Origin of the sequence: Ketobacter sp., assembly GCF_003671495.1 — a bacterium.
Lineage (GTDB): Bacteria > Pseudomonadota > Gammaproteobacteria > Pseudomonadales > Ketobacteraceae > Ketobacter.
The window spans coordinates 57,672-115,342 of the sequence record NZ_RCHN01000032.1 but is presented as its reverse complement, the minus strand read 5'-3'; the positions used below and the strand labels follow the sequence as shown (position 1 = coordinate 115,342).

Genomic DNA, 57,671 nt, shown 5'->3' with positions numbered 1-57,671 from the left:
GCCTTCCTCGGTGACCAGGGTATCCCCCAAATCCCAGGTGGCGGAAATCACGGTGGACCCCAAGGGCTGTTCCGCGCAGTGGGCATCTGGATAACTGATGGTGGTGATGGTGGCCAGGTGATCCAGCACAAATTCGAAGGTGCGTACCTGATAGGTTCCCTCGAACGCATAACAGTTGGACACCCACAGGCCATCCAACGCGGAGCCGCTCTCTGCGATCTGGGTGGTGAACACCCCTTTGGTGGCTTCCATGGCATCGTCGGCGAATACGACGCATACTAAAGCGGCCAGTGCCAAGCCAGCAACACGGACAAACTTCATCTGTAATCCCTAAAAAAATACCAAGCCGAAGCAAAACAGGATTGAGTATACCGCCTAATCAGGGCGATTTCAGTTAAGGTTTATTACACTGCGTAAATAAAAAAGGCCGATCGTAAGATCAGCCTTTTGACAGCCCTTTATGGCCATTTCCGAAGATCGCGTCAGGCTTCCAACATGTGGGCCTTGAGCTTTTTCATGGCGTTTTTTTCCAACTGGCGGATGCGTTCTGCAGACACATCGTACTTGGCCGCCAGATCGTGCAGGGTGGCTTTGTCCTCATCAAACCAGCGTCGCTGCAGGATATCGCGGCTGCGTTCATCCAGCGTGGTGAGGGCTTCATACAGGCGTTCGTTATGGGCCGTTTCCCAGTCGTCCGCTTCCAGCATGGCGGCCGGGTCCATGGAGCGGTCTTCCAGATAATACACGGGCGCCTGACCAGCGCTTTCATCATCGGCATCCACCGGCGCATCAAACGAGGCGTCGTAGGCTCCGAGGCGACCTTCCATTTCCCGCACGTCGGCGGCATCCACCCCCAGATCGGCGGCGATGGCATTGATCTCGTCACTGCTCATCCAGCCCAGGCGTTTTTTCTGGCTGCGCAGGTTGAAGAACAGTTTGCGTTGGGCTTTGGTGGTGGCGATTTTCACGATGCGCCAGTTGCGCAGCACGTACTCATGAATTTCTGCCTTGATCCAGTGCACGGCGAAAGATACCAGCCGCACGCCCACGGTGGGGTCGAAGCGTTTGACCGCTTTCATCAGGCCCACATTGCCTTCCTGGATCAGATCCGCCTGGGGCAGACCGTAACCGTTATAGGATTTGGCGATGTGCACCACAAAGCGCAGATGGGACAATACCAGCTGGCGGGCGGCATCCACATCACCGTCGAAATACAGTTTTTCAGCCAGTGCCTTTTCTTCTTCTGCACTCAGTACCGGCACAGTCTGCACGGACTGCACATAGGCCTCTAGGTTGACCCCGGGCGCGGTGACAAAAGCAGGTTGAAGGGCAGTGTTCATATCGTTAAACCTCCATTGGGTCTGACTGAGTTTAGCACTCTGAACATTCGAGTGCTAATTCCGCCAAAAGTTCCCTGATTCCGTGGTATTCCCCAGGGACGGGATCATTCTCAGGACTGTTATTGTTGGGGTTTCCTTGGGCCATTTTCAAGGGCTTCAAGGGTCGGATTTGGTATTTTTTAACAGGAATCGCAGCAACCACCAACAGCCCCACATATCTTGCGACATGCAATGATAGTAAGCGATTACACACGTCATTTGGAGAGGGTTCAAAATCCCGTTTTGCCCTTCAACTGCACCGTCCAGCAGCTGCACCTGCAACTTTGTCCATTTAGGCACCGTATCAGGATTACACCCATTCACTGGATACAATAAGGAAATAACATGAGCAGAAGCAGCTTAATCAACTTCACCTGCCTGGAGCAGTCCGGTTGCTACATTGAGTATTCGCAGGGTAACCGGGGCACCCATGACATAATCAAACAGTCCCCACTGACAGCAGATGGTATTTGTCAGGCGCTGTCAGCCAAATGGATTGCGCAACATGCCAATGACGACAGCCTGTGGAACTGGCTGTTCCTGCCTGGAACCACCACGGTAAACAAGGCAGCAGTGGTGCAACTGATGCACAACTATGTCGATGCCTCCTCCGGAGCCCGCTTTACTTCCCTGGGTAACCCCACCACGAAATACAAATACACTCTGGGTTTGACCTATCAGGACTATGTAACCGACCGCTATCTGGAGCTGTATGATGTAAAACGGCGCCAAATGGTGAGTGCGTCCTTTCTGGGCAACCAAAACGCCCGCATTGGAACCGGTGCTAACGGCTTCTGCCTGGCTAATCGGTTACACAAGAAGTTTCTCAATACCCTGGGAGGGTCCTATGTGCTGATTGTGATCAAGGGCCAGCACAACAATAGCCAGGTGGGGCACGCCATGGCGGCCTATGTAGGGTCGGAGGACGTCACCTTCTTTGACCCAAATTACGGTGAATTCTGGTTTCCCAGCCAGGACAAATTCACTACCTGGTTCACGCAATATTGGTCAATGTCGGAGTATGACAAGATATTCAAGGACTTTTATCTTGTGCCCTACGGCAAGGCCGTGTGAGTTCAATGCATGGATGCGATTAACCCGGCTCGATGGCGCGAATGTGTTGGCTCACCGCCAGGCGAGCCCCAATCAGGCCGATGGCGATACTGCCCACCAGCATCAGGAAGGACACCTCCAGCCCCAGCCCGCTGAGCTGAAACTGGCTGCGGTACAGCTCTGACAGGGCCTGCACCGGTTCATCCAGCCACCACAACACCGTCTGGATCAGCAGCAATGCCACCAGGCAGCCCCCCAGGCCGTACCAGAGGCCGGTGTACATGAACGGGCGCCGCACAAAGGCGTCGGTGCCCCCCACCAGCTTGACGATGATGATCTCATCGCGGCGGCTTTCGATGGCCAGGCGAATGGTGTTGATGATCACCAGCAACACCGCCAAGGCCAAGCCGATGCTGAGCGCCACCACCAGGCGCCGCCCCAGGTCCAGAATGGCATACAGGCGCTGGACCCACTGGGCGTCCAGTTGCGCCAGGTCCACTTCCCCTTTTCTGGCCAGATCCAGGCGCAGCTTTTCCGCCGCCTCCAGATCGGTAACCGCCGGGTACACCACCACCACGGCCGGCAGAGGGTTCTCCCCCAGCTCCTGCAGCAGATCGCCAAAGCCACTCTGTTCTTCGAACTCCGCCAGGGCCTGCTCGCGGGAAATGTACTCGGTGCGTTTCACATCCGGGCGTTTGGCCAGGTCGTCCGCCAGCTTCCGCCCCTGTTCCGCCGAGGTTTTGAAACTGAGAAACAGGGAGATCTGGGCGCTGCCGTCCCAATCGTCACTGATGGATTCGGCGTTCTTCAGCATCACATAGAGCCCAGCGGGCAGGCTCAGGGCGATGGCAATCACCAGAATGGTCATCAGGGTCGGCAGGGGGGTGGCCAGCAGCCGGCTCAGGCTTTCCAGGGCCACCTCTTTATGGTGCTCACGCCAGCTCTCAAAGCGTTGTTTGAAGGTGGTGCGGGCCGTAGTGGCGCCTTTCGGGGCCTGATTGGAAGCAGTGGTCTGGCTCATCAGTAGCCCCCAGTGTAGATACTGTGGTCCGGGTCGGCGGGGATGTGATCGGTGCCATCACTGAGTAACTGGCCGGAATCCAGGGACAACAGCCGGTGGTCGTAACGGGCGATCAGGCCCAGGTCATGGGTGGCGATCAGCACGGTTACCCCCACCTGGGAGAACTGGTCGAACAGGTCCATGATCTCGGCAGACAATGCCGGGTCCAGGTTGCCGGTGGGCTCATCGGCGATCAGGATCTGGGGCTTGTTCACCACCGCCCGGGCGATGCCCACCCGTTGCTGCTCACCACCGGAGAGGGCAATGGGATTGAGGTTTTCTTTGTCCAGCAGGCCCACTTTATCCAGGGCGGCCCGCACCCGGCGCCCGGTTTCCCGCGGCCGGTAGCCGGCAATGATCAAGGGCAGGGCCACGTTATCGTACACGGTGCGGTCGAACAGCAGCTGGTGGTTCTGGAACACCATACCGATCTGGCGGCGATAATAAGGAATGGCGGAACGCCCCACCTTGGAGACATCCTGGTTGCACACCACCATGCGGCCGCCACTGGGACGCTCGATCAACATAATGAGTTTCAGCAGGGTGCTTTTGCCCGCCCCGGAATGCCCGGTAAGAAAGGTCAGCTCACCCTGATCCAGCTCGAAGCTGACGTTAAGCAGGGCGTCTTTACCGTTGTCGTAGCGTTTACTGACTTTTTGGAAGTGAATCATAGAATCCAGATAGCGTTATATCTTACTTCCGCAGAGACCGGGGAGTGGCGTTCAAGACTCGCTACAAGCACATCCCTGTGCGCTCGACAGCGGCCGTCCATGGCCGCTGACGGTCTTGAACGCCAATCCCCAACCTCTGCTCCGTGCCAATCCTAACCACCCAGCTGCGTGAGCAAACAAACTCAACGATCAAACAACGCCCGCACAAATTCATCCGCCTCGAATGGCCGCAGGTCATCGATCTGCTCCCCCACCCCGATGTAACGGATGGGCAGTCCCAGGTTGGCGGCAATGGCAAACACGATACCGCCCTTGGCGGTGCCGTCCAGTTTGGTGAGCGTGATCCCGGTCACCCCCACTGCTTGGTGGAATTGTTCCGCCTGGCTGAGGGCGTTCTGCCCGGTACCGGCATCCAGTACCAGCATGACTTCGTGGGGCGCACTGGCGTCCAGTTTCGCCATCACCCGCTTCACCTTGGACAGCTCGTCCATCAGGTTGCTCTTGGTGTGCAGGCGACCGGCGGTATCGGCGATCAGTACATCCACCCCTTTGGACTGGGCAGATTGCACCGCATCGAAAATCACCGAAGCACTGTCGGCGCCGGTGTGCTGGGCCACCACCGGGATGTTGTTGCGTTCACCCCAGACCTGCAATTGCTCCACGGCCGCCGCGCGGAAGGTATCCCCCGCCGCCAGCATCACCGACTTGCCTTCCTGCTGGAGTTTCTTGGCCAGCTTGCCGATGGTGGTGGTTTTGCCCACGCCGTTGACCCCGACAATCAGAATCACAAACGGCCGCTTGCCACTCTCAATGTGCAGGCCACCGCCGTCATCGGAGCGGCGCAACACCTTGGCCATTTCCTCTTTGAGCGCATCGTAGAGGGCGTCGGAATCTTTCAGTTCCTTGCGGTTCATGCGCTCCGTGATGGCGGCAATGATCTTGCTGGTGGCGTCCATACCCACGTCCGCCACCAGCAGCTGGGTTTCAATTTCTTCCAACAGGTCGTCGTCGATGGCTTTTTTGCCCAGCAACAGACCCGCCAGACCGTCGCTGAGTCCGGCGCGGGTGCGGGACAGGCCCTGTTTGACCCGGGCGAAAAAGGACACCGGCTCTGCTGCAGATTCCGGTACAGGTTCCAGGGCAGGCTGGGGCGCGGATTTAGAGACGGACTCAGGGACAGATTCGAGGGTGGAGCGGACCGTGGCCTCATCGGCCACCGCACCCACCACCGGCTTGGCAGGGGCGGGTGCCAGCAAGGCCTGTTTGGCTGCATCCCGGTCAAAGAAGCGGGCGAACAGGGCCTGTTCAGTGAGGACCTCCGGGCCGCGTAAAAACGCCGGCGTCGATTCAAAGAAGCGCCCAAAAATTTGCTGTTCGTGAGCGATACCCACCATGTAAAACCCCTGACCTGCACTGCTGCTGAAAATCTGTTGGCGGGTATCCTAACATTTGTTCCGGCCCGGCTCAGCTGGAAATTAACCAACCTCCTGCCAGTGTGTGATCAGGGGAAAGTAAAGCGCCTTTTTCACTTTGCTGAAGCCCGCCGCCTGCAGCGCCCGCTGATACAGGCTCAGTTGTGCCTGGTATTGCTCCAGCTCCTGAGCAATGAAGCTGTCCAGGGACTGGCCCGCTTCCGGTTCACTGGTTTTATAGTCCACCAGCCAGGTGGTGCCCTGCGAGGTGGTGAAGACCCGGTCGATCTGCAGGTTCTTGGGGCCCACCGAACTGGCAAAGGTGATGGGGTATTCACTGGCGTGGAACGGGTGCTTGTGGGAAAGAAAATGCTCCGCCCTGCTGTCCTGCAGCACCATCTGCAGGGCCAGGCTCACCTTGTCCACCGCCGCAGACAGGCGGGGGCGGGGCACCCCCAGGCCCGACAACGCTACGGCCATGGCCGGTTCAAGGGCGCGAATGCCATCGACGCGCCAGCGCTGGATGCCACTGTTGCCGATGTGCTGCAGGTAACGGTGCACCAGGGTGCCCACCGCCCGCGGGGTGGCATCCTGCCAGCTCAGCTCCACCCGGTTGCTGGCATCCCCGTATTCATAGCGGGGCACGAACGGCTCCAGCAGATGGCCGGCGGGTAACGGCGGCGGCTGCCAATGGCGGGGCAACCGCTGCAACGGACGGGGCGCAAACCCGGTGCGGGCCATGACCGCCGGCACCGTGCTGTCGTAACGCTGCACCTGTAACTGCACCGGCTCCCAGATACTGTAAAGCAGGGACGACTTGGCCGGTGGCTTCAGCTCCGGTGCCCGGGCCTCATCCGCTTTCACCTGGGCGGTTAAATGCAGCGCCTGTTTGGCCCGGGTGCAGGCCACATACAACAGGCGACAGGATTCGTATCGGCTTTTCTTGCTGTCTTCCATCTGCAAATGGCGGTAGGTGGGGTGTTTGTCCCGCCCCACTGCGGTAATGGGAGCCATCACCAGCTCCATCTCGCCCCGGCTATTCAGGCGTTCATGCCACAGCAGTAACGCCGGATCGTCGCTGCGGGGGGCCTTGTGCAATGCGGGCACGATCACCACATCGAATTCCAGCCCCTTGGATTTGTGGATGGTCATGATCTGCAGGCGGTCGTCGGCATTGGGGTCCGGTGCGGCATAGAGTTTTTCCACCGCTTTTTGCAGGCTGTCCAGGGATGGGATGGCACTGCCATGGGACCAGCCCGACAACAGGCCGAAAAACTTGTCGGCGTTCTTCAGCGCCTCGGCATCCGTCACGCAGGCCGCCCCGCCCAGTGCCAGCCAGGTGCCTTCAATCCAGCTGCGCAGGGTTTTGCGTTCCACATTAAGAACCGCCTGCTGCAGAATCGGCAGCACCCGGGCCAGGCGGGTCCGGCCATCAGCACTGAGCAACTGCCCCGCCGGCTGCCCCTGCTGTGACCGGGGAGCGAAGAAAAAATCATTCTGCAGCGGTGCTGCATCCCCATTCTGTGCTTGCGAATGGCTGGCTGAGCCCGCGCTCATGGCCTGCTCCAACTGCACAAACAGTGTGTCGTAATCCCGCTGTTCCGGACGTTGCAGATTGGCAATGGCTTCCAGATCCACCAGGCTCAGGCCGCACCAGGGTGCCCGCAGCACCGCCAACCAGGCGGTGCGATCCGCCGGGTGCAACAGGGCCCGGGTCAGGGCCATCAGATCCTGGATCACCGGCTGATCCTGCAACAGCTCCAGATCCAGAGCCCGGTAACTGATCCCGGCGGCCTTCAGCAACGGCAGGATGTGGGCGGCATGGGGCCGGTTGCGCACCAGGATGGCAATGCTGGCCTCGGGCTGCCGGCTGCGGCAGGTTTGAATAAGCTCCAGGATCACCCGGGCTTCCTCGGCGCGGCTGTCGTGGTTTTCACTCTCCACAAAGCCATGCACCCACACGGAACGCTCATCCCGTTGCGGGTGGAAGGCATCAGAGGGGGAATAGGTCACTGCGCCGGTGGAAATGTCATTGGCGGTCGGAAACGCCCGCTGGAAAACACGGTTCACCCACTCCACCACTCCTGCCTGGGAACGGAAGTTGGTGGTCAACCGCAGCGGGGTCAGGGGCACGTTTTCCAGGCCCTGTTCCCGGCAATTCAGGAACAGGCCCACATTGGCGCCCCGAAACCCATAGATGGACTGCATGGCATCCCCCACGCAGAACAGGGTGCGGCCGTCTCCGGGCTGCCAACCGGCAGTGAGCTGATTCAGCAACTGCACCTGGCTGGCGGAGGTGTCCTGAAACTCGTCCACCAGAATGTGCTGCAGCCGGTAGTCCATTTTCAGCGCCAGTTGACTGGGGTCGTCCAAGGCGCCCAGGGCCCGGCGTGCACGGATACTGATCTCGGCAAAGTCCAGGCTGTTGGTTTCCTGAAACACCAGCAGCAGCTGCGCCGCCAGCACCGGCAACACCTGGGTCAGGGCATCCAGCAGGCACCATTGCTCGGCGCTGAAATGCGGCTGCGGCAGCACCAGCATATCCGCCACCGCGTCATCGAGGCCTTCCACGGCCTGCAGCTGCCCGATCAGTTCCAGCAACTGTTCCTTGCGGGCCTTGCATTCCCGTTTTTCCTGAGCATTGTCGCCGGGGGGAAAACCGGTGTTCTTATTGACGGTCTTGCGCCACTCCCCTTTGGCGGTGGTCAGCAGGGTGATGATGCCTTGCCAGCGGGGCAGGTCTGCTTCGGTCCAGCCGGGCAGGCTTTGCTGCGCGTGATCCAGGTCCAGATCCAGGCAGTGCAGAATGGGTGAGTCCAGTTGCATGCGTTTGAGGTTGGCAGCGGCAAATCCGGCCAGTGCCAGCAGCTCCCGTTGTAGGGGCGGCGGAATCAGTTCGTGCATTTTCGCCACCGAATCCCGAATGATGCTGCCCAGGTTGTGCTCCAACGAGGCCCGCACTGCCTGCGGGTCCGGCTGCTGGCCAAAGGAATAGCCCAGCAACGGCAGCCACTCTTCCCGCCGCGTCAGCATTTGCATCAGCAGCGCCTCCAGCCGGGCGAAGCGGTTGTCCATCTGCTGCAGCAGGGTGGCCAGTGCCTCGCTCCAGGGTTCAGCGGATTCCAGGGTAGCGAGCAACGCCTGTACCGCCCGCCGGTAGATCACCTCACTGTCGTCACTGATCTGGGGTTTGGAACCAATGGCGGATTCCAGGGGCATGCTGTTGGTGAGAAAGGCACACAGGCTGTCGAAGGTTTTGATCTGCAGACGGTTGGGATTGTCCAGCAACGACCACTGGCGCTGCCGGTCCCGCTGCAACACCGCACTGGCCAGCTGCCAGGTCTGCTGTTTGTGGCTTTCCCCGGGCTGCGGGCCGGTGGCGGACTGCAGGGCACTGAGAATCCGCTCGCGCATTTCCCCCACCGCCTTACGGGTGAAGGTAATGGCCAGCACCTGCTCCGGCCGCTCCACCCGGGTCAGCAGATTCAGGAAGCGCTGGGTCAGCAGCTCGGTTTTACCACTGCCGGCAGGGGCTTCACAGATAAAAGATTGTTCCGGGTCCAGGGCCAGTTGGCGCTGCTCCCGGTCAGACGGGCGACGCTGTGTGGTCATGAACGTTCCCCCCCGACATCAGAGCCGTCGTCGTCGCTGCCGTGCTGCACCGGTTGATCCTGAATCCGGCACAGGGGTTTGAATTCGCAATAACGGCAGGTGACCCCGGCTTTTTTCGGGTCCACCGCCGCCGCACCGGCCATGAATTCCTGCGCCAGTTTTTCCAGCACGGCACGCCAGTGTTCGACGAGGGCAGCCCAATCCCCGGTTGCCTTGGCCTGGGGCGGTTCTGTCTGGGCCTGGTCTGTGTGAGGCTGGTCTGTCTGCATCAGGGCCTGCGGCCCTTTCATGCCCGGCGCCACCGAGACATCCTCGGCGATGCCTTTAAGGGCAATCTCATCGGCGGTGATCTGGCCGAAGGCGGCACCGCTCACCTTGCCGCTATTAGCCACACAATAGAGCGGCACCTGAGGCTCATCGGGCCGCTCCCCCTCCCAGTAACGAATCTCCTGGCGCCCGGTTTTGTAGTCCAGTACAAACAGGCTGCCGTCCTCAAGCCGGTCCACCCGATCGTAGCGAATGTTGAGGGGCAACTTGCCCAGCTTCACCGTTTTGCGACCCTCGTTGAACACCACACTGAACGGCGCCCGCTGCTTTTCCAACTCCAGAAACGCCCGCACCTGGGTTGCCAGCCGCTGGCTTTCAATCTGCAGCAGGCGGTTGCCCACGGAATGGCGGAACGCAAAGGCCTGCAGGGAGGCCTCAATGCAGCGGGCAATCAAATCCTGCAAATCCGCCTCGGACAATTCCAGCAGCCGTTGCTGATGCCGCAATCGGCGCCAGATCAGTTCCATCACCTTGTGCAACAGGTTGCCCCGCTCCAGGGCGTCCAACCCCATGGCCGGCAGCGGCATCTCATCGGCGTGCAGGCGGTGGCGGGCAAAGGCGCGGAACGGGCAGGCGGCCTGGTCCTTGAGGATGCCGGTACCACCACGAATGGTCGCCGCGTCCACCACCTTGGGGCCACAACTTTCCAGGGAGGTCTCGATCTCCCGTTGCCGGAACAATTGCCCGGCGAAGGATTCCGGTGCGCTCAGGGTGAACGGCTGCAGGGGCACCTCACTCACCAGGGTGCTGGCCCGCAGCTGCTTGTCCTCCTGCAGTCGGCTGTGGCTGTAGGCCACCACCGGGGCACTGCTGCTGAGACGCTGCAACAGGCGGCGGGCGTACTCCAGTTCCCGCTGGGACGAGGATTGCGGCATGCCGTGTTCAATCTGAAAACCCAGGGGCAAAAGAGGATTGGGGTCCGGCGCCGGCGGCCAGGTTTCATCGTCCATGTTCATGAGCCAGAGATGATCAAAGGGCAGGCCGGCGGCCTCCAACACCCCCAGGATCTGGATGGGGGACGTTTTGGTCTGGGCCTGAAAACTGTTGTGCTTCAGCAACACCGTCAGGTACTGCAGCGCCGTGCCGCCATCGATGGCCCCGCACACTGCATCCAGACCGGCAAACGCCTGCAGCGCCTCCTGCCAACCTTGCACCTGCTGGAATTCCAGGGTGTCCAGGGTACGCTGCCCGGGCCAGCCCATCACCGTCAGCAACTGGAGAAACCAGGGTGCCCACTCACTGGGCCGTTGCTGTTTGGGGGCACTCTGGCGCAATTGGTCCAGCCGCTCCAGGGCGGCGTACAGGTCCGGACAGCGAAACCGATACTGCGCCCCGGCGGCGCCCTCCCGGCGCCCCAGTTCCCGCAGCAACTGCGCCAGGCTGAGGCTGAGATCCCCCTGCCGCAGCTCCCGATCCAGCCGCGCCCGTTCCGGCAGTTCCCCGCTGCTGCCCACAAAGGGGGAACGCAACAACTGGGACACCGCTTCGATATCCAGCAGCCCGCGCTGAAGGGCGAGCACGTTCAACGCTGCCGCCACCACCGGCACCCCGTCCATGGGCTGACCGGCCGAAATATTAAAGCCGGGGGCATGCTGGGGCTGACCCGGCAGAATGTACTGGGGTTCGAAGACACGGGTGAAAATGCGCTCCACCGCTTCCCGCAGTTGCGCCAGCTTGGGAATCACCACGGCAATGCGTTGCTGGGGATTGTCCTGGATACGGGCCTGGGCCCACAGGGCCGCCGCTTCGATTTCCGCTTCCTCGTCACTGAATTCATAACGCACGCTCTGCTGCGCCTGCGCCTGCCAGTCCAACTCCTCAACCTGGCTGCCCTGGGCGCTCATGGCCTGCAGCAGCCCCTGGAACTGGGGCGTCATTTCGTCAAAGCCGTACAGCAACACGGTGGCAGGAGCAGGCAGCACGCCCTCCTGCAGACAGGCGCTCACCACCTCGGCCACCTGGGCCTGGGACAGCACCCCCCGCTGCTCACATTCACGATTGAAGGCGTCGCACCAGGCGGCGAAGATGCGCCCGTTACTGTCGCCGTCGGTGGGCACCGGCAGCCCCCACTGCCGCAACAGGCGCCAGGCCTCCATGGCATGATTGCCGGTGGCCCGGGTGCTCAACAAGGGGGGTGTTTCCGGATGCTCCGCCACCACCCGCTGCCACAGGATACGTTCCTGCATGGGGGCCAGGGGCATCCGCTGCAGCAAGGGATGCTGCGGACGCAGGGCCAGGGCTTCCCAGGCCTGTTGCAACCATCCCTGCAGGGAATAACAGGTGGGGGTGGCCCAGGCTGTGGCGGGCTGGCGGGTGGCCTGGTACTGGTTGAAACCGTCGCGCAAAAAGCGGCTCAAACGCTTGTTGGGGGTGAGGACCAACAGGTCTCGGGGGGAGTGGGCTTGCAGTATTTGGAAGAGCTCGGCAAATTCCTGGAACGGCTTCACGGGTCGCAATACGAACAGTCAGTGGATGGGGTTTGTTTGCTAGTATGGTAACCATAACCAGCGGATTAGGCGAGCCTTATCTGTATATATATTCAGTGTTTTGGCCAGGGAATTTCTGTGCCCGATCAAGGTCTTAATCCGTTACCATAACCCCAAGCATCCATTACCGAATGAAATTGGACATCATGGCAAACGTTGCATCTCGATACCTACTGCCCCTGGGCCTGGCGCTCTGCCTGGCGCCGGCAGTGAACTCCGCCTGGGCCGCCAACGACAGCGCGGCCCGCCCCTCCGCCGCCGAGCGCACCTTCACCCACACCCTGGACAACGGCATGAAGATCATCGTGCGGGAAGACCACCGGGCACCGGTGATGGTGTCCCAGGTGTGGTACCGGGTGGGCTCCAGTTATGAACACGCCGGCGTGACCGGGGTATCCCACGTGCTGGAACACCTGATGTTCAAAGGCACCGACAAGGTTCCCGACGGTGAGTTTTCCAAACTGATCGCCCGCTATGGCGGCAGCGAGAACGCCTTCACCTCCTACGATTACACCGGTTACTACCAGCTGATGAGCGCCACCAACCTGCCCCTCTCCATCGAGCTGGAGGCCGACCGCATGCAGAACGCCATCATGCCGGACTCGGCGTTCAGCAAAGAGATCGAAGTGGTGAAGGAGGAGCGTCGCCTGCGCACCGATGACAAGCCCAATTCGGTGGCCTATGAGCGCTTCATGGCGGCGGCCTACCTGTCCTCCGGCTACCACAATCCGGTGATCGGCTGGATGCATGACCTGGACAACATGACCGCCCAGGACGCCCGTAACTGGTACAAAAAATGGTACATGCCCAACAACGCCATCCTGGTGGTGGTGGGTGACGTGAAGGCACCGGAGGTGTTTGAACTGGCGGCCCGCTACTTCGGCCCCATTCCGCGGGGAGAATTGCCCAAGCGCCCCCTCAACCGGGAAGTGCCCGGCAACGGGGAACGCCGCATCGAGGTCGCCATTCCCGCCAAGATTCCCACGCTGTATGTGGGCTACAACGTGCCCGGCATCAACACCGCAGCAGACGAAACCGATGTCTATGCCCTGCGCATGCTGGCAGGCGTTTTGGACGGCGGCTACAGCGCCCGCATCGAAACCCACATGGTGCGCAACCAGGGCATCGCGGCCAGCGCCGGGGCCGGTTACGGCGGTTTCTCCCTGGGGGACACCCTGTTCTATTTCAGCGGCGTCCCGGCGGAAGGCTATTCCATCGAACAGCTGGAACTGGCCTTTAACGACCAGATCGAAACACTGCAGACCGAACTGGCGGACCCGGAGGAACTGGAGCGGGTCAAGGCCCAGATCATTTCCGGCATCATCTACCAGCAGGATTCCATCTCCAGCCAGGCCAACCAGATCGGCCGCATGGAGGCCATCGGCCGCAGCTGGCAGGAAGCGGATGCCATGGTGGAAAAACTCTCCGCCATCACGCCGGAACAGGTGCAGGCCGTCGCCCGCAAATACCTGGTGGACAACAATAAGACCGTTGCCGTGCTCAACCCGCAACCCCTGTAATCGCCCAAGGATCGTTTTTCATGTCCGAACAGAGCAAGATCAGTCGCAAGACCCTCAGCATCATGATCCTGGTGGTGAGCCTGTTTATCGTGGTGCTGTACAACCTGCCCGGCAGCATCAAACCCGGTGACCGCGAGGAGCCTGGCCCCATTGTGACGCCGGTTCAGAGCACTCCGCTCAAGCAACGGGCGGATGGCTCCAAACTCACCTCCCTGGAACTGATTGAACAGGCCGAGGCCAAGCCCTACAAGGTGCGCATCGAATCCTGGAACACCCCCAACGGCGCCAAAGTGCTGTTTGTGCGGGCACGGGAAATTCCCATGCTGGATGTGCGGGTGGTATTTGACGCCGGTGCCGCCCGGGATGGGGCGTTGCCCGGCCTGGCCCAGCTCACCAGCGCCATGCTCACCGAAGGGGCGGGCATTGCCGACGTGGACGCCATCGCCCGGCATTTTGAAGGCCTGGGGGCCAACATCGACACCGACTCCTATCGGGACATGGCCATCGTCAGCCTGCGCACCCTGTCCGACGCCCAGTACCGTGACCCGGCCCTGACCCTGTTCTATGATGTGGTGGCCCAACCCACCTTCCCCGTCTCCAGCCTGGAGCGCTTGCGCCAACAGATGCTGCTGGGGTTGCAACAGGAAAAGCAGAGCCCCGGCGCCCTGGCCCAGAAAGCGTTTTTCCAGGGCCTGTACCCGGACCTGCCCTATGGCATTCCCCCCAACGGCACCGAGGACAGCCTCACCCGGATCACAGCGGATGACCTGCGCCGCTTCCACGAGCAGTATTACGTGGCAGCCAATATGGTGATCGCCATGATCGGCGACATCGACCGCACCCAGGCAGAACTGATTGCCCTGCAACTGGACAGCCAATTGCCCAAAGGGCGCGCCGCACCGACGCTGGCTTCCGCCCAGCCATTGGCGGAAGCCCGTGAGGAGCACCTGGAATTCCCCTCCAGCCAGACCCACATCATGGTGGGCGGCATCGGGGTGAAACGGGGTGACCCGGACTGGTTCGCCCTCAGCGTCGGCAACGAAATCCTGGGGGCCGGTGGCTTCAGCTCCCGCCTCACCCAGATCATCCGCCAGGACAACGGGCTGGCCTACAGCGTGTACAGCCACTTTATTCCCATGGCCAGTGAAGGCCCGTTCCTGATCAATCTGCAGACCCGCAACGACCAGACCCAACAGGCCCTGACCCTGCTTAACCAGACGCTGCAGGACTTTGTGGAAAACGGCCCCACCGAAGAGGAGCTGGAAGCGGCCAAACGCCACATTCTGGGCAGCTTCCCCCTGCAGACCGCCAGCAACAGCAACATCGTGGACTATCTGGGCATGATCGGCTTTTATCAGTTGCCGCTGAATTACCTGGACACCTACATCCACAACATCGAACAGGTGGACGCCAAGGCTATCCGCCGGGCCTTCCAGCGGGTCGTGCAGCCCAAGGCCCTGTTCACGGTCACCGCCGGGCAGCAGGCAGCAGCCGGTGAGTAAGCGCGCTGCGGCGGGCAAAAGCGAACTGCGTATCATTGGCGGCCAGTGGCGGGGGCGGCGCCTCAGCTTCACCGCCGAGGAAGGCCTGCGCCCGACCCTGGACCGCTACCGGGAAACCCTGTTCAACTGGCTGATGTTCGATGTGGAAGGGGCCCGTTGCCTGGACCTGTTCGCCGGCAGCGGCGCCCTGGGCCTGGAGGCCCTCTCCCGCGGTGCCCGCCACGTGGACTTTGTGGATGCCAGCCCCCAGGCCGCCCAGTCCATCCGCCAGCACCTGAAAACCCTGGGTTGCCAGCAGGCGGCGGTGCACCACCGGCCGGCGGAGGCCTGGCTCAAGCAGCAGTCGCAGGCAACCCCGCAACCCTACGACCTGATCTTTCTGGACCCCCCATTCCACCGGGATCTGCTGCAACCCTGTCTATATCTGCTGGAGTACCGGGGCTTCATTCAGCCCACCACCAGGATTTACCTGGAGGCGGAAGCGGAGTTCCGGCCCAGTCGCCTGCCGGAGCATTGGCGCACCCTCAAGCAGAAAGAGGCCAAGAACACGATTTTTTTCCTGCTGGAATGCCCAACACCGCACTCTGATGAGGGGAAATCAATCACATAGCCTGACATTCTCCAGCCCACCTGAAGAGCCACTGTGGCAGCATTTCAGTGCGCTACTATGCTTAAGGGCATGGCAGATTGTGAGGTGAGTAACATGCCCATTCCCCCAACCGTCAGCGAGCGGCTTGACTCCCAAGGGATCCACTACCAGATCATCGAAGAAGCGGAAATCGCGCCGCTGCACCAACTGTGTCGCGGGGATCAGCTCACCCAAAGCCAGGTGGTGAAGCTGGTGATCCTGAAAGATTCCATAGGCCACCTGCAGGCCCTGATTCCGGCCGACAGCCTGTTGGACCTGAGCCGCCTCTGTGAGCAGCAGGGCCGCAATCTGGAAGCCATTCCCCCCCAGGAATACGAGCAGATGGCCCGTTCCCAGGGCCTGGAACATCTGCCGGACTTTCCGCTCAACGACAGCCTGCCCCTGGTGGTGGAAAAACGCCTGAAACACGCCGGTGACCTGTATCTGGAAATGGGCAACAGCGGCCACTTCCTGAAACTGCCGCAAAGTGAGTTCGCCAAGCTGGTGGCCAACGGCAGACAGGCGGATTTCTGTGTGGCGCTGGATGAGTTTTCCCCCAACAGCGACGACCGCAGGGCCACCGAACACTCGGTGAACCAGTTCACCCAGCTGCGCATCAAGCGGCGCCTGGAAGAAACTCTGGAGATGCCGCCCTTACCGGAGACCGCGGAGCAGATCATTCAGTTGCGCATTGATCCCGATGCCGGTGTCGGCGAACTGGCGGAACTGGTGGAGAAAGACCCGAGCCTGGCAGCCCAGGTGGTGAGCTGGGCCAGTTCCCCCTATTATGCTGCGCCCGGTGCCATTCGCTCGGTGCACGATGCGGTGGTGCGGGTGCTGGGTTTTGATCTGGTGATCAACCTGGCGCTGGGCCTGGCCCTGGGCCGCACCCTGGAACTGCCCAAGGGCGGTCCCCATGGGGTAACTCCGTTCTGGGATCAGTCCGTGTATTGCGCGGTGACCATGGAAGGCCTGGTAAAAGCCATGCCGTCAGAGCGGCGCCCGTCCATGGGGCTGGCCTATCTCAGTGGTCTGCTTTCCAACTACGGTTATCTGGTGCTGGCGCACATCTTTCCCCCGTACTTCAAAGTGATCTGCCGCAGCATCGAAGCCAACACCCATGTGGACCCGCACCTGCTCGAACAACACGTACTGGGCATTGACCGGGAAACCCTGGCCAGCCAGCTGATGGATTGCTGGAGCATGCCCGAAGAAGTGATTCACGCCTTGCGCTGGCAGAACTATCCCGGCTATCAGGGGGATTACAATCTGTATGCCCGCCTGCTGTACCTCACCAACCAGTTGCTGCGGGGTGTGGGTCTGATCCAGGGCCCGGTGCACCCCATCAACGAACGCATCTTTGAAGAGCTGGGGCTGGCGCAGGAGGATGCGCTGCACGTCATCAATCATGTGGTGGCGATGAAGGATGAACTGCGCCAGATGGCAAAAAACCTGGAGGGTTGACGCACTGGGCAAAGCCCAGATGCAAAGACCGGGCAATGGCAATCAAAACGGCCTGAAATTGCAGGATTCAGACCTTACTGCCTGGCACCAGAGCGGGTTAATCTAGCCTTTCACGAGCAGCGAAAAGTGAAGTGAATGCAGGTCGAAGACCGTGCAGGCAAAGCGAGAAGGAACGGAATTTTTCGTGTTGATTCGTGATGAAAGTTAGCCCTTTTAGTGCTTTATGCCCAGAGCCCCTCTCTGGGCTTCTTTTCCAGATTCCCCAGGTACCCAGGTGTGGCCCCAGCACCGCATTGCACCGAAAAACCCGCTTATTTGCCGCCTAAATGCCTCATCGTCCCCGATCTGTAGTACACTTTCAGCCCGGGAATCGACTCTACCGAATCACCGGTTCCGGATTTATGTTGGATGAGCGCACTACGTGACAAGCAATGATACCTGGCTCGGCAAGGCACTGACCGATCGCAAAACCCAAATACTGTGCGCAGCGCAAAACCTGTTTGCGGCCAGCTCGTTTCGCAATACCGAAGTCTCGGATATCGCCAACGCGGCCAGCGTCAGCAAGGCCACCATCTACAAACACTTCGCCAGCAAAGATGAAATTCTGCTTAAAGTGGTGGAGGAAAATTTTCAGTTCATTCGCGACATGGTAATCCTGCGCCTGTTGACCGGTTCCGAAACACCCCTGGAACGACTGAAAGCCGCCGCCATCGATGTGGCCCGCCACCTGGAGCAGAACAAATCCTTCGTTCACGTGCTGATTAAAGACGCCGGCGAATGCATGCCGGAGATTCAGAAAATTCATCACGCCATCATGCATTCCAATTCCACGGTGGCGGAAGGGCTGTTCAAGAGCCTGAGCAAAGACGGCAGTATTCCCGAAACCCGCTCCTCCGACCTGCTGAAAATTGTTTCCGACATTTGCATCGGCGCCACCTATTCCTGGGTGCTGGGCGACAAGGGATCGCTGGTGGACAGCGTGGAGTTTTATTTCAAATTCCTGTTCCAGGAATACCGCTGCTGATCCCCGCGCAGCATACTCAAGCGCTGTAGTGTTTACGGTATTCCTTCGGCGTCATGCCGGTTTTGATCTTGAACAGGCGGCGGAAATAACTGCTGTCGCGATACCCTACCAGATCACTGATGCGCTCGATGGGCATACTGGTCAGCTCCAGGGCATCCTTGGCCCGTTCGATGCGCACATCCTGGATAAATCCGATCAACGACACCCGGTGGGCGGTTTTGAAACGCCGCGCCAGCGAGCTTTCACTTAATCCCAATTCCTTGGCTGCCCGCACAATCAGATTGTTTTCGGCGATGTGGGCGGTGAGCCAGGTTTTGGTTTTCTCCGCCACCGCATCGTGGGCCGATTGCCGCGCACCGAGCTGCTCCGCCCTGGGCACCGCGGACTGCGCCACGGCATTGAAGCTGAACAGCTCTGCGGTTTTTTTTGAGACTTCCTTACCGAATTGCGCCTGCAAGACTTCCCGCGCCAGGGCCAGCCATTCCTCGTCCGCCGCCGCACTGTAAAAACCGTCATCCGCATACACGGGCACCTGCGGATTCACCGTGATCAAGGGATACCGCTCTGACAGCATCTCCACAAATGACCAGTGCACCGTGGTCACCTTGAAATTCAACAGGCCGGTTTCCGCCAGCAAAAACGCCCCGGTGCAGACGGTGGCCACCTGGGCCCCGGCACTGACCTGTTGCCGAATCCAGCTCATCATGGCCTTGCGCTTGCGATAGCTCAGACCATTATCCAACATCAGCGATGGTATCCAGATCAGATCAAATGTCTCGCGGCTGTGCACATCCTCCGATGCGGCAATGCGAACACCATTGAATTCCGGTAATTGATTCTTGTCTTCCGCCACGATGCTCACCGCCACATCCGGCCCTGAACGTTGACCTGTACGATATTGATAGAGCCGTTGACTGCGGCTCAGAAGATCAAACGGTTCGATCACCGAATGGGGAAAGGCTTCGGGAATGAGGACAATTGCGACCTTGTACATTGGAACTTCCCCTCCTGCGAAATCACTGCATCCGCTCGCGACGGATGATTCGCTTTTTCTTATTGTCGGTGGGCGGATGTGCCGCTTAGGCCATTGGGTAAAACCGCCCGCTTAGCGACCGCCACTATAGGGGATGAATCAAAAAACAGTCAAGCCATAACTAAACTCACCAGTACTCAAACCATCTCTTGAACGATCATGTATTTTTTAAATACTTTAAAAACAATAATTTAAAAAAACGAGACAATTTAATCGAACTGTATCATCTCACCAAAACAGTACTGACCGTTACTCAAAATCACAAAGTAAGCCACCAGCCGCTCGGCCTAGACATCGAACAATATTTGCTTGATCTGAATGGGCTGCGGGGCGCAGCCGTAGCGACGAATCAGGCCGGTCAGCGCGATCAGCACCCGCCCGGTCAATAAAAAGTGATCCGGTATGTACACCGCATGCTGGTTCAACATTCGATACAAATCCAGGAGCAAGGCTTCCAGCTCGTCATTGGACAACTGAAACGCTCCGGACATGCTCACCGAGGCCAGCACATTCACCAGCTTGCCCGAGAAAGCACTGACCGGCAGATTGGTGACACCGGCCCGCTCCAGCGCCCGGGCAAATGCCGCCACGTCACCCTCAATGATGGCCAGCATGATGTTCACATAACTGACCCGTTCCGCATCCGTTAACGGTGCCAGCAAACCAAAATCCAGCAACACCAGTTCCCCGGCCGCGGTCACCATAAAGTTACCCGGGTGGGGGTCACCCTGCATCAGACCAAAGCGCACAATCTGCTGGATATAACTGTTCTGCAACAGGGTGATCAGCCGCTCCTGTTCCGACGCCGAGGCCGACTCCAGATAGCTCACTATGGGCATCGCCTCCATCCACTCCAGCGCCACCACCTGATCGTTGCAGCATTCCTCAATCAGCGCCGGGATGCGCACCCCCGGCAGGTGCGGCAAGGCACCGAAGGTTTTTACGTTCTGCGCCTCCTGCACAAAGTCCAGCTCGCGGGACAGGGAACGCAGGAACGCATCCACCGCCCCCACCAGATCAAACTTGCCGGACAACCGGGAAGCCACCCGGGCGATCAGACGATAAAACGCCAGATCCACTGCGAACAGGTGATCAATGTGTTTGCGCTTGATTTTCAGTGCCACTTCCCGCCCATCCAATAAACGGGCGCGATACACCACGGCAATGGACGCACCGGCCACCGGTGTGTGATGAAACTCTTCGAAACGTGCATACCAGGCATCGCCGTACACACGTTTCAACACGGAGTAAACATGGGCATCCCGCTCCGGCTCCACCTGGTATTGCAGTGGAACCAGCCGCTCGATGTAGGGGGCTTTCAATAAATCGGGGCGCGCACTGAGGAACTGGCCGGCCTTGATCCAGGTGCCACCGTTGCGACGCAGAAGCCACTCCAGACGCCTGGCATTACGGGCATCCAACGTGCGGCTGCGGGGAAAGAGCCAATAATCCAATCCCATCACACTGAAGACAACAACCGCCCGCAGACAGCGGGCCACACCCAACAGGGTAATCAGAAATTTGGTCATTCTTGATTGTATTCCGTTGTGTCCACAGGGTACTGGCTGAAGACGACATTGCCACCCAGCGCGCCAGAATAGAAACGTTTTTGCCGATTTAGACCATATCCAGCCGCAACCCGCTCACTATCATAGGCAACAGCACGCACATAAAACAGGCAATTGATCATGACAGACCTGACCGATTCGATTCAATTGAAAGTGGCGAACCAGCGCAAACTGATTCCATCCCTCTATGGCGATGTGGACATGAGCATCGTGCCGTACCGCTTTGCCGGCAGCGTCCGCGATCAAAGCCTGTTGCCCGCCAGCCAAAGTGATCGGCGCATCCAAATACTGCGGGATCTGGATCGGGTGGAACGCTTCAGTGCCTACACCATGTTGGGGGATACCGTCTCTGATGCCTATGCTGCCCTGCTGCCCTGCTATGGCTTTCGGCGCCTGATGGATATGCTCATCACCGCCTGCGACAAGGGCATCGCCACGGTGCCGAATGCACCACCGGAATTGCACCGGTTTATGGACGAGTTGGCGCACGTACCCGATTGGCTCGACCTGGATCGGGTGGAAGAAGGCGCCCGCTACACCCGCATTCACATGGCCATCCAGGTGCCTTTCGTGATTCGTAGCCTGTTCATTGCCACCTTCACCAATGCGTATTCCGGCTTGCCCATGGCCCTCACCGGCACCCTGGCGGGCCAGTCCGCCGCCCGCCGCATGCAGGAGACCGCCAGCTTTTTCACCACCGCCTGCCTGCCCGGCGCACTGCAACCCCATGGTGTGGGTTTCAAGGCCGCGGCCATGGTGCGGCTGATGCATTCCATGGTGCGTTTCAACCTGCTGACCCGTTCCAAACGCTGGGATGTGAACGTCTATGGCATTCCCATTCCCCAAATAGACCAGATGCCCGCGGGCATGGTGCCGGCCCTGCTGCTGGCGGCCAAAGCCATGCGCCGGCGGAGCAAGCGTTTCACCGCAAGGGAGCAGGCCATCGTGGAACTGTGCCGCTACCAAAGTTACCTGCTGGGGCTGCCGCAAGAATTACTGCCCGCCACCCCGGCCGGCATCCTCGACCTCATCACCACGTACTACGCCACCCTGCGGGACGGGTATGACGATGCCACCTGCGGTGCCCTGGCCCGCGCCACCATGGCAGCCTATCGCCCATCCGATAAGCGCTTGCGCAGCCGCCTCTACAACAGCTTTGAGCGCAGCTTTTCCCGGGTTTATTTTGAGCGCCTGTTTCCAGGCAAAGACCGCGCTTCCATCGCCCGGCGCATGGGCATTGAATCCAAGCCCATGGACTACCTCAAATTCAGCCTGACGGCACTGTATCTGGCACCGCAGGTGGCATTCCATACCATTGCCTCACGGTTGCCACTATTGGCGCCCATAGCCGACAGCCTGTTGATTCGCAGAATTCAGCGCCTGCTGCTGGATTACGGTCACGCCAGGTACACCACCGACGCCGCTGCCTATACAGATGGCCGCAGCAGCACTGATGGCCGCAACAGCACCGCCGACCGCAACACAACGCCTGTGTACCCGCAGGCGCCCTTTGCCTGGCAGCAACATGAACACTAAACCCCGCATACTGGTGATTGGTGCCGGCCCCGCTGGCCTGGGTGCCGCCGCCCGTTTACTGGAGCGATCAGGCAGCAATATCGAGCTGACCGTCATGCACGGTGCCGAACCGGGCAAAGAAGAATACGAACCCGGCGGGCAGCGGGTGGTGGGCTTTTACCACAACCTGAAAGGCCTGATGAAACGGGCCGGCATCGATCTGGACACCACTCTGTTGGACATGGGCAGTGCCGGGCACATGCTGGACCCGGTCAGCAAACAACTGCACACAATCGACGGTGCCAGTGCCTTTGACGTGGCCAAACAAAGCGTCACCCTGCCCACCCTTGGCATTACTGAGCGCCAGAACCTCGATCGCATCATGAGCGAAGCCTATCTGCTGACCCTGCGCGGAACCGATGCCCTCAAAGCCTGCGATGAGCAGAGCTTTAGCGCCTGGTGCATGGAACGGGGCATGCTGCCCCAGATGGCCCACAACCTGCCCATATTGCGCTTGTTCCGCGACGCCTACTTCAACTATCCGGGCGGGATCAGCGCCTACCATCTGTTGCAGAGTTGTCGCCTGATGGGCGGGCTGAGCCTGGAAAATGCCAAACAATCTGCGCTGCCCGCGGATGCCACCAGCACAATATGGAATCCCATTACCGCTTACGTGCGCAGAATGGGTGGCACCTTTCTGCCCTACTCAAACGCCACTGACTGGCACTACGAAGGACACCATATCACCGGTGTGGAAGTGACGCGCACGGACCCCGCCGGCCATCCGTTGGCCATGGCCAGGCCACACCGGGCCATCCCCTTGCAGGACACCGGCCGCCGCATCTACCGGGATTTTGATTACGTGCTATCGGCCCTGCCGGTCGCTGCGTTCTGCAACATGAACCGCGGCCAGCAGGCCTGGTGGGAATCCGGTTTTTTCAACCGCCTGGCCCATCTGCCCAGCGCCACCAGCATCAGCATGACCGTGATCACGCGCAAGCCCGTGGGCCAGTTTCAGGGCCCGGTATTCGGCCTGCCGGCGCCGCTGGGGAGCTGTACCAACATGACACCCTACTGGCGCCGATACCGGGATGATCCGGAGGTGGGTGCGGTGCTGGTGTTCTCGGGCCAGACCCGCGGCTATGAACACTGGAGTGATGACGACATTACCAACTTCACCCTCGACAACTTTTCCGCCGTCAACGGCTTTGGCAACATTCGCGACGCCGACATCCTCCAGCTCAGGATGCAGCGCAATGTGGCCGAGCACCTCCGCCAGTTTGACTGCGAACCGGGTGTACAGACATTCCGCCCGGGCAATCGCACGCCCTTTCACAACCTGTTTTTAGCGGGGGACTGGGTGCGCAACGCGGTGGATGTGGTGTGCACGGAGGGCGCCATCACCTCAGGGCAGGAAGCCGCAGACCAACTGCTGCGCCATATGAATTCCTATGACCATGCCCGCTTTCAGCGGTCGGTTTCGGTTTGATTCGGGGCGGGCTAATACCGTAGCGGTGCCCGGGAACAATTAATTGCCACATTCGTATGACTCGTCATTGCTCCCGCGCACCACCACGGCCTGTTTATCTGAATAAATGGATCTGGTGGAGGAAAAAACGCATTAGAACTTTCTGTATACGCCCAGATTCAAAGAGGCAGTTTCAACATCGATTTCATAGTCGTCATACTCGCCATCCGGATACTGGATATACTCCAGACTGACCCCATATTTCTCACTGAAATCAGCCGCAAAGCCTACGCCATACAGCAGTCCGCTGGCGTCCGCCCGATCATCGTCGCTATCACTGTACTCAATCTTGGCCAGCCCAATTTTACCGTACACCTTGAACACATCATTCAACGGTAAAGCCCCGATGACAGATGCTCCGATTAAAAGATCGAGCTCGAAATCAAAGCCCGCATCTTTCACAGTGTCATCCTGTGTCCCGATCCCGAGCATAGCCTCCCCGGAAAAATACTCTGAAAACGCCCCACCAAACTTTACACTGAGACCTTTGGGTTCAGTGCCAGCGCTTTCCCCAAACGCTTTTAAGTCGGTATCCAACATCAGATAATCCGCACCAACATAAAAACCATTGGCCGAACTAAAGCTCGCTGCACTACTCAATACCGCAGCCACAACCATTTTTCTCATTTATTTCTCCATTTTTTTTACGGTTAACAGACACATTGTTGTGTCAAAATCCAAAAGCGATTACCAAGGATGAATGACAGTGTAGTTCGCTATCACCGGTATTCCCATTCAGCCCAGCAACAAGATTTGAATAGTGGTACCAGAACCCGTTCAGTTCCCCGCTAACTGCACATCATCCTCGATCTGTGCACGGGCGTCGCGAAACGAATCCTGCACGCTCTGCAGGCACAGGGCCATGAAGGCATCGAAGGCCGGTTGATCCAATGACACCACCAGCTCCCTAACGGTGCTGCTGGGGGTGCGCTTCAATAAATACAGGTAGGCAAACAGGGCGTTTTCGCTGATTTCCCCTTCCACGGTGGAACGGTATTGTTGCAACTGGTTTTCCAGCATGCTTTCCGAAAAGGTCTCGCTGGCTTTAACGTGGGAGACCGTGGCCAGCAGCTGTTTGCGCAATTCCACTTTCAGCTCTGTTTCCAGCGCCGACTGTTGTAACTGCTGATCCAGGGAGGACAGCAGTTGCAGGCGCTGCTGGTTGGGGGAACCGTCCATTACTTTCAGGCGATAGGCACGCACGGCCCGCCGCACATCGGCGTCGTTCAATTGCTGTTGCAGCTGTTGCAGCTGATGCAATTGATGGGAGGCCAACACGGATTGCAATTCACCGAACTGCTGGCTGGAAAAATCCTCTTCCAGGCGGGCGATGATATTGCGTTTCAACTGCTCAGAGCCCAGTTGCTGCCGCAGTTGGTTGCGCATGGTTTCCAGCTGTTGTGCGCTGAATCCCAGGGGCGCCTTCTCCAGGTTGGTGATCTCCTGCTCGATGAGATTGTTGGTCTGTTCCAGCACCTGACCCACCCCGGAGGTCACGATCAGGCGCTCCCAGGCCTGGGGCGAGGGCTGCTGGGGCGAGGGCGCTTGCAGTGCCGGGTCGGCGCCAACGCCAACCGACGACAGCAATACGCCCAGCAGCAACGCAAATCGGGTCACGATCGGTCTCATCCGGGCTGTACCTCCACCACATCCGGATCATCGTAAATACTCTGATCCAATGCGCCTTCGGAGCGGGCCACAGTGCAGGTCACCACAGCATCACCGGTGATGTTCACCGCCGTACGCACCATGTCCAGCACCCGGTCCACACCCAGAATCAAACCGATGGCTTCCGCCGGCAACCCCACCTGCCCCAGCACCATGGCCAGGGTGATCATGCCGGCACTGGGCACAGCCGCGGTGCCGATGGAGGCCAGGGTGGCGGTGGCGATCACCGACAGGAATTCGGCCAGCCCCAACTCCACGCCATAGGCTCCGGCAATAAAGACCGTGGCCACGCCCTGCATGATGGCGGTGCCGTCCATATTGATGGTGGTGCCCAGGGGAATGGTGAAGGAGGCCACGGAGTTTTTCACACCCAGTTTCTTTTCCACAATGCCCATAGTGATGGGCATGGTGGCCGCACTGCTGGCGGTGCTGAAGGCAAACATATGAGCCGGACGCATCTTTCTGAGAAAGATCACCGGATTGAGTCGGGCCAGGAAGGTGAGAATGGTGAGGTAGGTGCCGGTGAAGTGCAGGAACAAGGCCACCAACACGCAGGCCATGTAGGCACCCAGGCCTTTCAGCAGGTCCAGCCCCTGCTCGGCAAACACCTTGCCCACCAGGAAGAACACGCCATAAGGTGCCAGCTGCATGATCAGTTGCACCAGTTTCATCACCACCACATTCAGGTCTTCGAAGATGGCGCCGATGCGCTTGCCGTTGGCGCCGGTGTGGTTAAGGGCGATGCCCACCAGGATGGCGAACACGATCACCTGCAACATATTGCCTTCGGCCATGGCCTCAATGGGGTTGTCCGGGAAGATGTTGATCAGCACCTGCACGAAGGGGGGCCGCTCCTGGGCCACATAGGGCTCATAGCCGCCGTCCAGGCTGATGCCGGCGCCCGGGTTCACCACCTGGGCCACCAGCAGGGCCAGGGAGATGGCGACGCCGGTGGTAATGAGATACAGGAAAAAGGTCTTGGTGCCCAACCGCCCCAGGCTTTTGCTTTCTTCCGAGGCAATCACTCCGCAGATCAGGGACACCAGCACCAGGGGCACGATCATCAGCTTGAGCAGGTTGATGAAGATCTTACCGAATACCAGAAACACGCCGTCGATCAGATATTCCTGCACCCAGGCCGCGGTGACCGAGCCCTGCGCCGGCACATAATACATCAGCAGACCTACGCCAAAGCCCAGGGCCAGACCCAGGAAAATGCGGAAAGTCAGCGTGTCTTTCTGGTGCTGATGCGAGTGCTGATGATGCTCGGAAGCCTGACCGGGCGCATCCTGTTGCCCCGGCCGCAGCGAATCTGTCACCCCGGTTCCTCTTGGTTGAAAACGTATCTTGATTAAAAGCGCACCTTAACGCGTTGCTGGTCTTAACAAGCCTGCTGCCGCCTTACTCAGTGTAGCCCGGCAAGTACCCGAATCACCCCATGGAGACTTGCGCAAAAAACAGTCAAGCACACTCTACCAATCGCTCCGGACAAAGGCCAGCTAACCGTTAAGTTTCGTCACAAAGAGACTACGAAACAAGTGCAGTTATACCGAATACGTTGAAGATTGGTTACTTTTTCTTCTTTTTCGGGGGGAAGAATTTAATCAAGCTCATGAACCACATCATTTCCTGAGCCTCGCCGGTGACGACGATGTCCTTGGTGCCCATGCCCTTCATAAAGGCCATTTTGTCCTTGCTGGCGTTCATGATGGTCTTATAAGCGTATTGGGCATCCTTGAAGGACATGCACATGTTGGGCTTGGGGTGGAGGCCGCCACAGGGTTTCACTGTCTGTTCGCGGATCACAAAGTAGCGGGCCACTTTGCCGCTCTCGGTACGAAACTGCAGCACAATGTCCTTGTTCTCCAGTTTTTCTTTAAAGGCATCGTTATGGTTGGCGAGCCAGCGCATGCGCCAGCCCAGAACGAGCAGCAAAAACCAAAACTTCATAGTGGCATTCCCAAGTATTTCAACAGCCTAGCCGGAGATGGCGTCTTTCAGACCCTTGCCTGGTTTGAAGTGGGCGTTGTGCCCGGCCGGGATGTCAATGGGCTCCCCGGTCTGGGGGTTGCGGCCGGTGCGGGGGCCATAGGCGCGCACTTCAAACACACCGAACCCGGGCAGGCTGACGCGCTGGCCGCGGCTCAATTCCAGGGTGATCTGATCCAGAATCACGTTCAACAGATCCCGTGCGGCGGTTTTTGTGATGTTGAGTTTTTCTGCCAGTGCCGCTTCCAGTTCTGATTTCTGCATTCGTGAGGTCCCCTCAAAAGCGGCGATTGTATAATGGATGGCGGGTAAGGGAAAGTTTGCTGCCGGTCAGGATGCCCGCGCCTGTTGCACGAAGCCTACCAGAAAACGCCGCACCTGCTGAAAGTCCACCGGTTTGCTCAGGTGATGATCCATACCCGCCGCCCGGCACTGATCCAGTTGGCCGCCCAGCACATGGGCCGTGAAGGCACAGATGGGCACCCGACCCCGGCGCTGCTGCGCCGTCAGGGCCTGGATCTTGCGGGCGGCACTGTAGCCGTCCATCACCGGCATTTCACAATCCATGAAAATAATATCGATGGCGCTGGCGTGATCCCGGTAATAGGCCACCGCCTCGGCACCGTTGTCCACACAATGATAACCCACCCCCAGTTTTTTCAGCATGCCGGTCACCACCATCTGGTTCACTTTGTTATCTTCGGCCACCAGGATGTTCAATGTGGCAACCTGTTCCAGCTCGTCGGATTCAATGCCCCCGTGATCCCCCTGCTGACGCTCATAATCTTCCTGGGGACAAGGGGTCACCGTTACCACCACCCAAAAGGTGGCACCCTGCCCCACTTCACTCTGCACACCCACTTCACCGCCCATCAACTTTGCCAGCTCGCGGCAGATGGATAAGCCGAGGCCGGTGCCACCGAAACGCCGGGTGGTACTTTCATCGGCCTGGGAGAATTCCTGGAACAGTTTTTTCTGGTCCGCCAAAGCAATGCCGACACCGGTATCCTGCACCTGGATTCTCAAGCGGTTACCGTCCAATCCCTCGATGCGAATACGCACGCTGCCGGTGTCTGTAAACTTCATGGCATTGCTCACCAGGTTGGTGGTGATCTGTTTTAGGCGAATGGGGTCGGAATAAAAATAGGCCGGTGCCGACGGCGCCACCTGCAGACTCAATGCAAGCCCTTTCTGCTGCGCTGCGATCTCAAACACATCCCGCACTTCGCCAAACAGGCGTTGGGCACTGCAGGGAATGGATTCAATCACCATCTTACCCGCTTCCAGTTTTGAAAAATCCAGGATGTCGTTGATGATGGTCAGCAGCGAATTGCCGGAAGATTTGATCAGCTGGTTGTAATGGCGGGCGGTGTCGTTGTTCAGATGGTCGTCCAGCAGGCTCGCCACACCGATTACGCCATTCATGGGAGTACGAATCTCGTGGCTCATCTTGGCCAGAAAGTCGGTTTTGGCTTTGCTTTCCGCCGCCGCCCGTTCCCGCTGCAGATTGATGGCGCCCAAATGTTTCGACAGCGCCGCCGAAAGGAAGATGAATTCCCCCAGACTGGAAAATTGCACCACGATCACCGAGTCAATGGGCTTTGGAATATCCAGCAGGGTGCTGGCCACAAAATACAGCACCGAGATGCACAGGCAGGCCATGGCCAACAGAAAATAGTTGGCAAACTCATGCTCCCGACGCCAGACGTATATGCCGATATAGAATATCAACAAGTAACTGCTGATGCCCACCAGCAGCATGATTTTCAGCTGCCATTCGTTGGTGAACAGGAAACAGTAAATCGCATAAAAGAACGAGAACGCCGCCATGGATAACAACATACGGTTGATCACAGGGGCATAGTGTTTCATTTTCAAAAACGAGGCGATGAACAGGCAACTGGTGGTGCAAGTGAGACAGGACACCGCCTCCGACAGATTGGCAATCTCAAAACGCAGCGCCGCCGGCAGGACCTTATGGGCCATGCCGTTGTTGAAAAGATACAAGGCCAGGAAACTGAGAATGAACAGCGAGTAGTAGAGGAACAGCCGGTCCCGCAGGGTGAGAAACAGGAACATGCTCATAAGAAACATGAGCGAGGCGCAACCGGCATAGAATCCCTGGGCCAGAAAGTAGGTGTCGCTCCAATCCTCAAACGCGGCACGGGAAAACAGCTTCATATCGAGAATGGAGACCGTGTTGGACTGGTGGCGAAAATAAATTTCCAGATCGTCGTTGGCCTGCATACGCAGGGGCACCACCGGCGCATAGCCCTGTAATTCCAGTTCGGCGTAAGGAATCGATGTGCCGGTGGCGGCCTGCTGCACCAACTGCCCGTCCCGGTAGACGAACATGTCCAGCCGATACACGAACGGATAGGACATCACCAGAATCAGTTCGGGAACAAAGCGCGCACCGCTCTGCAGGTGCAACCTGACCCAGACATCCTGCAGGTGTTGCGCCGGCACCAGAGTATCCCGCCCGTTGGGCCGCCACGGCAACCCACGCAATGCCTCCAGCAATTGTGCCGGGTCGTCGGTGGATTGGGGGCTGGCGCTGCCCTGGTAGTAGTCCACCACCCTGGGAATGACATAGCGACCCTGCTCCGGACTCACCGTCAGCGTGCGCATGGGGGTAGACTCAACGGCCTGGTCCTGTGCTTGTGCCAAGCCCAATGCAGGCCAAACAGACCCCGTCAGGACGCTGACCAGCAGCGCCCAAAGCATAGCCCGGATTGAAATGATGTTGATCAACGTGCCAGCCCTGCACTGCTTGCCAAAACGCGACGACAAATGAATTCCACTCAAACCAGTATAAGACCTGGTTAGACTTTTTGCTCCCGCAGCACGGTTATAACCGGAAACTCGGTTTTAACCGGAGCGCAGGGCTTTGGGCTTGAAGAACTGGATCAGGATGGGCAGGATCAGCAGTGTCAGCAGCGCGCAGAGGGTCATGGTTATGGCAATCAACATCCCCAGACGGCTGGTGACCGCATAGCTGGACGACATCAACACGCAGAAGCCCAGGGTCATACTGACAGAGTTGACCACAATAGGGCGGGACACGCTGGATACGGTTTGGCGGATAGCCTGCTCCAGGCTGAGCCCGGCCGCGGTATTGCGTTGCAAGGTCGCCAGGAAATGAATGGCGTAATCCACCCCGATCCCGAACACGATACCGGCGATGAGGGCCGTACCGATGTCCACCGCAATGCCGGACAGTTCCATGGTGGCAAAGTTAATCAGAATGGACAGGGTCAGCGGCACCACCCCCAACACGGCCACCAGCAATGAGCGGAACAGGAACATCATGACTGCCGTCACCAGCAGGGTGGCGGCCATCAGGCTGCTGAGCTGGCCGTTAACGATTTCATCGGTACTCACCACCATGATCTGGCCGAAACCTGCCACCTGCATGGTGACGTCCGCCGGCAGAACCGTCTGCGCGTAGGCGTTTACATCCTGCACCACCGTGCGCATTTTCGACGACTGGTCGGTGTGGGACAGCGCCACCATGCGGGCATTCTCATAATTCATATCCAGGGTATCGCGAATTTCCTGGCCACTGCCATTTTCATACAGCAGGTAGTACTGGGCGATCAGTTCTGCACTCATGTCTTCGGGCAAACCATAGTCCACGTCGTTCAGCACCTGATGGATGCGTTTCACCAGATTGCTGGGGCTGCCCACATAGCCAATGATGTCGTGCTGCATAAAGCGCTGGCCAATCTTGTCCATGGCCGCCACCACATCAGGCTGGGTAAAGCGACGCTGGTCCTCCGCGCTGAACCATACGTTGATGGGCACGGTACCGCCAAAGTGCCGGTTCAATACCGCGTCGTCCATGCGGATGCGGGTGTCCGCACCAAACGACGCCACGTTTTCGTTGTCCACCGCCAGATCACGGATCAGATATCCGCAGCCGGCAATGAGCGCGACTGTAAGCACAATGATCACCAGGGGCGCTTTGCTCAAGCCGTGATAAATACGGGAAAACAGGCGGTCGATGCCGTGCAGGGGACTGTTCTTGGCTTTGCTGGCCTGGGTGCCTGGTTGTTTCATCAACGGCAACAAGGCCGGCAGCAACGTGATGGTGATGATGAAGGCAAAGATCACCCCGGCGGCCACAAACAGTGCAAACTGCTGAACAAAAATCAGGTTGGTGCTGGCCAGGGCCAGAAACCCGAAGAAGGTGGTGACACTGGTCATCAGCAACGGCGTCATCAGACGGCGCAGGGATAACTTGACCGATTCCAGCGGATCATGCTGTTCCAATTGGTGGTAATAATCCGTGAGATAATGAATGGAATCCGCCACCGCGATGGTCATCAGAAACACCGGCAAGCTGGCGGTGACGATGTTGATGTCCACGCCGAAAATCGCCATCAGCCCCAGGGTCCACAGGGTGGATAAACTGGACACCACCAGGGGCAGCGCCACGCCCTGAAAACGGCGGAAACTGAAGAACAGAATAATACCGATCACCGTGGTTACCAGGGGAAAGAATTTCATGTTGTCCATTTGGATGGTTTCGGCAATCTGCGCGGTCACCATAGGGGGGCCACTGAAATGCAGGCTGCCCTGCAGTTCCGGCTGATCGGCTTTGACCCGATCCACCAGCTCGGCAATGGCCGCGTACATGGCCTGCATGTTGGGAGCATCGTCTTCCGCAATGTTCAGTTCCACCTGCAGGTTGGACGCCAGGCCATCGGCCGAGACAATGACACCGGTGAGCAGTGGATTGTTCAGGACATATTCTTTCAGTTCCACCAGGCCGGCGTCGTTGGCGGGAATCTCCTGCAACAGGGGCTCGATCTGCAGATCGTCGCCGTCGGCTTTAATGTCCTCCACCGTGAACAGGCTGCGCACCCGTTTCACCGGGCGCACCTGCACCAGGATCTCCTGTAGTTTTTCCAGCTGGCGGGGTGAGAACTGCTCAGCGGCCACCCCGGACGCCAACAGTTGCTTCACCCCATCATAATCCTCCACACCCAGTCCATTGTCGGCGATCTGCTCCACCAGGGCACGGCTGTGTTCACTGCCGGCGGCAAGCGCCCGCAGGGTTTCCAGATGACCCTCGTCGGCCAGCACAATCGTATCCAGCTGCCGGGTCAGAGACTGGATCAACTCCAGGTTGGGTCGGGTGAAAACGCCGTTCTGTTCATCCACCAGCGCCACAAAGGCCTGCTCTTCGGTATTGGTGAACAGGCCTTTGATCTGTTGTTCGGTGACCCGCACCGGATGGTCAGCGGAAATAAAATACGGCGTGGCGTTGATGCCCATGCGAAACAGAAACAGGGAGAAAATCACAGTAACGGCGATCAACATCCCCAACACCAGGTGGCGGTATTCGGTCACCCACACCAGCAGGGATTCCAGCATCCGACTGGCCTGGAATTTGGGGAAGAAACGCCCGGTATGGGACATATACGCCTTGTACTCCTCCCCGAACTCACTGACTTGCAGGCGCTGCTCTTCACGGGCGGCGGTGATGTTGAGGATGACCACCTGATAAGCCAGCAGCAGCAGTTGAAACCAGTGTGTCACCAGCAGCAGACAACCCAGATGGGCAACGATGAACGAGGTGTAAAACGGATGCCGGATGAAACGATAGGCCCCCCAGGTCACGATGGAGCGGGGCGCATCGTTATCCTGATGCCAGAGTGACAGTGGAATACGATGGGTGCCCAGGGTCAGGGCCATAAACGCAATGGAGCTGCAGCACAGCAAAACCCCGAACGTGCTCAGCGAGCGGAACCATTCCGATTGTGCCCCCAGCCACGGGTCCAGGTAGCCCCAGAACACGCCGTACACGGAAATCGGCCAAAGAAACAGGGGCAGCCCCGTCACGAACCACATCAGATTGAATGAGCCGTCCTTGCGAAAAAAATAAACCGGGGTCAGCCCAATGAACAGGAAATTAAAGGTTAACAGGATAACCGAAGCGAAATCCACAAATGATCCCTCTGCTGTGGTAAAGGTAAAACACCCAAATTATCAGGATAGTAGACTGGTCAGGTGTTGCTGTACCAACGGTGCTTTTATTTTTCCGGTGCGGGTCTTCGGCAACTCTTCGGTTTGCACCACCACCCGGACCGGCTTTTTATAGACCGACAGGGTGCGGCACAGTCGCGTCACTTCGTCTTCACACAGGGTTTGCAAGGTGGCCAGATCGTGCTGCTCGATCAATTCCGCCTGCGGCACTATGACCGCACACACCTGCTCGGTTTTGCGACCAGGGAGCGATGGATGCTCCAGGCACACGCCGGTCACACACACGTCCTGGAACAGCACGCTGGCGGTGAGGGTTTTCTCCACCTCTTCCGGATAGACTTTCTTGCCCCCATCCAACACGATCAGATTCTTTTTGCGGCCGGTAATGAACAGATAACCCTGTTCATCCACATAGCCCAGATCCCCGGTATGGAACCACTGCTCTTCATCGATCACGGTGGCTGTCAGCGCCGGGTCATCCAGGTAGCCCTTCATCACACAGGGGCCCTTCACCAGGATTTCGCCAATGGTTTCGCTGCCTTCGGCCGCGATCTTCACGCTGCAATCCGGCATCACCAACCCCACGGAGCCGCGGCGGATCTTGTTGGGGGGACTGGTGCTGACCACCGGACTGGTTTCAGTCAGGCCATAGCCCTGACACACCTTGATGCCCATATTGAGAAAAAAGCCCACGGTGTTGGCATCCAGTGTGGACCCACCCACCAGCACCATGCGCAGCTCCGGCCCCAGCTCATTGAGGATAAAGCGGTTGAGGAAGCGCCGCAGTTGATTGCTCGGCGCCAGGCTGGAAGTGGTCTGCAAGATTTCGAGGAAGGTTTTACCCCGATCCCCCAGTTTGGTAATGAAGTTGCGCTCGATGCCTTTGCGGATCATCTCCATCAGGATCGGCACCACCACAAAATGGGTGATGCCTCGGTGTTGCAACGCAGCTTTGATTTCGTGGGGCAGAATGGAATTCAGATAGTTCACGTGGCCACCGCACGTCAACACCGCCAGGCAACCGCAGGATAATTCAAACAAATGATTCAACGGCAGGATCGACAGAAAAGAATCCCCCGGCTTGGTACCAAACCAGGACCGTAGAGAAGCCGCCTGGTGGATCAAACTGTCAGCACGGGTTTCCACCCCTTTGGGCTTGCCCGAGGTGGCGGAGGTGAACGCAATGGTGGCGGTCTGATCCGCGCCATGGGTAAGGGGCACAAAACTGGCCGGTGCCGCCGGCAGCCCACCCAAGGCTGAAGGCTGTATGGATTGGGTCTCCATCACCAGTTGTCGGCCCTGCCACTGCGCGATCACAATGGCCTCCTCCAATACACCCTGCAGCAACGGTGATACCAGAATCACTTCCGGTGCCGTGGAGGCAATAAATTCCGCCAGCTCCTGAGCGGTGGATTTGGGGTCCACCGGGATGGCGGTGGCCGCTGCACTGGCAATACCAAGAAACGCCACGGGCCACTCAATGCGGGATTCCGACAGAATCATACAACGGTGGTTGAGCTGATTTTCCAGCAGCCAATGCGCCAAAGCGAAGGCTCGTTCGCGCACTTCCAGAAAATTCACAGAACGCCATTCATTTCCCCGGCGATCGGAGAAGGCAGGATGGGTGCCATACACCTCGGCGGCCGCATCCACGAGTTTTCCAAAGGAACGAGAGTTTAATGCGACATCAATCAAATTCGCCTTGGCGAGCGTGACTACTGGCTCTGACATAACCGTCGGTACTCCAAAAACAGTAATGAACTTCTATTACACTGAAAACCCGATTGAATGAGCTCAAACGAAGACTTATTTTAATGTAGACAAAAAACCGGCTGGTCACGCCGGATGATTTGTTAGAGTTTGTAACCTGTTTGTGAGTGCCCCAAGAGCGTCACCGCAGCCCCCATTATTTGCACCAACATGGTGAAGAAAAGGGCATATGACCGACTCAAACTATACAGCTTTTCCTGCATCGTATATTTGACGAACCGGCAAGCCATTTAAAAGTTCACATTCAACAGATTGTTTAAGAAGATGTTTGTACGGCGATGACTCGATCTGAAAATCAGTCACGGGTTAATATTGGATATTCAGACGGTTTTTGTCTTAACTTCTAGTTATTGTGTTTTTTGCAGCAGGTGAATGTTGTGCATTCCTCAACATTGGTGTTTACCAAATAAGGTTGTAGCCCAAGATGTTGTTGACGGTGTGGTAGATGGCCGATATTTTTCTGAACTTTCCAGCGTTTTGTTTGGGATCACAACAGCGCACAGTGGCCGATGCGGCCGCGGACGGCGATCTGCTGTCCACTGCCGACGCGTTGACGGCAGCAGGTTTCAACCAGCACTGTCACTGTGATGCGCACGAAACCGCGTACGACCTGGCCAAGGGCGCCCTGGATGACATGCTCACCAGCTACCCGGAAACCCGGCAGCGGCTACCCGACATCGACGTGATTCTGTATGTCACCTGTCTGCCACTGAACGGCAATCACGGCAATGTGGATGAGTTTGCGGTGAGCCGTGACGTGAAGCACCTGATGGATTTTCCTGCCAGTCGATTGCAAGCGGATTTCGATATGGATCGTGCCTTTGTCATGGGCCTCAACCAACAGGCCTGCACCGGTATGCTGGGATCCATTCGCGTGGCCGCGGCCCTGCTGCGATCCGAACCGGATTTGCAGCAGGCGCTCTGCATCACCGCCGACCGGTTTCCACCAGGGGCTGTCTACGAACAGGCTTACAACCTGATTTCCGACGGTGGTGCCGCCTGCATCGTCAGCACAACGCCCGGTGGTTACCGCTTGCTGGGGGCCCATCACATCACCAACGGTGCCATGGCCACCGCCAGCGATGAAGAGACCGCCGGCTTTTATTTCAATTACAGTCATCGCCTGATCACCGAGCTGTGTGCCAACGCGGGCATCACCCCGGCCGAGGTAAACTGGATCGTTCCCCAAAACACCAACCGCAAAGCCTGGCGCATCCTGGCCAGCGTGCTGCGCTTCGATTTTGAACGCATCCTGATGCCCACCATCGGCAGCGTTGGGCACTGCATCTCCGGCGATAACATTATCAATCTGAAAACCGTGGCCGGCGCCGATCAGATCAAGGTGGGCGATACCCTTTTGATGCCCATGGCAGGCTTCGGGCTGAACTGGTCCTGCCTGTTGCTGGAAAAGGTGGCGGACTGATGGAACGACTGGCCCGAATCGCGCGCAAGTTGAGTGATGCTTCCGTCAAGCGCTACAACAACCCCTATGCGGAATTCCAGTGGCCGCAGGACCTGCCCATGGATCAATGGCATTTTGCGCCGGAACTGATTTCGCTCTATGGCCTGGAAGAGTACGCAGCCTTAAACGAACCGCAGCAAAAGCAATTGGCCTTCTGGGAAGCAGTAAATTTTTTTGGCATCAACATCCACGGCGAAAAGGCCTTGATCGGTGGCCTGGCGGAACACCTGTACTATATGAACTGGAGTCCTGAGCTGTCCGAATACCTGCATCACTTTCTGGATGAAGAAAACAAGCACATGACGGTCTTCGGTACTTTTTGTCACCGCTACGGCAAGAAAGTCTACGCCGATAAAAAAATGGCCCTGCCCCGTGACTACGCCAAGGGGGAAGCAGACTTCCTGTTTTTTGCCAAAGTGGTGATTTTTGAAGAGCTGGTGGATCACTACAACATGGCCATGGGCAAAGATGAGCGCCTGCATCCCCTGGTTCAGCACATCAACCAGTACCATCACAACGACGAAGCCCGCCACCTGGCATTCGGGCGTGAACTGAGTAAAAGTCTGTTCGAACAGTGGGCACCCACCTGGAACGAACAGACCCTGGCCGGGGTGCAGGCTTATCTGTCCAACTATATTGTGTCCACCTGGCGTGAATACTATAACCCCGCAGTTTATGCCGATGCCGGTTTCGACAACAGTTACGCACTGTACCAGAAAGCCTGGTCTGCTCCGGCCTGCCGCGCCCATCGGGAAGCGGTGTCTGCGAATTGCATCAACTATTTTTTAGAGCACGGCATGATGACGGAGCGACCCGCCCTATGAGCACCCTCAAACACCAGGTTCGGGAATGGATACTGTCCACCAATCCAGCGGTGGACGGCGCCACGCTGACGGACGAAACCCCATTGCTGGAACAAAAAATTCTCAGCTCCATCCAACTGATGGATCTGATTCTGTTTCTGGAACACGTGCAGGGTCAGCCGGTGGACATCGACCAGGTACGACCGGAAAACTTTCATTCCCTCAATACCATCTGCGCAGCCTTTGCTGCCACCCCAGAGTAACGGATGAGCACCACCATGGCAGAGACCATTCTGATCACCGGCGCAGACGGCTACATCGGCAGCCTGATCAGCACGTGGTTATTGGAACACACCGATGCGCGATTGATGTTGTGGGTGCGCGCCGATCATGACGCCGAGCTCGAAGCCAAACGCGCCCACCTTCACCAGCAGCACGCTGCCCACGGGGAACGCATCCAGGTCTGCTACGGCAATCTGCAGAACGAGGCACCCCTGGACAGCATCGATCCAGAGCCGATTCAGCGCATCATTCATGTGGCTGCCGTCACCGAGTTCAACGTCACCCGGGAGCGGGCGGACGCCGTGAACCGCGACGGTACTCGCAAGGTATTGGCCTTCGCCCGCCGCTGCCCGCATCTGCAACGCTTCTGTTACGTCAGCACCACCTATGTGGCCGGCCTGGCGCAAGGCGGTATTGCCGAGCAGCCCATGCCTGCCGATGGCCCTTTTGCCAACCATTACGAGCGTTCCAAGTGCGAGGCAGAAAACATTTTGCTGCACGAATTTGATGACCTGCCGTGGCATATTTACCGCCCGTCCACCGTGATGGCCCACGACGCAGCCGGCACCGTGATGCAGTACAACGTATTCCACAACACCATGCGCCTGTTGTTCTACGGATTGATCTCCACCATGCCCGGCCTGGCCGACACCCCCATCTATATGGTCACCGGCAAATTTGTGGGAAATGCCATCGCCGAGCTGAGTGTAAAACCCATAGCCCAGCGGCAGATCTTTCACGTCTGTCATACCGAGACGGAATCCCTGGCACTGGGTCAGATGCTGGCGGTTTGCTTCCGCGAATTCGGCACCGATGCAGGCTTCCGCAAACGCCGCATCCTGCCGCCCCTGCTCACCGAGTTCGAGATGTTTGAGATGCTGGCCAACGAATTGAAAGGGCTCTCGGCCCAGGTGGTGTCGCAAGCAGTGGAAAGCATTCGGCCCTTCGCCCAACAACTGTTCATCCACAAGGCCTTTCACAACGACAACCTGCGGGCCGCCCTGGATCACTACCAGGCCCCCGATCCCACGGCGCTGCTGGCCGCCACGGTGCAAACCCTGATTCACACCAAATGGGGGCGTGAACCCTGATGCAGCGCATGACCCTGCTTGAGCAACGCATCATGCGGCGCTTCCCTGTTAACCTTCAACTGTGGCACCAGCACAGCACCACAGAGCCCCGCGCCGCCGTGATGAAGCAGATACAGCGTTGGCTGGGGCAACCCTCGTGGCCGCACCAACCGATTCGCGCCGGGCAGTTGGATCACTCCCTGACCCACGCCGGCCATTCCCTGTTTGCGCTGGCCATGAAGGGTGCCGGTTTCAGCGGCGTGGGTATCGACTATGAACCCTGGCGCGCACTGGATCACCGGCACCACGCCATCCTATTGACCACGCGGGAGCGCCATCAGATGGCCGCCGCATCGGCAGACTGCGCACGCCGGCTACTGCGCATCTGGACCGTCAAGGAAGCCTGTTTCAAAGCGGACCGCGGTGGCCAGCAACGCTGGGTGACCGCCTATGAGCTGCAGCAACCGAGCCAGGCGTTCGGCCGGGCGCGGCTGGTCACCGCCGATGGTGTCGCACATTTTCGTTATTTGAGTATGGACGTTGCTGACGGCGTGCTGTCGGTGGCGATCAAAATGGAGAACTAAACCATGACCGAGCATGACCGCTGGATACTGAGCTTTTATCGCCACTCCGAAATTTCCGGCGCCCAGTTTTTTGCGCGCCTGGCCAAGACACTGCCCGCCGGACCGATCCAGCATGATCTGACCAAGCATTTTGCTGACGAAAGTCAGCACGCCTGGTACTGGACCAAAGCCCTGGACGAGATGGGCCTGGAGCCCCTGAAGATGACCTTTGCCTACCAGGATCAGTATCTGGAGGCGGCCGGCATGCCCACCAACATCATGGAGATCCTGTCCCTCACCCAGGTGTTCGAGCGGCGGATCATCTCCCAGTATGCCCGCCATGGCCGGGTCAAGGATGTGCACCCCGCCATCAAGGCCACCATCAACACCATCATGGAAGACGAAAAGTGGCACATCCATTGGGTGGGCGAAGCCCTGAAAGGGCTGGAAGAGAGTTTCGGGGCCGAGCGGGTGCGCAAAACCTACGAGCACTATCGCCAGGCCGACGAGGCCGTCTACGAGCGCTTTGTGACCGAACACGAAGAACGCATCGGGCATATACTGGACAAACAGAATTACGCTTTTTGAGGACACCCTGAATGCAACGTACCGACATCATCCAGCACTTGGTTCAGTTGTTGAATGTGGACGCCGGCCGCGTCACCGAAACGTCCATCCTCACCGATCTGGTGGTGGATTCTTTTGCCCTTATTGAGATGGTGATCGCGCTGCAGGAAGCGTTGAACATCACCCTGGTGCAGGAGGATCTGGACGGCGTGAAAACCGTGGGCCAACTACTGGATGTGTGTGCAGCCAAATTAGCCTGAGGGGATCAGAGCTTGACGTCGGCGTGGCGTTTGGATGGCGCCATTCGGGTCGCCCGCAACAGGCCAATCAACGCAAACGCGCCCACAAACATTACCCCGCCGTAGAACACCGGGGCCAGGGCCATTCTGGGATTCTGCAGAAAGGTGGTGGTCACCAGTATTGCCAGCGCCGCATTCTGAAAACCGGTTTCGATGGCGATGGTGGTGCGCTGACTCATCCTCAGTTGCAGCAGCGATGCCAGCACCAAGCCCATCAGCATGGAGCCGAGATTCAACGCCACAATGGCCGGGCCCAGGCTCCACAGCGCCTCAATAATCACATCCCGGTTTTTAATGGCGATGCTCAGCATCAACACCCCCAGGAACAATCCCGAAAAAATCCGGAATCCGTTTTCCGCCCGCTGCGCCACCGCACCCGCCAGGTGCCGCACCCACATCCCGATCAGGATGGGCACCACCGTAATCAGTGCGGTGCTGAGAATGGTTTTGCCCACCGGCAACAGGATCGCCTGTTCACCGGGCAGAAAGGTTCGCAATGACAGGTTCACCCACCAGGGCAGGCTCAGGATCAACAGCAGATTACTGATACCGGTCAGGGTGACGGACAACGCCGTATCGGCCCGCGCGATCAACGCCAGCAAATTGGAACCCACGCCACCAGGGCAGAAGCTGATGATCATGACCCCGACGGCAAACTCCGGCGGCAGCTGCAACGCCGTCACAATCAACCAGCCCAACGCCGGCAACAACAACACCTGGGCGCAAAGCCCGGTGACCACTGCTTTGGGGTAAGCCAGCAAACGGCGAAAATCGGCAGCCTGCAGGGTCATGCCCATTCCCACCATCATCACCGCCAACACCGCGGGCACCAGGTACGTGCCGACGACATCCTGTTCCATTGCGGACTCCCCTGAACACACTATATTTTATCTATGATGAGTTGTTAGCATAGCGTATGAATCCCTATTCCATCAGTTTTGGCCGCGCTGCCACGGCCACACCGAACGCACCGGCACTGGTGGTGCAGGGCAACACCTACACTTACGCCCAATTACACGCCCGGGTCAACGGCCTGCGCGCCGCCCTGCGCCGCTGTGCCCCATCCGCATCCGTTGCGATCTATGCCAGCCGCAGCCTGACCGCCTACGTCGCCGTCCTGGCCTGTGCCGCCGAGTCGCGCACCTGGGTGCCGTTGAACCCATCATTTCCAGCGGCACGCAACCTGCGCATGCTGACACTTTCCGGAGCCCGCATTTTAATTGTTGATGAGGAAGCGCAGTACCTGCAACAGGAACAGCATCAGCAACAACAGGCCGCTGCCTTACGTCAACACCCTGCGCTGGAGCAGGTGTTTGGGCTGCAGGATTCCATCACTTCAGAGCTCGTTACGGGTGCTGTGCACGACCCTGCGCCGGCAAACGATCACGCCGCCTATTTGCTGTTTACCTCCGGCACCACCGGCCAGCCCAAGGGCATCCCGGTGGCGGCAGCCTGTCTGGTTGCGTATTTGCAGAATTTCAGTGCCCTCTATCCCCTGCCCTCGGGGCTGCGCTGCAGTCAGATGTTTGATCTGACCTTCGACCTTTCGGTGCACGACATGTTTGTCTGTTGGTATCACGGCGGTTGCCTGGTGGTACCCACGGCGACCGACCTGCTGATGCCGTTGCAGTTCGTGCGGCGCCAGGCCATCGACGTCTGGTTTTCCGTTCCCAGCATGGCCAGCCTCGCCAAACAGAGCGGACTGCTCCGGCCCGGTGTTCTGCCTTCACTGCAGTACGCGTTTTTCTGCGGTGAGGCTCTGCCGGTGAGCACCGTCCACGCCTGGATGGCAGCGGCACCTAATGCCAGAGTGGTAAATCTGTATGGCCCCACAGAAGCCACCATCGCCATCACCGCCTTTGAAATGAATCCGCAGGACCCGCGCTGGCAGACATTGAGCGTCGCCCCCATCGGCACACCCTATCCCGGCCAGTTTGCCAAAGTGGTGGACGCCGAGGGTAATGAAGCACCCGAGGGGGAACAGGGCGAACTCTGGCTGGCCGGATCGCAACTGACCCAAGGCTATCTGGCGGACGCGGAGAGAACCACGGCGGCCTTTGTGAACCATGTGTTCCCCCATTGCCCGGCCTCGCGCTGGTATCGCACCGGGGATTGCGCGCTGCAACAGGGGGAGCTGGGCTTAGTGTACGTGGGCCGCCTGGACCGTCAGGTCAAGATCAACGGTTACCGGGTGGAATTGCAGGATGTGGAGCATCATTTGCGACAGGCCGCCGCAACCGAACTGGTGGCGGTACTGCCCTATCCCCAACGATCCGACGGGCTCTACAGCAGCATCGTCGGTTTTGTGGTGCAACCTGCCCTTGCGACGCAGACCATTTGCGACCGCCTCAGCGAGCACCTGCCGGCGTATATGCAGATCGTCCGGATTCACACCCTGGAGAGCCTGCCGCTGAACGCCAACGGCAAGGTGGATTACGCGCAATTACAGAACTGGTTAAACGCAAAGGGCGATCATGCCTCCACATGATCGCCCCGTTGCTGGTTGCGCTTGGATCAGTTAGCGAACGGCAGGGTCACGCTGGAATTGTAACCGTCACCGTGCAGGATTTTGACACGCTTGTTGTAACCGTTAACGTTCTGGTACAGGGGATCTTCGGTATCAAACACCACCGCGATTTTGCTGCCGGGTTCGGTGGTGAACTTGGAGAACACCATGTCGAAGGTCATGTGCAGGGGCTGACCGGCCACCACACCGCGACGGGTTACCGGAGCATGGGTGATCAGGCGGTTCTTGGCACCCCAACCGGACTGGATCTCGTAGACGTAGGCCACCAGGTGCACATCGGAAGACTGGGGTTCCACCCACAGATCCATTTTGGCGGCGCCTACGAACTCTTTGGCTTCGTTGAAGGTACCGGTTTCATATTTCACGCCGGCTTCACGGTAGCAGCCCAGGGGGCAGCTGATATTGGCATAGTACTCAGTGAAGTCATCCAGCTTGGCAGTGCGATGAACGTCGCCCAGGTGAGCTTCCATCAGACCGGCCAGGGTAGAGGTCAACGTGATGTCGTCCAGCAGGAAGGACACGAGGGTATCAATAAAGCCGTCCAGGTTGCCGGGCAGATCCATACCGGTAGTGGCATCGGTGTCTTTACCGGTGTAGATGCTGTAAGAACTGTTGCCCACGGTCTGGGTTTTCAGGCCGGTTCGGTAGGGAGAGAAAATACTGGAGCGTGAATAGTCGAAGTAGAAAGTCTGATCCACTACATTCGCGGAATCCCTCGGCGCAACCCAGTCTTTGAAGCGACCGCTGGCCACTTTGTCTTTCAGCTGGATCTTTTCTTCCGCCATGATTTCGTTACCATCCACATCAATGGCAATGCCTTTCAGGTGGTGGTCGAACCAACGGTGGGCTTTTTTCCAGGGACCATTGTTGGAGATGTCACCCAGCTGGATGTCCAGGGCACCAAAGATACCGGTCAGCGCATTGCGGATGGGGCCATCCCCCAGGATGCTCATGAAATCCGCCAGGGTGCCACCGATGTTGATGAATCCGCCGATCTCACCGGTGATGTGAATCCCCTTGTTGATGTCCATGCGCTTGGCGTCGTAGTTCAGCTTGCTGAAGAAACGCTCCATCTGGTTGGCCTGGAACAGCTGATCCTGGTAGTTGTTGATCATGTACACGGGGATTTGACGGGCGTTGTACTCGTCCACATAGGTTTCCACGCTGCGTTCGGCGGCCCAGGCGGCCACTTGGTCCAGCTCGTAGTTACCCGCCAGACGATCGCGCATCTGCGCCACGGTGGGGTCCAGGTTGCCGATCAGGTCACCGGCAAAAATCAGGATACCGGCCCAGGCGCTGCGCAGGGTGGCCTGGCCCTGACCGCTGCTGGTGTCGTCAGCCCAGCCGCCATACATGGAATCCAGAATGTTGGTCCAGCCGCTGAACGAGACCACGGTTTTGATGCGCGGCTCGTGGGCTGCCGCCATCAGGGTCATACCACCCCCCAGGGACACCCCGGTCATACCGATGTTGTCCGCGTCCACTTCCGGCTGCGCCACCAGGTAGTCCACCAGGGCATTGATGTCCTCCATGTCCTTGGCGCCGGTGGCGTTAATCATGCCGCCGGAACCGTACCAGCCGCGCGCGGCATAGGACAGGGTCACATAACCCTGCTCGGCAAACAGATCCGCCTGCAGGTCGTATTCACTCTCACCCAGTGCCCAGCTGTTACAGAAGATGATGACCGGAAACTTCTCCCCGGGCGCACCCACAGGCACATTCATTTTGGCGGATAGATAGGTGCCATCGGCAGAGTAGATACCGACGTTACCGTAATGTTGAAAGTCATAGGCGCTGGCGACAGTACTGACCACCATCGTTATAAACAAAGTTAAGGCAGGAACTACACGAACCATTGTTGTTATCTCCGATTAATCACACACACAGGGAAATACCTGTACGAACGCTTCCTTTGATTGTTATTCCTTTGGCCATGGCTATGGCATTGAAGATAAGAGCAATGGTTATGCCTGCCCCAGGCGCGCAGGGCGGACCGGGGCGACCACCGGAGCCTGAGGGGCCCAATTGAAAAAAACCGATAAAATACAGATGGTTATAGATAGCGCCACAATTACACACCGTTACATAAATTACAGACCGTAACAACACACTCAGGGACAGTTATTAAAAATCGTATCAAGCCAACATCACGGTCTTTACCCTGTCACCCGCGCCAAACTTCCGGCGACCTGAAGCGGATTAGGGGGCTTCGATTCCGTAATTGGTTGTTAGTGAAGGTGTTTTTAGTACCAATTCAACTAGTAGGCGTGAGCCAGGTCACAGTTTTTACACTTGGTAACACTGGTTAGAACGCTGCGCGCTAAGGTTGGCCAACACCCCAATGCTTTTGATCTATCGAGGGCGATCACCGTTACCGACCCTGCTACCGATGGTAACTAAGTGGATTTCCCAATCTGTGTGTTTTTTACTCAAATAGAACAAAAATCAATCTTTTTGACTAAATGGTCATGGCAGAATGCCAATAAAAACAACAGGCTGGAGCACACCGGGATGCGCTGCCGTCCAGCAGTCAAATTGTGTGAAATTTCGACAAACGTCGGGAAACAGGCGCAACCCAGTACCCGCGGCTAACGTTGCGCTTGGGGCGCGGGGAGATGTGGGGGGGTGTTGCAGCGGTGTACAGGAAGCGGTGTACAGGAACGGAGGGAGTGTGGGGTGCGAAAGCCGACCGAAGCCGGCTTCAGCGAAAGAACAGAGCGATCTCAGTCTTCCATTAACTCGAAATCTTCTTTGGTCACGCCGCAGTCGGGGCAGACCCAGTCGTCGGGAATGTCTTCCCACTTGGTACCGGCGGCAATACCGTCTTCCGGCCAGCCCTCGGCCTCATCGTAGATATAGCCGCATACGATGCATTCGTATTTCTTCATGTTCTACACCTTTTCACTATCACAACCTCTGTAAGGAAGGGGGAAATTACGTGCGAAACCTCAAAAAAGCAAGTCACCCAGCTCAATTGGCGGCCAGTTCTGACAGCATTCCGGCGGCTCTTTCGCTACAATAACGAGCAACTCCGTTAATAGTTTCAACACCTTATGGCAAACCAGCACTTTCTTCCGGCGATCCTGCAGGATCAGGCCCTGTATCTGGGGGGCGGGGGCCGGACACCCCCATACCAGGTACCGCGCCGGTTGCGCCCCTGGCTGCTGGACCGGGGCTCCCTCACCCAGCGCCTGATCCGGGCCAGCGGCGGTGAATTTCGGGTACGGCTGCTGCGCCAGGGCCACCAGCAGGCCACGGATCAGGAGCGAGAAGCCCTGGGCCTGGAGCAACGCAGTTGGCCCTTTCTGCGGGAAGTGGCGCTGCTGTGCCATGAGCAACCCTGGGTATTTGCCCGCACCCTGATCCCCACTGACACCCTGCAGGGGCCTGCCAAGGCCCTGACCCGGCTTGGCACCAAACCCCTGGGTGCGGTACTGTTCAACCACCCCCACGTGCGTCGGGGCCCCATCTCGGTGTATCGGCTGGACGCGGGCCGGGTCAGCCGGGAATTGGCCGGCCAGGGCATCCTTTGGGGCCGGCAGTCGCTATTCTTTCTGTATGACAAACCATTGCTTGTAAGTGAGTACTTCCTTCATGCATGTCCCATGTATTTGTAATCGGGTCCAGGAGCAACCGTGGCCACTCTAAAAGAACTCCAGCTTTCCAACTCCCGACTGCGGCGCCTGCCGGATTTCATTGCCCTGGGCCGCCTGGATCGCCCCATCGGCATTTACCTGCTGTTGTGGCCCACCCTGTGGGCGTTGTGGGTGGCCGCGGAGGGCAACCCCAGCTTTCAACTGATTTTCATCTTCATGGCCGGGGTGTTCCTGACCCGCACCGGGGGCTGCATCATCAACGATTACGCGGACCGGGACTTCGACGGCCATGTCACCCGCACGGCCAGCCGCCCCCTCGCCACCGGCCGCATCAGCGGTAAGGAAGCGCTCGCTGTCGCCGCTGTCATCGGGGCCCTGGCCTTCACCCTGGTGCTCTTCACCAACACCTTCACCATCCTGCTGTCGGTGGGGGGCCTGCTGCTGGCCTGCACCTATCCCTACATGAAACGTCACACCTATCTGCCGCAGCTGGTGCTGGGAGCGGCCTTTGCCTGGGCGGTTCCCATGGCGTTCGCGGCAGTGAGTGAAACCGTGCCGGAACACGCCTGGCTGATTTACCTGGCCACCGTGGCCTGGACCATGGCCTATGACACCCTGTACGCCATGGTGGACCGGGAGGACGATCTCAAGGCGGGCATCAAATCCACCGCCATTCTGTTCGGCGACCTGGACCTGACCATGGTGGGCGTGCTCAACGGCACAGCGCTGCTGGCCCTGGTGCTGTTGGGCAGCCGCCTGGATTTCAGCCTTTGGTATTACGCCGGCCTGCTGGCGGCCGTGCTGCTGTGGACCTGGCAACTGTGGCAGAGCCGCCAGCGGGATCGGGATGCCTGCTTCCGTGCCTTTTTGCACAATCATTGGGTGGGTGCGGTGATTTTTGCGGGCATCTTCCTGCATTACAGCCTGTCTTGACCCATAACGGTCATTTTTCTGTAACATTGACCTACTTAAATGTGCGGTACCTATTGGGCAGTGGAACAGTTTAATCATGGCCGACGCAAAAATTCTGATCGTTGATGACGAAGAAGCCATTCGCGAAATGATCTCCGTGGCACTGGAGCTGGCCGGCTTTCAGTGGATGGAGGCGGAAAACGGGCAGGTTGCCCACGGCATGATCGTGGATGAACGTCCGGATCTGGTCCTGCTGGACTGGATGTTGCCCGGCGTCAGCGGCATCGAACTGGCCCGCCGCCTGAAACGGGATGAAGCCACCAGCGAAATCCCGGTCATCATGCTCACCGCCAAAAGTGAAGAAGACAACAAGATCCAGGGACTGGATGCCGGTGCCGACGACTACATCACCAAGCCGTTTTCCACCCGGGAGTTGATCTCCCGCATCAACGCCGTATTGCGCCGCACCAAGGGCGACCAGAACAAGGCCATCCTGGTGGAAGGCCTGGCGCTGGACCCCATCAGTCATCGCATTACCGCCGATGAACGCCCGGTGGAGATGGGCCCCACGGAATACCGCCTGCTGGAGTTTTTCATGACCCACCAGGATCGTGCCTATTCCCGGGCCCAGCTGCTGGATCAGGTGTGGGGTGGCAACGTGTATGTGGAAGACCGCACAGTAGATGTTCACATCCGCCGCCTGCGCAAGGCTCTGGCCCCCCACAAGTACGACCATCTGGTACAGACGGTTCGCGGCACCGGTTATCGATTTTCAACCAAATTCTAGGAAAATCAGCCCGCTAGCCCGAGTGGCGAGATTCATTGTCACAGCGCAACCGTTTTGCTACTAGTGTAAAGTAGTATTCTCCTGAATCAGTAAACCAGGGTGCAGCGCGTGTTTAAAGAATGGAACATTGAGCTTAACCAGTTCATCATTCTGGTCATCATAGGCGCCATCGGCGGCTGGACCCTGGGTTACCCCGGGGTGGGCGTGGCCCTGGTGAGCGTGCCCTACTGCCTGTGGATGCTGATCCGAACCCGTGACCTGGCCCGCTGGCTGGCCTCGGACGACACCTCAGACCCACCGGAAAGCACCGGTCTTTGGGGCATGATTTTCGACAACCTCTACCAGCAGAACAGGGTCTTCAAAAACCAGATCAGCAATCTGCACAACATCATCATCCGCGCCCAGCAATCCACCAACGCCATTCAGGATGCAGTGGTGGTGGTGGACCCCCAGGGCAACCTGGAGTGGTGGAACGACGCCGGCACCCACCTGCTGGGCTTCAAACTGAAAACCGATCGCGGCCAGGCCCTCACCAACCTGCTGCGGGACCCGCGCTTCATCCGCTACTTTGAATCCCGTAATTACCAACGGCCGCTGGAAATCCCCTCGGCGCAGCAGGCCGGGGTGTTCCTGCAATTCCAGATCACCGTGTTCGGGGAAGGCGAACGGCTGATTGTGGCCCGGGACGTCACCCGGGTACATAACCTGGAACAGATGCGGCAGGATTTTGTGGCCAACGTGTCCCACGAATTGCGCACCCCGCTGACGGTGATCAAGGGCTATCTGGAAACCTTTATGGATACCCTGCAGGAAGACCACCCCCACCTGAGCCGAGGCCTGAACCGCATGAACGAACAGGCCCTGCGCATGGAGGCCCTGGTGAATGACCTGCTGCTGTTATCGCGACTGGAAACCGATCGCAGCCAGCACGTGATGAAACCGGTGGGCGTACCGGGCCTGCTCAAGCGCATTTTCAACGACGCCCAGGCCATGAACGACAGCAAGCAGCACAACATCACCCTGGAGCTCAATGACGAGCTGGACATCAACGGCGACGAGGAGGAATTGCGCAGCGCGTTTTCCAACCTGGTGATCAACGCCATCAAATACACGCCCGCCGGCAGCAACATCAGCCTGCGTTGGTACGAGGATGAGAACGGGGTCTACATGGAAGTGGAGGACGACGGCGACGGCATTGATCCCCAGCACCTGCCGCGGTTAACCGAACGGTTCTATCGGGCAGACCAGAGCCGGCACAGCAAAACCGGTGGTACCGGCCTGGGCCTGGCCATCGTCAAGCACGTGCTCATTCACCACAATGCCAAGCTGGAAATTTTCAGTGAGTTGGGGGAAGGCAGCGTTTTCACCTGCCACTTCCCCTTGAAGAGCCGGGTGGCGGCGGCCCGGCAATCGGTAGCCTGAGGGGCGGCCTCGCACCGCCACCGCATCAGTCCCGGAAGTTATCGAACTGCAGGGGCATCTCAAAATCCGCCCCCCGCAACATGGCAATGACCTCCTGCAGGTCATCCCGTTTCTTGCCGGTGACCCGCACTTTTTCCCCTTGAATGGAGGCCTGCACCTTCATCTTCTTGTCCTTGATCATCTTCACCAGCTTTTTCGCCTGGTCGGAGTTCAGCCCCTCCCGCAGGGTCACTTTCTGGCGCGCCTCGGCCAGATTGATTTCCGGGTCCGCCGCATCCATGCACACAATATCGATGCCACGTTTGATCAATTTGTTTTCCAGGATGTCCTGCAACTGGCGCAGGTGAAAGTCCGCATCCCCGATCAGGGTCACCACATTCTTGTCCTGCTCAAACGCGCACTTGGTGCCCTTGAAGTCAAAACGGGTGCCCAGTTCCCGTTTGGCCTGGTCCACCGCGTTGTCCACTTCGTGCATATTCAGTTCAGAAACAATGTCGAAAGAAGGCATGATTTTCCTCAAAACGTGCAATTTGCCACATAGTAATCCATCGCACGCAGCCTGTGTAGGTTGTAATGGGGCTATACTCAGGAGATTGGCTCATCTGGAGGAGCGGCCCCGGTTCATGAAGTTTGTGATCAAATTGGTGATGTTTTTAGTGGTGTTTGGCCTGGCCGGACCCTATCTGCTGATGGGCCCGGACGGTATGCACAAGCTGCTGCAGATCAAGGATATGATCCCCAGCCTGGAGTTTTCTGCTCCCAGTCTCGAGGACGCCGAAGATCTGATCAGCAGCAACGACAACGGCCAGCCCTGGATACAGTGGTCAGGGGACAGCGACGCCTTTCAGCAACCGGATCAACTGACCCGGGAACAGCTGGCGGTATTGGACATCCAGCGCCAGAACAACATTTATTACCGCTGGCAGGATGAAGATGGCGTCTGGCAGTTCAGTGAACTGCCCAACCGCAACACCCTTAATATGGTGGTGCGCACCGACCCCGATGCCAACGTGCTGCAGGGTCTGAGTGAAGAGCAGATCGACACCGCCTTCGGCCGCATCCGCAACACCAATTCCATCGTGGAGAACAACCCCCTGGCCAACGGCGAGGGACTGGAACAGACCCTGCCGGTGCCCACCACCATTCCCATCACGGAAATCCCGGACCTGATCGAACAGGCCAAGGACGTGCAGCGCATTGTGGATGAGCGCATGAAACAGGTGGACATGGCCCTGGGCGCCCCCCATCAGTAATCCACCCATCGCACACCCGATCCCGACCAGCGCGCGGGTCAGGTGATTCTTTTCCATTGAATGATAAAACGGATCTTTACCATGCAGTTAACACCCCGCACCATCCTGCTTTCCTCCAGCCTTCTGGCGGCCGCCCTGCTGCCCCTGTCCGCGTCGGCGCAACCCTTTATGACCCTGGACGCCCGCTCCATGGCCATGGGTGACACCGGCGTGGCCTCGGCCCAACCGGGCACCGCATCGCTGTTCAACCCTGCCCTGCTCAGTTCCGGCCCCGACAGTGACCACCTCCACATTGTGCTGCCCAACCTCGGCCTGGCCGCGTTTGCCGATCCTGATGCCATTGACGCCTATCAGGACATCGACGACGAGGCTTACCTGGATCAGATCGATGACGCCATCGTGGCCATGGAAGACGCCGTGAACGACAGTCAGTTCCTCAGTGCCAAGCAGGACTTCACCAGCAACTCCCGGGCCCTCAACGACGACCTGGACGCGCTCAGCAACCAACCGTTCCGCATCAACGGTGCGGCCTTCGCCAGCATCAGCGCGCCGGGCACCAACCTGGGTATGGCCCTGTTCGTCAACGCCAACGCCACCCTGGAAACCTCCCCCCGGGTGTCAGCATGCGACAACCAACTGCTGGACGATTACCTGACCTTTTTTGAATCGGTGAACTCCCAGGCGGAATTGGCCCTGGCCGCTGCCGATCCGGTGCGCAATCAGGCCGGCTGCGACGATGTACCCATCGTCAACCTGGGGGACGGCAGTATTCATGACCCCACCGACGACCTGACCTCCGATGTGCTGGTGGCCGGCGTCACCGTGACGGAAGTGGGTGTGTCCCTCTCGAAGGAAGTGATGATCTTCGGCCGTGACGTGAGCCTGGGCATCACGCCCAAGCTGCAGAGCATCACCAGCTACTATGCTGTGCCCAACGTGCAGGATCTGGAAAATGAACACTACGACCTGGCGGATGAACTGGAAGCCAGTGAAAACACCGACGACGATTTCAACCTGGACCTGGGTCTCGCCACCACCTTTCTGGATGATCGCGTGACCCTGGGCCTGGTGGTGAAGAACCTGATCGCCAACCAGTACCGCACCAAAGTCTCACCCAATACCGGTGAGGCCGCGGAGTTTGATGTGGAAACCCAGGCCCGTTTGGGCCTGGCCTGGGATGCGCCCCTGGGCCTGACCCTGGCCGCGGATCTGGATCTGACCCGCAACCAACCCTATTTTCTGGGAGAAGACACTCAGTTCCTGGGGGCCGGTGTGGAATGGGACGTGGCCAGCATCGTGCGCTTGCGCGGTGGGGTGCGCACCAACCTGGCGGATAACGACGACCATGTATTCACCGCCGGTGTGGGTTTCAACATCATCGCCGTGTACGTTGATCTGGCGGCGCAGTTCAGTGAGAACAACGCCGGTGGTGCATTGCAGATGGGGGTGCAGTTCTGAGCGCCGGCCCTGCACTCATTTGCGTTTGTTCACGGCCAGGGGCTTGCGTTGGATCTCCTGCTCCTCGGACTGCCAGCGGATGCGAATGTCCAGGCGGTTCTGCCCGTCTTCCTGACGGGCACTCACCTTGAGCGCCAGCAACCCCTCCGGCTGCAGCACGATTTCGCCTTCATCATCGCTGAACACCAACTCACCTTTGGCAATGCCCTTGGTAACGGCCTTGAGAATATCCTGAATGCTTTTCTGATCCTGCAGGGATTCGTGTTTAAACGAGTTCTTGATCTGTGCCATGCCTATTCCGGTGCTTGAAGATAACGCTGCGGCTCAAAAACCTTGGCGTAGGGAAAATCGTTACTGATACCAATGACGCGGCCCTCTGGGCTGATAATAGTGACGCCCATGCCGACACCCGGCAAGCCTTCTTTGCGTCGGGAGTTGCGATCCAGTGTGATATCCCCTTCGATGTGGATCATGCCCTGGCGCAAGGCAATGCACTGACCGCAGGTACGATTACGATGCCCGTGCACTACCACATGCACGCCATACCGGCCCGCCATTTCCACCCCGTCGTCGGTCAAGGGCAGGTCCACATCCCGGTACTTGGTGCGCATGGTGTTGGCCAATGGCCCGTAATAAAACCCAAACAGATCCGTGCGGATCTTGCGTCGATACAGGTCATTCAAATAGGCTTCATCGCGGTGGGTAAGCAGGCGCACAAAGCGGTCGTCCACACCGGCGTGCAAGAACAGGAAGGAACCTTCCCGATGCAACAACTGCATGCTGTCAAAGAACCAGGCGTATTCCCCCCCCGGCTGCAGAAATAATTCCCGGCATTTCATGGCGGTGGCATACACCTGGCGCAGATCGAGCCCGGCATCACGGCACACGGCTTCAAAGCATTCCACCTTGCGGCACATGCGTTTGATTTCCTTGGCGATGGCTTTCGGTGGCAGTTCTTTTGCGGTCAGCCTGGGGAAGGCGCGAAACCACTCTGCGGATGGATAGAGCCGCTGCCGGCATACCTTGCTGGAGGGAATGTGCTGCAGATCGCAGTCGGTCAGATACGCGTCGAAGACTTCCTTCAACAAGGGCACCACCTTGGGCCCCATGCGCAGAAACAAATGCTCGGTGGCGGGATCCGGTGCCAGGTCCAACGCCTTAATGCCCATCAGCAAACGCACGTCATGGTTGCCTGCCAACAGGATCACCCGAGCGCCGGTGTGCATCAGGCGGCGAATGCTTTGCAGCAGCTTGAGGTTGCTCGGCCCCTTGTCCAGGCAATCACCACCGATAACAAAGGTGCTGCGCTGCCCTGCTGCCGTAAGTTCAAATTCCGCGGGATGCAGCTTCGACATCCGCACCCCGCCGGAGGCCAGCAGCGAAGCCTGAAAGGCCTCGGCATCCGCATGCAGATCTGCAAAAAACAGAACCGGTTGCTGTGGCCATTGCCAGGGGCTGAGATGGGTGCTGCGCTTCACCACAGATTCCAGGGGTTGGCGCGAACCCCGCTGGCCCGGATTCAAGGTCCATTCCATGGCTTCGGTTGGTAATCCAGGCCAGCCAAATTCGTGGTTTGGCGGTAACTTCAGTTCAATCGGATTCTGCAGCATGTCTGAGCCCACTCAGGTGTCCAACAACCATTACTGCCTAACGTTATATTGCACATTCATGGCACAATCATGACGGTTTGGCAAATCCACTCCCCTTTGCGCTCAGCTTAATCGTGATGGCCTTCCGCCGCGGATCGCACTTTCCAATTCCCACCCACATGAGACCAACGGCCATCGCCATGGTATTCCAGATACACGGGGACCCCGTGATACATGGACAGCCGGGCAATCTGTTCGAACGGCAGCACACCCAACAGGTGGGCACCATGGCGAAACGCGGCGCCATGGCCCACGAACACCTGTAAGGTATCCACCGTCACCTGGCCCGCCAGTTGTTCCATTCTGCTGCCCAGGTGATAGGCCACCCGCTCCCCGGCCTGCATCAGGGATTCCGCCCCCTGCAACGGCAGGCAATAATGACTGTTGGACTTCCAGTCCGCCGGCGGTGGGCTGAAGCGGGGATCCTGCTGCAACACTGCTTCGATCGCAGACACCGTCAGGTTTGCCGCACTGCCCAGGCCGCGCTCGGCCAGGGCCTCGGTCTGATGCAAGCGGATGGGGTGACCACGGAAGGGCTGCGATTCCGAATATTGCTTGATGAGCCACTGGCGCATGATGTCGGCGGTTTGCCAGGCCCGCAGCAGGCGTGAACAATCCAGCTCAGGGTGTAAATTCAAACGCTCCCGCTGCAACCTGTCCCACAACGAAGTGGCGGCAGCGAGGGCCTGCTGTCTGCCCGCCTCCGTGAGCGGGAATGGCTGGTGAGCACTGGGTGTCTGGGGCAACTGATGATAGTCCCCGTGCCGAATCAAAGCGGCGATCACGCGGGCCATGCCTTACTCCAACCGCTGCCGACACCAGTGGACCAGGGCATCGAAATCGACCCCGCCACTGACTTCGTACACCGCGGCTCCGGCCAGCACATCCACATAGCGCTGTGCATCCAGCGGAGTCTGGTCCGAGTGGAACTGCCCGTTCGACTGTTGGTAAAACGGGCCCGGCGCTTTCATCAGGGCCGGCAGCAGATCCCGGCGCTGATCCAGGTCCACCGCCTGGATAACGGTCTGCGTGCCATTGTGCTGCCAGTTCAGAAGCAGAAAGCAATCCAGCTCGGCAAGATGTTGGATGCGGTCGTCACCGTATAATGCCAGCACGTCCACATCGTATTTTTCTTCCAGCTCCCACAGCTCCGCCGCGGGCAGGGATTGCAATTGCTCGCGCCGCTGTGGTGACAGGATGGACTGCAGTACCGGATTGTTCACAATGGTGCCGGGGTTGATGCGGGGCAACTTGGGCACACCGGCCACTTTGACGCCGTGTTCCTGTTGTCCGGGTTCCTGTTGTCCGTGCTGCTGCCCAGTCGGGCTGTCTGGCTCTCGCAGAATAAACAAACGGTCGTTGGTGAGAAAACGGGTGCCCGCCAGATCCAGCAGGCGCAACATGGAGGTGGACTTGCCGCCACCGGAGAACGCCGCGATGGCGATGGATCGGCCCTGATATTCCACCGCCGCGGCATGGCAGATCAGCCAACCCCGTTGTTGTAACCAGGTCATGAACTGGGCATTGATAAAATTGATCACCTGGTTGTCGTTGGCCAGGCAATCCCCCGCGGCCAGGGGTGACTGCGCGCACTGTAAAAACACCATGCCGGTACGCACCTTGTGCACCAGCCGCCCACCGGGAACGTCGTAATAAGCATCCTTGCGCCCGGATTTACCGGTCTCCCGCCGCCAGTCTGTGAAACTCACATTGAGTTCAGGCGCCGGGCGCTGAATGGCGGTCAGCATGAGTGTGGATTCCGCCATGAGCGTTGATTGGACAGAGGACGTGCTGACCACCAAATGGCGAAAGTAGTGCTGCAAGCGCGCCAGCAACTCAGCGGAATTGGATTGCACGCACAGGCGGCAGGCGCCCATCTGCAGGTTGAGGCGCTGCTCCAGCAGCGGATACCCCGCGCTGAGGGTGGCCGCCCAGTCCACCGTGTCGTACTCTGATTCAGTTTTCATCGTTCACCAGCTGTTTGATCACATACTCTGCATAGAGGGTGGCGGCTTCCACCCCGGCCCCCTCCAGCGCACCGCGAAAACCACCGAACGCAGACACCTCAAACACGATGGGGCCAGTGTCGGTTTCTGCCAGGTCCACCGTGGTGAAGTCCAGACCAAAGGGCGCCTGGGCCCGCCGCGCCAACTCCACCCACGCCGCCGGGGGAGTAAAGGCTGCGTAGCGCCCGCCGCTGTGGATGGTGGTGTTCCAGGTGTCACTTTGCGAGACCCGGGCATAGGTCCCCAGGTATTGCCCCCCCAGAAACACCATACCCAGATCACGCCCCGGCAAGTTCAGTTTGCGTTGCAGATACAACATGGGGTTCTGTTGCTGGAATTCTACCACCCGCCGTCGCACTTCCGCCTCGCCGGCGTTCGCCTCGATCACACACATGCCCCTGGCTTTGGTGGAATACAGCGGCTTGAACACCGCCGCGCCGTATTCCATGACCGCCTGCACGGCGGCTGCCACACTTTCCGTCACCAGAGTGTCCGGCATGGGAATACCGGCATTGCGCAGGGTCACCGTGCAACTCAGGCGATCAATCAGGCGCAACATGTTCAGGGCCGGGCTGAATACCCGCACGCCCTGTTGTTCCGCCACCCGCAGCAATTCCAGTCGGTCCAGGGTGCCGGGGTTGTATTCGGCGCTGATTTTTTTCACCACCAGGGCATCCAGTTCACACAGGTTATGACCCTGGTACCACAGCTCGGAGGTGGCCAGATCCAGCGCCACCTCCTCCATATCAATCACCAGCCGAAATCCGGTGTGCACCGCCAGCGCATCGGCCAGCACCTCAGTGGACCACTTGCCGGGAATGCCCACCACCCCGATTTTACGTTCAGTCACGGAATATCTCCTCAATGGGAAGCTTGGGCGCACGGTGCACAACCCCGGCTGCGCGATTCACGCCGGCCTCACACTCCAGCACCCATTCAATCAGGTAGGTGGCCCGCAGGAACATATTCTGGGCCAGCGCCTTGTCCAGGATAAAGCGGGTGGAGGTCACAAACGAGCGGGCCAGCCCCAGGGCCAGACGCAGTTCAAAGGAATCATCACCGGCTTTCCGTGCAAACCGCCGGGCAGCGCGGTAAAACTCGATGGCCAGGTTCAGAATGCGTCGACGCAAGGGCTGATCCAGAATCTGCAGGCGGTAATTGGAGACCATGAACACCGACACATCCTGCACATAATCCTGGTAACGAGAACGGTGCAAATCGATAAAATTGATGCGCTGATCCAAAGGGTCATAGATGATGTTGTCCACATTAAAATCCCCGTGGATGTACACCGAAAACGGTGGTTGCAGATGTTTCTCCAGGGCGGCCGCCTGCTGCACCAGGCCATCGAAGCCTGGCTTGCTGCAACCGCACAGGTTGACCCTGCCACGTTGAAACTCCGGATGAATTTTATAAACCTCGCCAATACGACGTTCCAATTGCCCCATAAAATCAGCGGTAACCGCTTCCTGATTACGCGTGCCCTTCCAGACTGAACGCAGGGTTTTCATCAGCTGCTTGAGCGCCTCATCCACCATGGTCTGGGGTTCATTCAGCAGCACCTGCTCGAAGGTGTAACCCGGCAGATGTTCAATCAGCAATGCCGCCGACTGACCCCGTTTTTTGTAGGAAAGAATTTTGGGCGCCAGGCCGGGGTACACATGGTGCCAGCTTTGTACACCTTCCCGCTCTTCTTTTACTTTGCGCTTGATGCCGTCCTTGTAAATGGCCAGATAATCCTGGCCCGCTTTGCTGCGCACCCCGGAAATGGCACTGCCGGAGCGGGTTTCCGCCAGGGGCTCGATGGAGATG

At 58.6% G+C, this 57,671-nt stretch carries 49 protein-coding genes (2 of these 49 cut by a window edge); 22 read left to right on the top strand and 27 right to left on the bottom strand.

Annotation, left to right across the window (positions count from 1 at the left end; translation table 11 throughout):
* On the bottom strand, positions 1-321 hold the 5' portion of the coding sequence (locus D9N14_RS15555; protein ID WP_290581333.1) for a hypothetical protein. Its footprint begins 183 nt before the window's first position; 321 of the gene's 504 nt are visible here — the first part of the coding sequence; it begins with the start codon at positions 319-321; its stop codon lies beyond the left edge, outside the window.
* A gap of 161 nt (positions 322-482) precedes the next feature.
* Positions 483-1,340 carry an RNA polymerase sigma factor RpoH gene (rpoH, locus tag D9N14_RS15550; protein WP_290581331.1) on the bottom strand — a complete coding sequence of 286 codons (858 nt, stop codon included), beginning with the start codon at positions 1,338-1,340 and terminating at the stop codon, positions 483-485.
* 384 nt (positions 1,341-1,724) lie between these two features.
* Between rpoH and D9N14_RS15545 the strand changes: the two genes are divergently transcribed.
* Positions 1,725-2,453, top strand: a complete 729-nt coding sequence (locus D9N14_RS15545; protein ID WP_290581329.1) for a YopT-type cysteine protease domain-containing protein — start codon at positions 1,725-1,727, stop codon at positions 2,451-2,453.
* Positions 2,454-2,472: 19 nt separating this feature from the next.
* Here the strand turns inward: D9N14_RS15545 and ftsX are convergent, their stop codons facing one another.
* The 5 genes from ftsX to D9N14_RS15520 form a co-directional block, all read right to left on the bottom strand.
* Positions 2,473-3,453: a permease-like cell division protein FtsX gene (gene ftsX / locus D9N14_RS15540; protein WP_290581326.1), complete on the bottom strand. Its 981-nt coding sequence runs from the start codon at positions 3,451-3,453 to the stop codon at positions 2,473-2,475.
* Positions 3,453-4,163 (bottom strand): cell division ATP-binding protein FtsE, encoded by a 711-nt coding sequence (gene ftsE, locus D9N14_RS15535; RefSeq protein ID WP_290581324.1) that lies wholly within the window; start codon positions 4,161-4,163, stop codon positions 3,453-3,455. Before ftsE ends, ftsX begins: the two co-directional genes overlap by 1 nt.
* A gap of 182 nt (positions 4,164-4,345) precedes the next feature.
* Complete coding sequence (gene ftsY / locus D9N14_RS15530; RefSeq protein ID WP_290581322.1) at positions 4,346-5,557, bottom strand: signal recognition particle-docking protein FtsY; 1,212 nt, start codon at positions 5,555-5,557, stop codon at positions 4,346-4,348.
* Between the two features lie 81 nt (positions 5,558-5,638).
* On the bottom strand, positions 5,639-9,187 hold the full coding sequence (locus D9N14_RS15525; RefSeq protein ID WP_290581319.1) for a UvrD-helicase domain-containing protein: 3,549 nt from the start codon (positions 9,185-9,187) through the stop codon (positions 5,639-5,641).
* Positions 9,184-11,961, bottom strand: coding sequence for a PD-(D/E)XK nuclease family protein (locus D9N14_RS15520; protein ID WP_290581317.1), 2,778 nt, complete (start codon positions 11,959-11,961; stop codon positions 9,184-9,186). Before D9N14_RS15520 ends, D9N14_RS15525 begins: the two co-directional genes overlap by 4 nt.
* Positions 11,962-12,146: 185 nt before the next feature.
* Between D9N14_RS15520 and D9N14_RS15515 the strand changes: the two genes are divergently transcribed.
* The 5 genes from D9N14_RS15515 (at position 12,147) to D9N14_RS15495 (ending at position 18,138) form a co-directional block, all read left to right on the top strand.
* A complete protein-coding gene (locus D9N14_RS15515; RefSeq protein WP_290581315.1) occupies positions 12,147-13,520 on the top strand; it encodes a M16 family metallopeptidase in 1,374 nt (457 codons plus the stop codon).
* A 20-nt stretch (positions 13,521-13,540) separates the two neighbouring features.
* The gene (locus tag D9N14_RS15510) at positions 13,541-15,022 is read left to right on the top strand and encodes a M16 family metallopeptidase (RefSeq protein ID WP_290581313.1); all 1,482 of its coding nucleotides are present in this window, start codon (positions 13,541-13,543) and stop codon (positions 15,020-15,022) included.
* Positions 15,015-15,632: a 16S rRNA (guanine(966)-N(2))-methyltransferase RsmD gene (rsmD, locus tag D9N14_RS15505; protein ID WP_290581311.1), complete on the top strand. Its 618-nt coding sequence runs from the start codon at positions 15,015-15,017 to the stop codon at positions 15,630-15,632. The genes D9N14_RS15510 and rsmD overlap by 8 nt, the downstream gene beginning before the upstream one ends.
* Positions 15,633-15,725: 93 nt before the next feature.
* Entirely contained in the window at positions 15,726-17,114 is a 1,389-nt protein-coding gene (locus D9N14_RS15500) for an aminoacyl-tRNA deacylase and HDOD domain-containing protein (protein WP_290581309.1), read from the top strand.
* Between the two features lie 421 nt (positions 17,115-17,535).
* Positions 17,536-18,138 (top strand): TetR/AcrR family transcriptional regulator, encoded by a 603-nt coding sequence (locus D9N14_RS15495; protein ID WP_290581307.1) that lies wholly within the window; start codon positions 17,536-17,538, stop codon positions 18,136-18,138.
* A 16-nt stretch (positions 18,139-18,154) separates the two neighbouring features.
* Here D9N14_RS15495 and D9N14_RS15490 read toward each other — a convergent pair whose 3' ends face one another.
* Positions 18,155-19,132: a GlxA family transcriptional regulator gene (locus D9N14_RS15490; protein WP_290581305.1), complete on the bottom strand. Its 978-nt coding sequence runs from the start codon at positions 19,130-19,132 to the stop codon at positions 18,155-18,157.
* 326 nt (positions 19,133-19,458) lie between these two features.
* Positions 19,459-20,700, bottom strand: coding sequence for an ABC1 kinase family protein (locus D9N14_RS15485; RefSeq protein ID WP_290581303.1), 1,242 nt, complete (start codon positions 20,698-20,700; stop codon positions 19,459-19,461).
* A gap of 159 nt (positions 20,701-20,859) precedes the next feature.
* Between D9N14_RS15485 and D9N14_RS15480 the strand changes: the two genes are divergently transcribed.
* Together D9N14_RS15480 and D9N14_RS15475 are read left to right on the top strand one after the other, a co-directional pair.
* A complete protein-coding gene (locus D9N14_RS15480) occupies positions 20,860-22,275 on the top strand; it encodes an oxygenase MpaB family protein (RefSeq protein WP_290581301.1) in 1,416 nt (471 codons plus the stop codon).
* A complete protein-coding gene (locus tag D9N14_RS15475) occupies positions 22,265-23,743 on the top strand; it encodes an FAD-dependent oxidoreductase (RefSeq protein ID WP_290581299.1) in 1,479 nt (492 codons plus the stop codon). Before D9N14_RS15480 ends, D9N14_RS15475 begins: the two co-directional genes overlap by 11 nt.
* A 132-nt stretch (positions 23,744-23,875) precedes the next feature.
* Here D9N14_RS15475 and D9N14_RS15470 read toward each other — a convergent pair whose 3' ends face one another.
* The 8 genes from D9N14_RS15470 to D9N14_RS15435 all read right to left on the bottom strand — a co-directional run bounded on the left by D9N14_RS15470 (position 23,876) and on the right by D9N14_RS15435 (position 35,164).
* Complete coding sequence (locus D9N14_RS15470; protein WP_290581297.1) at positions 23,876-24,409, bottom strand: outer membrane beta-barrel protein; 534 nt, start codon at positions 24,407-24,409, stop codon at positions 23,876-23,878.
* Positions 24,410-24,559: 150 nt separating this feature from the next.
* Positions 24,560-25,411: a hypothetical protein gene (locus D9N14_RS15465; protein WP_290581295.1), complete on the bottom strand. Its 852-nt coding sequence runs from the start codon at positions 25,409-25,411 to the stop codon at positions 24,560-24,562.
* Entirely contained in the window at positions 25,408-26,769 is a 1,362-nt protein-coding gene (locus tag D9N14_RS15460) for a dicarboxylate/amino acid:cation symporter (protein ID WP_290581293.1), read from the bottom strand. Before D9N14_RS15460 ends, D9N14_RS15465 begins: the two co-directional genes overlap by 4 nt.
* Positions 26,770-27,019: 250 nt before the next feature.
* Complete coding sequence (locus D9N14_RS15455; RefSeq protein WP_290581291.1) at positions 27,020-27,400, bottom strand: hypothetical protein; 381 nt, start codon at positions 27,398-27,400, stop codon at positions 27,020-27,022.
* Positions 27,401-27,427: 27 nt separating this feature from the next.
* Positions 27,428-27,703, bottom strand: coding sequence for an HU family DNA-binding protein (locus tag D9N14_RS15450; protein ID WP_290581289.1), 276 nt, complete (start codon positions 27,701-27,703; stop codon positions 27,428-27,430).
* Positions 27,704-27,769: 66 nt separating this feature from the next.
* Positions 27,770-30,109, bottom strand: coding sequence for a hybrid sensor histidine kinase/response regulator (locus D9N14_RS15445; RefSeq protein WP_290581287.1), 2,340 nt, complete (start codon positions 30,107-30,109; stop codon positions 27,770-27,772).
* A 201-nt stretch (positions 30,110-30,310) separates the two neighbouring features.
* Positions 30,311-33,394 carry an MMPL family transporter gene (locus D9N14_RS15440; RefSeq protein WP_290581285.1) on the bottom strand — a complete coding sequence of 1,028 codons (3,084 nt, stop codon included), beginning with the start codon at positions 33,392-33,394 and terminating at the stop codon, positions 30,311-30,313.
* 42 nt (positions 33,395-33,436) lie between these two features.
* Entirely contained in the window at positions 33,437-35,164 is a 1,728-nt protein-coding gene (locus D9N14_RS15435) for an AMP-binding protein (RefSeq protein WP_290581283.1), read from the bottom strand.
* A 484-nt stretch (positions 35,165-35,648) separates the two neighbouring features.
* Here D9N14_RS15435 and D9N14_RS15430 point away from each other — a divergent pair, with 484 nt between their 5' ends.
* The 7 genes from D9N14_RS15430 to D9N14_RS15400 are packed head-to-tail and all read left to right on the top strand — an operon-like array spanning position 35,649 to position 40,210.
* Entirely contained in the window at positions 35,649-36,626 is a 978-nt protein-coding gene (locus D9N14_RS15430) for a 3-oxoacyl-[acyl-carrier-protein] synthase III C-terminal domain-containing protein (protein WP_290581281.1), read from the top strand.
* Positions 36,626-37,489, top strand: a complete 864-nt coding sequence (locus D9N14_RS15425) for a diiron oxygenase (RefSeq protein ID WP_290581279.1) — start codon at positions 36,626-36,628, stop codon at positions 37,487-37,489. Before D9N14_RS15430 ends, D9N14_RS15425 begins: the two co-directional genes overlap by 1 nt.
* A complete protein-coding gene (locus D9N14_RS15420) occupies positions 37,486-37,731 on the top strand; it encodes a hypothetical protein (RefSeq protein WP_290581277.1) in 246 nt (81 codons plus the stop codon). The genes D9N14_RS15425 and D9N14_RS15420 overlap by 4 nt, the downstream gene beginning before the upstream one ends.
* A gap of 3 nt (positions 37,732-37,734) precedes the next feature.
* Positions 37,735-38,841 carry an SDR family oxidoreductase gene (locus D9N14_RS15415; protein ID WP_290581276.1) on the top strand — a complete coding sequence of 369 codons (1,107 nt, stop codon included), beginning with the start codon at positions 37,735-37,737 and terminating at the stop codon, positions 38,839-38,841.
* On the top strand, positions 38,841-39,404 hold the full coding sequence (locus D9N14_RS15410) for a 4'-phosphopantetheinyl transferase superfamily protein (RefSeq protein ID WP_290581275.1): 564 nt from the start codon (positions 38,841-38,843) through the stop codon (positions 39,402-39,404). The genes D9N14_RS15415 and D9N14_RS15410 overlap by 1 nt, the downstream gene beginning before the upstream one ends.
* Positions 39,405-39,407: 3 nt before the next feature.
* Positions 39,408-39,971 (top strand): ferritin-like domain-containing protein, encoded by a 564-nt coding sequence (locus tag D9N14_RS15405; protein WP_290581274.1) that lies wholly within the window; start codon positions 39,408-39,410, stop codon positions 39,969-39,971.
* 11 nt (positions 39,972-39,982) lie between these two features.
* Positions 39,983-40,210, top strand: coding sequence for a phosphopantetheine-binding protein (locus D9N14_RS15400; RefSeq protein ID WP_290581273.1), 228 nt, complete (start codon positions 39,983-39,985; stop codon positions 40,208-40,210).
* 5 nt (positions 40,211-40,215) lie between these two features.
* Here the strand turns inward: D9N14_RS15400 and D9N14_RS15395 are convergent, their stop codons facing one another.
* Positions 40,216-41,109, bottom strand: a complete 894-nt coding sequence (locus D9N14_RS15395; RefSeq protein WP_290581272.1) for a bile acid:sodium symporter family protein — start codon at positions 41,107-41,109, stop codon at positions 40,216-40,218.
* Between the two features lie 56 nt (positions 41,110-41,165).
* On the opposite strand from D9N14_RS15395, the gene D9N14_RS15390 reads away from it, so the two are divergent.
* Positions 41,166-42,737: an amino acid adenylation domain-containing protein gene (locus tag D9N14_RS15390; RefSeq protein ID WP_290581271.1), complete on the top strand. Its 1,572-nt coding sequence runs from the start codon at positions 41,166-41,168 to the stop codon at positions 42,735-42,737.
* Between the two features lie 26 nt (positions 42,738-42,763).
* Here D9N14_RS15390 and D9N14_RS15385 read toward each other — a convergent pair whose 3' ends face one another.
* Together D9N14_RS15385 and rubA are read right to left on the bottom strand one after the other, a co-directional pair.
* Positions 42,764-44,593, bottom strand: a complete 1,830-nt coding sequence (locus tag D9N14_RS15385; RefSeq protein ID WP_290581270.1) for a CocE/NonD family hydrolase — start codon at positions 44,591-44,593, stop codon at positions 42,764-42,766.
* A 906-nt stretch (positions 44,594-45,499) separates the two neighbouring features.
* Complete coding sequence (gene rubA / locus D9N14_RS15380) at positions 45,500-45,664, bottom strand: rubredoxin RubA (protein WP_290581268.1); 165 nt, start codon at positions 45,662-45,664, stop codon at positions 45,500-45,502.
* Between the two features lie 165 nt (positions 45,665-45,829).
* On the opposite strand from rubA, the gene D9N14_RS15375 reads away from it, so the two are divergent.
* The 4 genes from D9N14_RS15375 to phoR all read left to right on the top strand — a co-directional run bounded on the left by D9N14_RS15375 (position 45,830) and on the right by phoR (position 49,493).
* A complete protein-coding gene (locus D9N14_RS15375; RefSeq protein ID WP_290581266.1) occupies positions 45,830-46,393 on the top strand; it encodes a chorismate--pyruvate lyase family protein in 564 nt (187 codons plus the stop codon).
* A gap of 18 nt (positions 46,394-46,411) precedes the next feature.
* Positions 46,412-47,305, top strand: a complete 894-nt coding sequence (ubiA, locus tag D9N14_RS15370; RefSeq protein ID WP_290581264.1) for a 4-hydroxybenzoate octaprenyltransferase — start codon at positions 46,412-46,414, stop codon at positions 47,303-47,305.
* Positions 47,306-47,381: 76 nt separating this feature from the next.
* Positions 47,382-48,071 carry a phosphate regulon transcriptional regulator PhoB gene (phoB, locus tag D9N14_RS15365; RefSeq protein WP_290581262.1) on the top strand — a complete coding sequence of 230 codons (690 nt, stop codon included), beginning with the start codon at positions 47,382-47,384 and terminating at the stop codon, positions 48,069-48,071.
* 108 nt (positions 48,072-48,179) lie between these two features.
* Complete coding sequence (gene phoR, locus D9N14_RS15360) at positions 48,180-49,493, top strand: phosphate regulon sensor histidine kinase PhoR (RefSeq protein WP_290581260.1); 1,314 nt, start codon at positions 48,180-48,182, stop codon at positions 49,491-49,493.
* Between the two features lie 25 nt (positions 49,494-49,518).
* Here the strand turns inward: phoR and D9N14_RS15355 are convergent, their stop codons facing one another.
* A complete protein-coding gene (locus D9N14_RS15355; RefSeq protein ID WP_290581258.1) occupies positions 49,519-50,001 on the bottom strand; it encodes a YajQ family cyclic di-GMP-binding protein in 483 nt (160 codons plus the stop codon).
* 115 nt (positions 50,002-50,116) lie between these two features.
* Here D9N14_RS15355 and D9N14_RS15350 point away from each other — a divergent pair, with 115 nt between their 5' ends.
* A complete protein-coding gene (locus D9N14_RS15350) occupies positions 50,117-50,746 on the top strand; it encodes a hypothetical protein (protein ID WP_290581256.1) in 630 nt (209 codons plus the stop codon).
* A gap of 81 nt (positions 50,747-50,827) precedes the next feature.
* Positions 50,828-52,204, top strand: a complete 1,377-nt coding sequence (gene traF / locus D9N14_RS15345; RefSeq protein WP_290581254.1) for a conjugal transfer protein TraF — start codon at positions 50,828-50,830, stop codon at positions 52,202-52,204.
* Between the two features lie 15 nt (positions 52,205-52,219).
* On the opposite strand, the gene D9N14_RS15340 is transcribed toward traF, so the two are convergent.
* The 6 genes from D9N14_RS15340 to D9N14_RS15315 form a co-directional block, all read right to left on the bottom strand.
* Positions 52,220-52,495: an amphi-Trp domain-containing protein gene (locus tag D9N14_RS15340; protein WP_290581252.1), complete on the bottom strand. Its 276-nt coding sequence runs from the start codon at positions 52,493-52,495 to the stop codon at positions 52,220-52,222.
* Positions 52,496-52,497: 2 nt separating this feature from the next.
* Entirely contained in the window at positions 52,498-53,814 is a 1,317-nt protein-coding gene (locus D9N14_RS15335) for a metallophosphoesterase (protein WP_290581250.1), read from the bottom strand.
* Positions 53,815-53,921: 107 nt separating this feature from the next.
* Positions 53,922-54,647, bottom strand: a complete 726-nt coding sequence (locus tag D9N14_RS15330; protein WP_290581248.1) for a histidine phosphatase family protein — start codon at positions 54,645-54,647, stop codon at positions 53,922-53,924.
* 3 nt (positions 54,648-54,650) lie between these two features.
* Positions 54,651-55,820, bottom strand: coding sequence for an HprK-related kinase B (locus tag D9N14_RS15325; RefSeq protein ID WP_290581246.1), 1,170 nt, complete (start codon positions 55,818-55,820; stop codon positions 54,651-54,653).
* A complete protein-coding gene (locus D9N14_RS15320) occupies positions 55,810-56,709 on the bottom strand; it encodes a GAK system ATP-grasp enzyme (protein WP_290581244.1) in 900 nt (299 codons plus the stop codon). The genes D9N14_RS15325 and D9N14_RS15320 overlap by 11 nt, the downstream gene beginning before the upstream one ends.
* Positions 56,702-57,671, bottom strand: the 3' portion of a protein-coding gene (locus tag D9N14_RS15315; protein ID WP_290581242.1) for a PhoU domain-containing protein. The gene runs 686 nt beyond the window's last position; the window shows 970 of its 1,656 coding nt (coding positions 687-1,656); its start codon lies off the right edge, out of view; the stop codon is at positions 56,702-56,704. Before D9N14_RS15315 ends, D9N14_RS15320 begins: the two co-directional genes overlap by 8 nt.

What these genes read in the sequence shown, in the direction of transcription:
- rpoH (WP_290581331.1), bottom strand. Translation starts at nt 1,340, where the DNA reads ATGAACACTGCCCTTCAACCTGCTTTTGTCACCGCGCCCGGGGTCAAC.
- D9N14_RS15545 (WP_290581329.1), top strand. Translation starts at nt 1,725, where the DNA reads ATGAGCAGAAGCAGCTTAATCAACTTCACCTGCCTGGAGCAGTCCGGT.
- ftsX (WP_290581326.1), bottom strand. Translation starts at nt 3,453, where the DNA reads ATGAGCCAGACCACTGCTTCCAATCAGGCCCCGAAAGGCGCCACTACG.
- ftsE (WP_290581324.1), bottom strand. Translation starts at nt 4,163, where the DNA reads ATGATTCACTTCCAAAAAGTCAGTAAACGCTACGACAACGGTAAAGAC.
- ftsY (WP_290581322.1), bottom strand. Translation starts at nt 5,557, where the DNA reads ATGGTGGGTATCGCTCACGAACAGCAAATTTTTGGGCGCTTCTTTGAA.
- D9N14_RS15525 (WP_290581319.1), bottom strand. Translation starts at nt 9,187, where the DNA reads ATGACCACACAGCGTCGCCCGTCTGACCGGGAGCAGCGCCAACTGGCC.
- D9N14_RS15515 (WP_290581315.1), top strand. Translation starts at nt 12,147, where the DNA reads ATGGCAAACGTTGCATCTCGATACCTACTGCCCCTGGGCCTGGCGCTC.
- D9N14_RS15510 (WP_290581313.1), top strand. Translation starts at nt 13,541, where the DNA reads ATGTCCGAACAGAGCAAGATCAGTCGCAAGACCCTCAGCATCATGATC.
- D9N14_RS15500 (WP_290581309.1), top strand. Translation starts at nt 15,726, where the DNA reads ATGCCCATTCCCCCAACCGTCAGCGAGCGGCTTGACTCCCAAGGGATC.
- D9N14_RS15490 (WP_290581305.1), bottom strand. Translation starts at nt 19,132, where the DNA reads ATGTACAAGGTCGCAATTGTCCTCATTCCCGAAGCCTTTCCCCATTCG.
- D9N14_RS15485 (WP_290581303.1), bottom strand. Translation starts at nt 20,700, where the DNA reads ATGACCAAATTTCTGATTACCCTGTTGGGTGTGGCCCGCTGTCTGCGG.
- D9N14_RS15480 (WP_290581301.1), top strand. Translation starts at nt 20,860, where the DNA reads ATGACAGACCTGACCGATTCGATTCAATTGAAAGTGGCGAACCAGCGC.
- D9N14_RS15475 (WP_290581299.1), top strand. Translation starts at nt 22,265, where the DNA reads ATGAACACTAAACCCCGCATACTGGTGATTGGTGCCGGCCCCGCTGGC.
- D9N14_RS15470 (WP_290581297.1), bottom strand. Translation starts at nt 24,409, where the DNA reads ATGAGAAAAATGGTTGTGGCTGCGGTATTGAGTAGTGCAGCGAGCTTT.
- D9N14_RS15465 (WP_290581295.1), bottom strand. Translation starts at nt 25,411, where the DNA reads ATGAGACCGATCGTGACCCGATTTGCGTTGCTGCTGGGCGTATTGCTG.
- D9N14_RS15455 (WP_290581291.1), bottom strand. Translation starts at nt 27,400, where the DNA reads ATGAAGTTTTGGTTTTTGCTGCTCGTTCTGGGCTGGCGCATGCGCTGG.
- D9N14_RS15450 (WP_290581289.1), bottom strand. Translation starts at nt 27,703, where the DNA reads ATGCAGAAATCAGAACTGGAAGCGGCACTGGCAGAAAAACTCAACATC.
- D9N14_RS15435 (WP_290581283.1), bottom strand. Translation starts at nt 35,164, where the DNA reads ATGTCAGAGCCAGTAGTCACGCTCGCCAAGGCGAATTTGATTGATGTC.
- D9N14_RS15430 (WP_290581281.1), top strand. Translation starts at nt 35,649, where the DNA reads ATGGCCGATATTTTTCTGAACTTTCCAGCGTTTTGTTTGGGATCACAA.
- D9N14_RS15425 (WP_290581279.1), top strand. Translation starts at nt 36,626, where the DNA reads ATGGAACGACTGGCCCGAATCGCGCGCAAGTTGAGTGATGCTTCCGTC.
- D9N14_RS15420 (WP_290581277.1), top strand. Translation starts at nt 37,486, where the DNA reads ATGAGCACCCTCAAACACCAGGTTCGGGAATGGATACTGTCCACCAAT.
- D9N14_RS15415 (WP_290581276.1), top strand. Translation starts at nt 37,735, where the DNA reads ATGAGCACCACCATGGCAGAGACCATTCTGATCACCGGCGCAGACGGC.
- D9N14_RS15410 (WP_290581275.1), top strand. Translation starts at nt 38,841, where the DNA reads ATGCAGCGCATGACCCTGCTTGAGCAACGCATCATGCGGCGCTTCCCT.
- D9N14_RS15405 (WP_290581274.1), top strand. Translation starts at nt 39,408, where the DNA reads ATGACCGAGCATGACCGCTGGATACTGAGCTTTTATCGCCACTCCGAA.
- D9N14_RS15400 (WP_290581273.1), top strand. Translation starts at nt 39,983, where the DNA reads ATGCAACGTACCGACATCATCCAGCACTTGGTTCAGTTGTTGAATGTG.
- D9N14_RS15395 (WP_290581272.1), bottom strand. Translation starts at nt 41,109, where the DNA reads ATGGAACAGGATGTCGTCGGCACGTACCTGGTGCCCGCGGTGTTGGCG.
- D9N14_RS15390 (WP_290581271.1), top strand. Translation starts at nt 41,166, where the DNA reads ATGAATCCCTATTCCATCAGTTTTGGCCGCGCTGCCACGGCCACACCG.
- D9N14_RS15385 (WP_290581270.1), bottom strand. Translation starts at nt 44,593, where the DNA reads ATGGTGGTCAGTACTGTCGCCAGCGCCTATGACTTTCAACATTACGGT.
- rubA (WP_290581268.1), bottom strand. Translation starts at nt 45,664, where the DNA reads ATGAAGAAATACGAATGCATCGTATGCGGCTATATCTACGATGAGGCC.
- D9N14_RS15375 (WP_290581266.1), top strand. Translation starts at nt 45,830, where the DNA reads ATGGCAAACCAGCACTTTCTTCCGGCGATCCTGCAGGATCAGGCCCTG.
- phoB (WP_290581262.1), top strand. Translation starts at nt 47,382, where the DNA reads ATGGCCGACGCAAAAATTCTGATCGTTGATGACGAAGAAGCCATTCGC.
- D9N14_RS15355 (WP_290581258.1), bottom strand. Translation starts at nt 50,001, where the DNA reads ATGCCTTCTTTCGACATTGTTTCTGAACTGAATATGCACGAAGTGGAC.
- D9N14_RS15350 (WP_290581256.1), top strand. Translation starts at nt 50,117, where the DNA reads ATGAAGTTTGTGATCAAATTGGTGATGTTTTTAGTGGTGTTTGGCCTG.
- traF (WP_290581254.1), top strand. Translation starts at nt 50,828, where the DNA reads ATGCAGTTAACACCCCGCACCATCCTGCTTTCCTCCAGCCTTCTGGCG.
- D9N14_RS15340 (WP_290581252.1), bottom strand. Translation starts at nt 52,495, where the DNA reads ATGGCACAGATCAAGAACTCGTTTAAACACGAATCCCTGCAGGATCAG.
- D9N14_RS15335 (WP_290581250.1), bottom strand. Translation starts at nt 53,814, where the DNA reads ATGCTGCAGAATCCGATTGAACTGAAGTTACCGCCAAACCACGAATTT.
- D9N14_RS15330 (WP_290581248.1), bottom strand. Translation starts at nt 54,647, where the DNA reads ATGGCCCGCGTGATCGCCGCTTTGATTCGGCACGGGGACTATCATCAG.
- D9N14_RS15325 (WP_290581246.1), bottom strand. Translation starts at nt 55,820, where the DNA reads ATGAAAACTGAATCAGAGTACGACACGGTGGACTGGGCGGCCACCCTC.